The 55,602-nt window shown below is 60.4% G+C and carries 56 protein-coding genes, 1 tRNA gene and 1 pseudogene (2 of these 58 only partly in view); 27 read left to right on the top strand and 31 right to left on the bottom strand.

Annotation, left to right across the window (positions count from 1 at the left end):
* The 3 genes in view from JFT58_RS10805 to JFT58_RS10795 are tightly spaced (at most 37 nt apart) and all read left to right on the top strand, a layout consistent with a single transcriptional unit that may run on beyond the window.
* Window positions 1–129, top strand: the end of a protein-coding gene (locus tag JFT58_RS10805; protein WP_034128415.1) for a PLP-dependent cysteine synthase family protein. 786 nt of this gene lie to the left of the window's left edge; 129 of the gene's 915 nt are visible here — the last part of the coding sequence; its start codon lies off the left edge, out of view; the stop codon is at window positions 127–129.
* A 37-nt stretch (window positions 130–166) separates the two neighbouring features.
* Complete coding sequence (locus tag JFT58_RS10800) at window positions 167–1,159, top strand: serine O-acetyltransferase (RefSeq protein WP_034128354.1); 993 nt, start codon at window positions 167–169, stop codon at window positions 1,157–1,159.
* Between the two features lie 2 nt (window positions 1,160–1,161).
* Entirely contained in the window at window positions 1,162–1,896 is a 735-nt protein-coding gene (locus JFT58_RS10795; RefSeq protein WP_198834379.1) for an alanyl-tRNA editing protein, read from the top strand.
* 133 nt (window positions 1,897–2,029) lie between these two features.
* Here the strand turns inward: JFT58_RS10795 and prpD are convergent, their stop codons facing one another.
* The 6 genes from prpD to JFT58_RS10765 all read right to left on the bottom strand — a co-directional run bounded on the left by prpD (window position 2,030) and on the right by JFT58_RS10765 (window position 10,425).
* Entirely contained in the window at window positions 2,030–3,514 is a 1,485-nt protein-coding gene (prpD, locus tag JFT58_RS10790) for a 2-methylcitrate dehydratase (RefSeq protein WP_054897196.1), read from the bottom strand.
* A 157-nt stretch (window positions 3,515–3,671) separates the two neighbouring features.
* The gene (gene prpF / locus JFT58_RS10785) at window positions 3,672–4,862 is read right to left on the bottom strand and encodes a 2-methylaconitate cis-trans isomerase PrpF (protein ID WP_054897197.1); all 1,191 of its coding nucleotides are present in this window, start codon (window positions 4,860–4,862) and stop codon (window positions 3,672–3,674) included.
* Window positions 4,863–4,873: 11 nt separating this feature from the next.
* Window positions 4,874–7,468, bottom strand: a complete 2,595-nt coding sequence (gene acnD / locus JFT58_RS10780) for a Fe/S-dependent 2-methylisocitrate dehydratase AcnD (protein ID WP_198834378.1) — start codon at window positions 7,466–7,468, stop codon at window positions 4,874–4,876.
* Window positions 7,469–7,651: 183 nt separating this feature from the next.
* Complete coding sequence (prpC, locus tag JFT58_RS10775) at window positions 7,652–8,779, bottom strand: bifunctional 2-methylcitrate synthase/citrate synthase (protein WP_014719499.1); 1,128 nt, start codon at window positions 8,777–8,779, stop codon at window positions 7,652–7,654.
* Between the two features lie 42 nt (window positions 8,780–8,821).
* The gene (gene prpB, locus JFT58_RS10770; protein WP_003193320.1) at window positions 8,822–9,715 is read right to left on the bottom strand and encodes a methylisocitrate lyase; all 894 of its coding nucleotides are present in this window, start codon (window positions 9,713–9,715) and stop codon (window positions 8,822–8,824) included.
* Window positions 9,712–10,425 (bottom strand): GntR family transcriptional regulator, encoded by a 714-nt coding sequence (locus JFT58_RS10765; RefSeq protein WP_014719500.1) that lies wholly within the window; start codon window positions 10,423–10,425, stop codon window positions 9,712–9,714. The genes prpB and JFT58_RS10765 overlap by 4 nt, the downstream gene beginning before the upstream one ends.
* A gap of 270 nt (window positions 10,426–10,695) precedes the next feature.
* Between JFT58_RS10765 and rloA the strand changes: the two genes are divergently transcribed.
* The 6 genes from rloA (at window position 10,696) to JFT58_RS10735 (ending at window position 16,179) form a co-directional block, all read left to right on the top strand.
* Window positions 10,696–11,220 carry a retropepsin-like aspartic peptidase RloA gene (gene rloA, locus JFT58_RS10760; protein WP_014719501.1) on the top strand — a complete coding sequence of 175 codons (525 nt, stop codon included), beginning with the start codon at window positions 10,696–10,698 and terminating at the stop codon, window positions 11,218–11,220.
* 18 nt (window positions 11,221–11,238) lie between these two features.
* Window positions 11,239–12,771: an osmotic stress tolerance membrane protein RloB gene (gene rloB / locus JFT58_RS10755; RefSeq protein WP_198834377.1), complete on the top strand. Its 1,533-nt coding sequence runs from the start codon at window positions 11,239–11,241 to the stop codon at window positions 12,769–12,771.
* Entirely contained in the window at window positions 12,771–13,757 is a 987-nt protein-coding gene (locus JFT58_RS10750) for an alpha-L-glutamate ligase-like protein (RefSeq protein WP_003193326.1), read from the top strand. Before rloB ends, JFT58_RS10750 begins: the two co-directional genes overlap by 1 nt.
* Before the next feature lie 186 nt (window positions 13,758–13,943).
* Window positions 13,944–15,287 (top strand): aminodeoxychorismate synthase component I, encoded by a 1,344-nt coding sequence (pabB, locus tag JFT58_RS10745; RefSeq protein ID WP_054897198.1) that lies wholly within the window; start codon window positions 13,944–13,946, stop codon window positions 15,285–15,287.
* 227 nt (window positions 15,288–15,514) lie between these two features.
* Complete coding sequence (locus JFT58_RS10740; protein WP_034128346.1) at window positions 15,515–15,817, top strand: type II toxin-antitoxin system HigB family toxin; 303 nt, start codon at window positions 15,515–15,517, stop codon at window positions 15,815–15,817.
* Window positions 15,817–16,179, top strand: coding sequence for a helix-turn-helix domain-containing protein (locus tag JFT58_RS10735; protein WP_034128345.1), 363 nt, complete (start codon window positions 15,817–15,819; stop codon window positions 16,177–16,179). The genes JFT58_RS10740 and JFT58_RS10735 overlap by 1 nt, the downstream gene beginning before the upstream one ends.
* Before the next feature lie 120 nt (window positions 16,180–16,299).
* Here the strand turns inward: JFT58_RS10735 and thrH are convergent, their stop codons facing one another.
* Window positions 16,300–16,917: a bifunctional phosphoserine phosphatase/homoserine phosphotransferase ThrH gene (gene thrH / locus JFT58_RS10730; RefSeq protein ID WP_014719505.1), complete on the bottom strand. Its 618-nt coding sequence runs from the start codon at window positions 16,915–16,917 to the stop codon at window positions 16,300–16,302.
* 151 nt (window positions 16,918–17,068) lie between these two features.
* Here thrH and JFT58_RS10725 point away from each other — a divergent pair, with 151 nt between their 5' ends.
* From JFT58_RS10725 to JFT58_RS10715, 3 genes are all read left to right on the top strand, one after another.
* Complete coding sequence (locus tag JFT58_RS10725) at window positions 17,069–17,803, top strand: phosphoadenylyl-sulfate reductase (protein WP_014719506.1); 735 nt, start codon at window positions 17,069–17,071, stop codon at window positions 17,801–17,803.
* Between the two features lie 490 nt (window positions 17,804–18,293).
* A complete protein-coding gene (locus tag JFT58_RS10720) occupies window positions 18,294–19,823 on the top strand; it encodes an NCS1 family nucleobase:cation symporter-1 (protein ID WP_103299596.1) in 1,530 nt (509 codons plus the stop codon).
* Between the two features lie 13 nt (window positions 19,824–19,836).
* A complete protein-coding gene (locus JFT58_RS10715; RefSeq protein WP_054897200.1) occupies window positions 19,837–20,565 on the top strand; it encodes an aspartate/glutamate racemase family protein in 729 nt (242 codons plus the stop codon).
* A gap of 105 nt (window positions 20,566–20,670) precedes the next feature.
* Here JFT58_RS10715 and JFT58_RS10710 read toward each other — a convergent pair whose 3' ends face one another.
* The gene (locus tag JFT58_RS10710; protein WP_054897201.1) at window positions 20,671–21,594 is read right to left on the bottom strand and encodes a LysR family transcriptional regulator; all 924 of its coding nucleotides are present in this window, start codon (window positions 21,592–21,594) and stop codon (window positions 20,671–20,673) included.
* A 107-nt stretch (window positions 21,595–21,701) separates the two neighbouring features.
* Between JFT58_RS10710 and JFT58_RS10705 the strand changes: the two genes are divergently transcribed.
* Window positions 21,702–22,448 (top strand): 3-oxoacyl-ACP reductase family protein, encoded by a 747-nt coding sequence (locus JFT58_RS10705; protein WP_054897202.1) that lies wholly within the window; start codon window positions 21,702–21,704, stop codon window positions 22,446–22,448.
* A 129-nt stretch (window positions 22,449–22,577) separates the two neighbouring features.
* Here JFT58_RS10705 and JFT58_RS10700 read toward each other — a convergent pair whose 3' ends face one another.
* A complete protein-coding gene (locus tag JFT58_RS10700) occupies window positions 22,578–23,264 on the bottom strand; it encodes an HAD-IA family hydrolase (protein WP_054897203.1) in 687 nt (228 codons plus the stop codon).
* Between the two features lie 224 nt (window positions 23,265–23,488).
* Between JFT58_RS10700 and JFT58_RS10695 the strand changes: the two are divergent.
* From JFT58_RS10695 to JFT58_RS10685, 3 genes and pseudogenes are all read left to right on the top strand, one after another.
* Window positions 23,489–23,740, top strand: a pseudogene (locus JFT58_RS10695) (type II toxin-antitoxin system RelE family toxin); the annotation flags it as partial.
* Window positions 23,724–24,050 carry a helix-turn-helix domain-containing protein gene (locus tag JFT58_RS10690; protein ID WP_014719512.1) on the top strand — a complete coding sequence of 109 codons (327 nt, stop codon included), beginning with the start codon at window positions 23,724–23,726 and terminating at the stop codon, window positions 24,048–24,050. The pseudogene JFT58_RS10695 and the gene JFT58_RS10690, both read left to right, overlap by 17 nt.
* A 51-nt stretch (window positions 24,051–24,101) precedes the next feature.
* The gene (locus JFT58_RS10685) at window positions 24,102–24,458 is read left to right on the top strand and encodes a DUF2784 domain-containing protein (RefSeq protein ID WP_014719513.1); all 357 of its coding nucleotides are present in this window, start codon (window positions 24,102–24,104) and stop codon (window positions 24,456–24,458) included.
* Here the strand turns inward: JFT58_RS10685 and JFT58_RS10680 are convergent.
* Window positions 24,445–25,413 carry an NAD-dependent epimerase/dehydratase family protein gene (locus tag JFT58_RS10680; RefSeq protein ID WP_054897204.1) on the bottom strand — a complete coding sequence of 323 codons (969 nt, stop codon included), beginning with the start codon at window positions 25,411–25,413 and terminating at the stop codon, window positions 24,445–24,447. The two genes, JFT58_RS10685 and JFT58_RS10680, sit on opposite strands and share 14 nt — an antisense overlap.
* Before the next feature lie 94 nt (window positions 25,414–25,507).
* Here JFT58_RS10680 and JFT58_RS10675 point away from each other — a divergent pair, with 94 nt between their 5' ends.
* The 4 genes from JFT58_RS10675 (at window position 25,508) to JFT58_RS10660 (ending at window position 28,647) form a co-directional block, all read left to right on the top strand.
* Window positions 25,508–26,392, top strand: coding sequence for a LysR family transcriptional regulator (locus JFT58_RS10675; protein ID WP_014719515.1), 885 nt, complete (start codon window positions 25,508–25,510; stop codon window positions 26,390–26,392).
* 53 nt (window positions 26,393–26,445) lie between these two features.
* Window positions 26,446–27,024, top strand: coding sequence for a DUF4337 domain-containing protein (locus tag JFT58_RS10670; protein ID WP_003193347.1), 579 nt, complete (start codon window positions 26,446–26,448; stop codon window positions 27,022–27,024).
* A 178-nt stretch (window positions 27,025–27,202) separates the two neighbouring features.
* Window positions 27,203–27,538: a hypothetical protein gene (locus JFT58_RS10665; protein ID WP_054897205.1), complete on the top strand. Its 336-nt coding sequence runs from the start codon at window positions 27,203–27,205 to the stop codon at window positions 27,536–27,538.
* Window positions 27,539–27,606: 68 nt separating this feature from the next.
* Window positions 27,607–28,647, top strand: coding sequence for a DMT family transporter (locus JFT58_RS10660; protein WP_054897206.1), 1,041 nt, complete (start codon window positions 27,607–27,609; stop codon window positions 28,645–28,647).
* Between the two features lie 148 nt (window positions 28,648–28,795).
* Here the strand turns inward: JFT58_RS10660 and JFT58_RS10655 are convergent.
* Window positions 28,796–28,885, bottom strand: a tRNA-Ser gene (locus JFT58_RS10655).
* 103 nt (window positions 28,886–28,988) lie between these two features.
* On the opposite strand from JFT58_RS10655, the gene JFT58_RS10650 reads away from it, so the two are divergent.
* The 4 genes from JFT58_RS10650 (at window position 28,989) to JFT58_RS10635 (ending at window position 31,985) form a co-directional block, all read left to right on the top strand.
* Entirely contained in the window at window positions 28,989–29,156 is a 168-nt protein-coding gene (locus JFT58_RS10650; protein ID WP_155290843.1) for a hypothetical protein, read from the top strand.
* A 50-nt stretch (window positions 29,157–29,206) separates the two neighbouring features.
* Window positions 29,207–29,899 (top strand): crotonase/enoyl-CoA hydratase family protein, encoded by a 693-nt coding sequence (locus tag JFT58_RS10645; protein WP_054897207.1) that lies wholly within the window; start codon window positions 29,207–29,209, stop codon window positions 29,897–29,899.
* A 212-nt stretch (window positions 29,900–30,111) separates the two neighbouring features.
* Window positions 30,112–30,855, top strand: coding sequence for a 1-acylglycerol-3-phosphate O-acyltransferase (locus JFT58_RS10640; RefSeq protein WP_054897208.1), 744 nt, complete (start codon window positions 30,112–30,114; stop codon window positions 30,853–30,855).
* Between the two features lie 158 nt (window positions 30,856–31,013).
* A complete protein-coding gene (locus tag JFT58_RS10635) occupies window positions 31,014–31,985 on the top strand; it encodes a magnesium and cobalt transport protein CorA (RefSeq protein ID WP_003193449.1) in 972 nt (323 codons plus the stop codon).
* Here the strand turns inward: JFT58_RS10635 and JFT58_RS10630 are convergent.
* From JFT58_RS10630 to JFT58_RS10620, 3 genes are all read right to left on the bottom strand, one after another.
* The gene (locus JFT58_RS10630) at window positions 31,982–32,707 is read right to left on the bottom strand and encodes an amidotransferase (RefSeq protein WP_014719523.1); all 726 of its coding nucleotides are present in this window, start codon (window positions 32,705–32,707) and stop codon (window positions 31,982–31,984) included. The genes JFT58_RS10635 and JFT58_RS10630 overlap by 4 nt on opposite strands.
* A gap of 205 nt (window positions 32,708–32,912) precedes the next feature.
* Window positions 32,913–35,057 (bottom strand): 3-hydroxyacyl-CoA dehydrogenase NAD-binding domain-containing protein, encoded by a 2,145-nt coding sequence (locus tag JFT58_RS10625; protein WP_054897209.1) that lies wholly within the window; start codon window positions 35,055–35,057, stop codon window positions 32,913–32,915.
* A 16-nt stretch (window positions 35,058–35,073) separates the two neighbouring features.
* The gene (locus JFT58_RS10620; RefSeq protein ID WP_054897210.1) at window positions 35,074–36,279 is read right to left on the bottom strand and encodes an acetyl-CoA C-acetyltransferase; all 1,206 of its coding nucleotides are present in this window, start codon (window positions 36,277–36,279) and stop codon (window positions 35,074–35,076) included.
* Window positions 36,280–36,926: 647 nt separating this feature from the next.
* Between JFT58_RS10620 and JFT58_RS10615 the strand changes: the two genes are divergently transcribed.
* Window positions 36,927–37,727, top strand: a complete 801-nt coding sequence (locus JFT58_RS10615) for a c-type cytochrome (RefSeq protein WP_054897218.1) — start codon at window positions 36,927–36,929, stop codon at window positions 37,725–37,727.
* Window positions 37,728–37,892: 165 nt separating this feature from the next.
* On the opposite strand, the gene JFT58_RS10610 is transcribed toward JFT58_RS10615, so the two are convergent.
* The 14 genes from JFT58_RS10610 to JFT58_RS10545 form a co-directional block, all read right to left on the bottom strand.
* Entirely contained in the window at window positions 37,893–38,675 is a 783-nt protein-coding gene (locus JFT58_RS10610; protein ID WP_054897211.1) for a transglutaminase family protein, read from the bottom strand.
* Window positions 38,672–39,622, bottom strand: a complete 951-nt coding sequence (locus JFT58_RS10605) for an alpha-E domain-containing protein (protein ID WP_034126756.1) — start codon at window positions 39,620–39,622, stop codon at window positions 38,672–38,674. Before JFT58_RS10605 ends, JFT58_RS10610 begins: the two co-directional genes overlap by 4 nt.
* 4 nt (window positions 39,623–39,626) lie before the next feature.
* Window positions 39,627–41,036 (bottom strand): circularly permuted type 2 ATP-grasp protein, encoded by a 1,410-nt coding sequence (locus tag JFT58_RS10600; RefSeq protein ID WP_054897219.1) that lies wholly within the window; start codon window positions 41,034–41,036, stop codon window positions 39,627–39,629.
* Between the two features lie 445 nt (window positions 41,037–41,481).
* Window positions 41,482–41,823, bottom strand: a complete 342-nt coding sequence (locus JFT58_RS10595; RefSeq protein ID WP_003193463.1) for a ribonuclease E inhibitor RraB — start codon at window positions 41,821–41,823, stop codon at window positions 41,482–41,484.
* Between the two features lie 213 nt (window positions 41,824–42,036).
* Window positions 42,037–42,273 carry a hypothetical protein gene (locus JFT58_RS10590; RefSeq protein WP_054897212.1) on the bottom strand — a complete coding sequence of 79 codons (237 nt, stop codon included), beginning with the start codon at window positions 42,271–42,273 and terminating at the stop codon, window positions 42,037–42,039.
* A 103-nt stretch (window positions 42,274–42,376) separates the two neighbouring features.
* Window positions 42,377–42,982 (bottom strand): START domain-containing protein, encoded by a 606-nt coding sequence (locus JFT58_RS10585; protein ID WP_054897213.1) that lies wholly within the window; start codon window positions 42,980–42,982, stop codon window positions 42,377–42,379.
* A 41-nt stretch (window positions 42,983–43,023) separates the two neighbouring features.
* Entirely contained in the window at window positions 43,024–43,278 is a 255-nt protein-coding gene (locus JFT58_RS10580) for a YkgJ family cysteine cluster protein (protein ID WP_034126753.1), read from the bottom strand.
* Window positions 43,279–43,440: 162 nt separating this feature from the next.
* Window positions 43,441–43,932, bottom strand: a complete 492-nt coding sequence (locus JFT58_RS10575; protein WP_034126752.1) for a hypothetical protein — start codon at window positions 43,930–43,932, stop codon at window positions 43,441–43,443.
* A 93-nt stretch (window positions 43,933–44,025) separates the two neighbouring features.
* On the bottom strand, window positions 44,026–45,465 hold the full coding sequence (locus JFT58_RS10570; protein ID WP_003193472.1) for an aminotransferase-like domain-containing protein: 1,440 nt from the start codon (window positions 45,463–45,465) through the stop codon (window positions 44,026–44,028).
* Window positions 45,466–45,734: 269 nt separating this feature from the next.
* Entirely contained in the window at window positions 45,735–46,547 is an 813-nt protein-coding gene (locus tag JFT58_RS10565) for an OmpA family protein (RefSeq protein ID WP_034126751.1), read from the bottom strand.
* The gene (locus tag JFT58_RS10560; protein WP_003193475.1) at window positions 46,544–46,906 is read right to left on the bottom strand and encodes a DUF4398 domain-containing protein; all 363 of its coding nucleotides are present in this window, start codon (window positions 46,904–46,906) and stop codon (window positions 46,544–46,546) included. Before JFT58_RS10560 ends, JFT58_RS10565 begins: the two co-directional genes overlap by 4 nt.
* Window positions 46,907–46,915: 9 nt before the next feature.
* Window positions 46,916–47,731: a substrate-binding periplasmic protein gene (locus JFT58_RS10555; RefSeq protein ID WP_054897214.1), complete on the bottom strand. Its 816-nt coding sequence runs from the start codon at window positions 47,729–47,731 to the stop codon at window positions 46,916–46,918.
* A 72-nt stretch (window positions 47,732–47,803) separates the two neighbouring features.
* Complete coding sequence (locus JFT58_RS10550) at window positions 47,804–48,733, bottom strand: electron transfer flavoprotein subunit alpha/FixB family protein (RefSeq protein WP_054897215.1); 930 nt, start codon at window positions 48,731–48,733, stop codon at window positions 47,804–47,806.
* Window positions 48,734–48,735: 2 nt separating this feature from the next.
* Complete coding sequence (locus JFT58_RS10545) at window positions 48,736–49,485, bottom strand: electron transfer flavoprotein subunit beta/FixA family protein (RefSeq protein ID WP_014719538.1); 750 nt, start codon at window positions 49,483–49,485, stop codon at window positions 48,736–48,738.
* Between the two features lie 516 nt (window positions 49,486–50,001).
* Here JFT58_RS10545 and JFT58_RS10540 point away from each other — a divergent pair.
* Entirely contained in the window at window positions 50,002–51,666 is a 1,665-nt protein-coding gene (locus JFT58_RS10540) for an electron transfer flavoprotein-ubiquinone oxidoreductase (RefSeq protein ID WP_034126749.1), read from the top strand.
* Window positions 51,667–52,011: 345 nt separating this feature from the next.
* Here JFT58_RS10540 and JFT58_RS10535 read toward each other — a convergent pair whose 3' ends face one another.
* On the bottom strand, window positions 52,012–52,905 hold the full coding sequence (locus tag JFT58_RS10535) for an AraC family transcriptional regulator (RefSeq protein ID WP_054922615.1): 894 nt from the start codon (window positions 52,903–52,905) through the stop codon (window positions 52,012–52,014).
* 181 nt (window positions 52,906–53,086) lie between these two features.
* On the opposite strand from JFT58_RS10535, the gene JFT58_RS10530 reads away from it, so the two are divergent.
* The gene (locus JFT58_RS10530) at window positions 53,087–54,139 is read left to right on the top strand and encodes an NAD(P)-dependent alcohol dehydrogenase (RefSeq protein ID WP_054897943.1); all 1,053 of its coding nucleotides are present in this window, start codon (window positions 53,087–53,089) and stop codon (window positions 54,137–54,139) included.
* Here the strand turns inward: JFT58_RS10530 and JFT58_RS10525 are convergent, their stop codons facing one another.
* Complete coding sequence (locus JFT58_RS10525; protein ID WP_034126746.1) at window positions 54,140–54,943, bottom strand: IclR family transcriptional regulator; 804 nt, start codon at window positions 54,941–54,943, stop codon at window positions 54,140–54,142. It lies immediately after the preceding gene.
* 220 nt (window positions 54,944–55,163) lie between these two features.
* Window positions 55,164–55,602 carry the final stretch of an L-arabinose ABC transporter permease AraH gene (gene araH, locus JFT58_RS10520; RefSeq protein ID WP_054897942.1) on the bottom strand. The gene runs 527 nt beyond the window's last position, so the window shows 439 of its 966 coding nt (coding positions 528–966); the start codon falls outside the window, past its right edge; the stop codon is at window positions 55,164–55,166.

The raw sequence follows: 55,602 nt of genomic DNA, 5'->3' as shown, positions 1-55,602 counted from the left end.
AGCCTGGGGCTGTCTTCGGCCGCCAACATGGTTGCCATCGCCCAACTCGCCCCCGAACTGCCGCCTGAAACGGTGGTGTTGACCATGGTCTACGACAATGCCGACAGCTACCTGCCCAGTTTCGAATAACGGGGCTTCCAACCATTCAATGTACGGGGGTGTCTCCATGGGGGGCTTTATCGACATGCAACAGCTGCACGATGAGTTGCTCACCCACCTCATCACCACCCTGACGCCCAGACAGATGAAGCAGCTGGAGCCGCACCTGGCACCGTTGATCCAGACCGCCGCCCAGGCGGTGGCCGAGGACCTGATTGCCTATGCCTATCGCGACCCCGCGTCCCGTGGGCGCGGTGAGTTGATCCTGGAATCCTACGCCTCGTTCAAGGCCGTGCTGTTCTACCGCCTTGCGCACCTGGTGTGGCATTTCCAGGCCGCTGACCACGGCGATTTTTCGCGCATGGCCCTCAAACTGAGTAACCAGGGCAAGATTCTCTCCGGCGCCGAGATTCACCCGGCAGCGCGCATCGGCCGGCGCTTTGTGCTGGACCATGGCTACGGCACGGTCATCGGCGAGACCTGCGTGATCGGCAACGACTGCTACATCCTCTGCGGCGTGACCCTGGGTGCGCGCGGTATTGCCAACAACCCGGACGGCAAACGCCACCCGCGCCTGGGCAACAACGTCGAAGTCGGCGCCGGCGCCCGGGTGCTGGGCTATGTTTCGATCGGCGATAACGTGTTTATCAGCCCCTCCTGCGTGATTACCCAGGACGTGCCGGCAGGCACCAAGGTCAAGGTGGTCAACCAGATCCAACTGCAGAAAAACGATGAATCGGACCACAGCAACTACCTCGGCGCCTTTGCCCTGGATGAGCGCTTGCACGTGGTGGGCGAAGTGAGTGCCGGCCACAAGGTCACCGTGCTGGACGCCGACTTTCATCCGCTGCAAGGGCTGATGCTCGAACCCACGGTGAAAGAGCGGCACCACCTGCAGTTTCGCCTGCGTCGCCTCGACAACGACGAGCAACTGCCACGCCTGCCGCTGAACCTGAAGGTGTGCGGGCCGGAATTTGAAATCACCCTGCTCTCTCCCCCTGGCTTGAGCGCACTGGTGCGCCACCTCTTGCAAGCCACCCCATTGATCGTCGGAGGTTGAACATGTCCGTGCATACCATGGAAACCCTGGCGCTGTTTGACAGCGCGCCCTACCAGAACGCCTTCAGCGCCCGGGTGATTGCCGTCAGTGAACAAGGTATCGCCCTGGAGCACACCCTGTTCTACCCCACCGGCGGTGGGCAACCGGGCGATACCGGCCACTTCACCCTGGCCGATGGCACACGGGTCGAGGTGACAGGCACCGTGCGCGACCCGGTGTTGCGCTCGATCATCTGGCATCAGGTAGACCATTGCCCCGAACAGTTGGCCGCTGGCGTCCAGGTCGACGCCGGGCTGGATTGGGAGCGGCGCTACCAGCACATGAAGATGCACACTTGCCTGCACTTGCTGTGCTCCCTCATCGACGCGCCCGTGACCGGTTGCAGCATCAGTGCGGATAAAGGCCGACTGGATTTCGACCTGCCGGAGATGATCTTGGACAAAGACGGCCTCACCCGTGACCTCAACGCCCTGATCGAGCAGGCCCACGCGGTGAAAACGCTGTCGATGCCTGCCACCGAGTACGCGACCCTGCTGCAGATCACCCGCACTCAGGCGGTTGCGCCGCCGGTGGTCTCCGGTTCGGTACGGGTGATTGAAATCCCCGGCATCGATATCCAGCCCTGCGGCGGTACCCATGTGCTCAATACCGAGGAAATCGGTCGGGTGTTCTGCGAGAAGATCGAGAAAAAGAGCAAGCACAACCGCCGGGTGATACTGCGGTTTGGACACGCTTGAGCCTGCGTCATTGCCTCTGTAGGAGCGAGCTTGCTCGCGAAAAACCCATAGGCGCCGCGCTTACTCAGGAAGCACGCGGCATCGTTGACGTTTTTCGCGAGCAAGCTCGCTCCTACAGTGACTGTGCTGTTTTTCAGATAGTGAGCAGGTCCATGAAACGGTTGACTGGAGTAGCCTCAAGCCGTGCCTGATCCTTGCACAACGCAAAGATTTCGGCGCTGCGTTGCGCGGTGAACCGCGTGGCCAGGTTGGCCTTGAACTTGTCTTCCAGCAGTGGAATGCCGTCCACCCGACGGCGGCGATGGCCAATCGGGTACTCCACCACCACCTGCTCGGTGCAGGTGCCATCCGTGAAAAACACCTGCACCGCGTTGGCAATCGAGCGCTTGTCGGCCTCCAGGTATTCGCGGCTGTAGCGCGGATCTTCGATGACGACCATCTTGGCGCGCAGCTCATCGATGATCGGGTGGGCCGCGTGGAAATCATCTTCATACTGCTCGGCCACCAGATTGCCGAACGCCAACGGCACGGCGGTCATGTATTGCAGGCAGTGGTCGCGATCGGCGGCATTCGCCAATGGGCCGACCTTGGAAATAATGCGAATCGCCGACTCATGGGTAGTGATCACGATACGGTCGATTTCATGCAAACGATGCTTGACCTGCGGGTGCAGGGCGACTGCCGCTTCACAGGCGGTTTGCGCGTGAAACTCGGCCGGAAAGCTGATCTTGAACAGCACGTTTTCCATCACATAGGTGCCGTAGGCTTGGGGCAGGCTGAAAGCTCGCTTGTCCTCGGGCTTGAGCGCCAGGTCCTTGTTGGTGTGGCTGAACAGCACGTCATAGAAGCCCCACTGCGGCGCACTCAACACGCCGGGGATGCCCATTTCGCCACGCAGGGCGATGTCTGCCAGGCGCACGCCGCGGCTCGACGCATCGCCCGCCGCCCAGGATTTGCGCGAGCCGGCATTCGGTGCATGACGATAGGTGCGTAGCGCCTGACCATCGACAAAAGCGTGGGACAACGCCGATAGCAACTGCTCGCGGTTGGCGCCCATCAGCTTGGCGGTGACCGCCGTGGTAGCGACTTTCACCAGCAACACATGGTCGAGGCCTACCCTGTTGAAGGAATTTTCCAAGGCAATCACGCCTTGGATTTCGTGAGCCATGATCATCGCTTCCAGCACTGCACGCACGGTCAGCGGCGCGTCGCCATTGGCCAGGCGCTTTTGCGACAGGTGATCGGCCACGGCGAGGATGCCGCCAAGATTGTCTGAAGGGTGGCCCCATTCGGCGGCAAGCCAGGTGTCGTTGTAGTCGAGCCAGCGCACGATGCAACCGATATCCCAGGCGGCCTTGACCGGGTCCAGGCGAAACGAAGTGCCCGGCACCCGTGCACCGAACGGCACCACGGTACCCTCGACCATCGGCCCCAGGTGCTTGGTGCACTCGGGGAAGCGCAGGGCCAGCAGGCCACAGCCGAGGGTGTCCATCAGGCAGTTGCGGGCGGTATCCAGGGCGTCCTGGGAGTCAATGCGGTAGTTGAGGACGTAGTCGGCGATGCCCTGCAAAACCGGGTCGTAGTCGGGGCGGTTGTTCTGGTCGACGTTGGCGCTCATGGCAGTTCTCCTAAAAGGTGGGGTTGTTCCTCAAGGTCAAGGTTGATTTGATCGTTCCCACGCTCCGCGTGGGAATGCATCCCGTGACGCTCTGCGTCACAGCAGGACGCAGAGCGTCCCAGGCGGCGTTCCCACGCGGAGCGTGGGAACGATCAAGCTAAAAGGCGTCGCCGGGGATGCGCACGTAGCCTTCCATCAACACCCGCGCACTGCGGCTCATAATGGCTTTTTTCACCACCCATTCACCGTCCACCTGGCTGGCCTCGGCCCCCACACGCAAGGTGCCGGACGGGTGCCCGAAGCGCACGGCATTGCGCTCTACGCCGCCCGCCGCCAGGTTGACCAAGGTGCCGGAAATCGCCGCGGCGGTGCCAATCGCCACCGCCGCAGTGCCCATCATCGCGTGGTGCAGTTTGCCCATCGACAAAGCGCGCACCAGCAGGTCCACATCGCCGGCCTTGATCGCCTTGCCGCTGGAGGCCACGTAATCGGCTGGCTTGGCGACGAACGCCACCTTGGGCGTGTGCTGGCGCTGGGCGGCTTCGTCCAGGTGCTGGATCAGGCCCATGCGCAACGCGCCATACGCCCGCACGGTCTCGAACATCGCCAGGGCCTTGGGGTCGCTGTTGATCGCGCCTTGCAGCTCGGTACCGGTGTAGCCCAGGTCTTGGGCATTGATGAAAATCGTCGGAATACCGGCGTTGATCAACGTGGCCTTGAAGGTACCGACGCCGGGCACCTCCAGGTCGTCGACGAGGTTGCCGGTCGGGAACATCGAACCACCACCGCCCTCTTCTTCCGCCGCCGGGTCCATGAATTCCAACTGCACTTCGGCGGCCGGGAAGGTCACGCCGTCCAGTTCAAAGTCGCCGGTTTCCTGCACCGCGCCGTCAGTGATCGGCACGTGGGCGATGATGGTCTTGCCGATATTGGCCTGCCACACCCGCACCACGGCCACGCCGTTATGGGGCACGCGGGCCGCATCGACCAGGCCGGCACTGATGGCGAACGAACCCACCGCTGCCGACAGGTTGCCGCAGTTGCCGCTCCAATCGACAAATGGCTTGTCGATGGAGACCTGGCCAAACAGGTAATCCACGTCGTGATCGGCGCGGCTGCTTTTGGCCAGGATCACGGTCTTGCTGGTGCTCGAGGTAGCCCCACCCATGCCGTCGATCTGCTTGTCATAGGGGTCGGGGCTGCCGATCACCCGCAGCAACAAGGCGTCGCGTGCAGGGCCCGGCACCTGCGCCGCTGCGGGCAGGTCCTGGAGGCTGAAGAACACGCCCTTGCTGGTGCCGCCACGCATGTAGGTGGCGGGGATCTTGATTTGCGCTACGTGTGCCATGGTTATCCTCTTCAGGCGGTCGCCTTTGATTCCAGGAAGTCCTGGGCGAAACGTTGCAACACGCCACCGGCCTCGTAGATCGACACTTCTTCGGCGGTGTCCAGGCGGCAGGTCACTGGCACCTCGACACGTTCGCCATTCTTGCGGTTGATCACCAGGGTCAGTTGCGCACGCGGGGTGCGCTCGCCGACCACGTCATAGGTTTCACTGCCGTCGATTTGCAGGGTGTGGCGGTCGGTGCCCGGCAGGAACTCCAGAGGCAACACGCCCATGCCCACCAGGTTGGTGCGGTGGATACGCTCGAAGCCTTCGGCGGCAATCGCTTCCACACCGGCCAGGCGTACGCCCTTGGCCGCCCAGTCACGGGACGAGCCCTGGCCATAGTCGGCACCCGCGATGATGATCAACGGCTGTTTGCGTTCCATGTAGGTTTCAATCGCTTCCCACATCCGCGTGACCTTGCCTTCCGGCTCGATACGCGCAAGAGAGCCCTGCTTGACCTTGCCGTTTTCCTGCACCATTTCGTTGAACAGTTTCGGGTTGGCGAAGGTGGCGCGCTGCGCCGTCAAATGGTCGCCCCTGTGGGTCGCGTAGGAGTTGAAGTCGACTTCCGGCAAGCCCATTTTCGCCAGGTATTCACCGGCGGCACTGTCAAGCATGATCGCGTTGGACGGCGACAGGTGGTCCGTGGTGATGTTGTCTGGCAGCACCGCCAGCGGGCGCATGCCTTTGAGCGGCCGTGCACCGGCCAGCGCGCCTTCCCAGTACGGCGGGCGGCGGATATAGGTGCTTTGTGGGCGCCAGTCGTACAGCGGCGTGACCTTGGGCCCGGTGTCTTCGTGGATGGCGAACATCGGGATATACACCGCACGGAATTGCTCGGGTTTCACCGAAGCCTTGACCACCGCGTCGATCTCTTCATCGCTCGGCCAGATGTCTTGCAGGCGGATTTCGTTGCCGTCGGCATCCAGGCCGAGCACGTCCTTCTCGATGTCGAAACGGATGGTACCGGCAATCGCATAGGCCACCACCAGCGGCGGCGACGCCAGGAAGGCTTGCTTGGCGTAAGGGTGAATGCGCCCGTCAAAGTTGCGGTTACCCGACAACACCGCGGTGGCGTACAGGTCGCGGTCGATGATCTCTTGCTGGATCACCGGGTCGAGCGCGCCCGACATGCCGTTGCAGGTAGTGCAGGCAAAGGCCACCACGCCAAAACCGAATTTTTCCAGCTCATGGCCCAGGCCGGCTTCTTCCAGGTACATGGCCACGGTTTTCGAGCCCGGCGCCAAAGACGACTTGACCCACGGCTTGCGGGTCAGCCCCAGCTTGTTGGCGTTGCGTGCCAACAGGCCGGCGGCAATCACGTTCCGCGGGTTGCTGGTGTTGGTGCAACTGGTGATGGCAGCGATGATCACCGCGCCGTCGGGCATTTGCCCCGGCACGTCATCCCATTGGCCGGCAATGCCTTTTGACGCCAGGTCGCGGGTGGCCAGGCGGGCATGGGGGTTGCTCGGGCCGGCCATGTTGCGCACGACGCTGGAGAGGTCGAAGCTCAGGCTGCGCTCGTACTGCGCGCCTTTCAAGTCGTCCGCCCACAGGCCGGTGTGACGTGCGTATTGCTCGACCAAGGCGACTTGTTCGTCTTCGCGGCCGGTGAGTTTGAGGTAAGCGATGGTTTGCGCGTCGATGTAGAACATCGCGGCGGTGGCGCCGTACTCCGGGGCCATGTTGGAGATGGTGGCACGGTCACCCAAGGTCAGTGCCGAGGCCCCTTCGCCGAAGAACTCCAGCCAGGCGCCGACCACCTTTTGCTGGCGCAGGAATTCGGTGAGCGCCAGCACCATATCGGTGGCGGTGATGCCCGGTTGCAGCTTGCCGGTCAATTCCACGCCCACGCTTTCCGGCAGGCGCATCCACGACGCGCGGCCGAGCATCACGCTCTCGGCTTCCAGGCCACCGACGCCGATGGCGATCACACCCAGGGCGTCTACGTGAGGCGTATGGCTGTCGGTACCGACACAGGTATCCGGGAAGGCCACACCGTCACGCACTTGAATCACCGGGGACATTTTCTCCAGATTGATCTGGTGCATGATGCCGTTGCCCGGCGGGATCACATCAACGTTCTTGAAGGCCTTTTTGGTCCACTCGATGAAGTGGAAACGGTCTTCGTTGCGACGGTCTTCAATGGCGCGGTTTTTTTCGAAGGCTTGCGGGTCAAAACCACCGGCCTCGACGGCCAGGGAATGGTCGACGATCAGTTGGGTAGGCACCACCGGGTTGACCTGCGCCGGGTCGCCGCCTTGCTGGGCGATGGCATCGCGCAGGCCGGCAAGGTCGACCAGAGCGGTCTGGCCGAGGATGTCATGGCACACCACGCGGGCGGGGAACCACGGGAAGTCGAGGTCGCGCTTGCGCTCGATCAGTTGACTCAGGGACGCGTCGAGGGTGGCCGGGTCGCAACGGCGCACCAGGTTCTCGGCGAGCACACGCGAGGTGTAGGGCAACGTGGCGTAGGCGCCGGGGGTGATTGCCTCGACCGCCGCACGGGCGTCGAAGAAATCCAGGCGGCTGCCGGGGAGTGGTTTGCGAAATTCAGTGTTCATCGTCAGGACTCGGTCACGGTAAGTTCGAAAGGTGAACTGTCGACACTGGCTTTGTTTCCTGTGGGAGCTGGCTTGCCTGCGATGGCATCACTGTGGTGTGACAGGTACACCGAGGTGATGCAATCGCAGGCAAGCCAGCTCCCACAAACAAGCACATGAGCCAGCGGGCACAGCCCATCCCATTCAGCGACGTTCGATTGGCACGAACTTGCGCTGCTCAACGCCGGTGTACTCGGCGCTTGGACGGATGATGCGGTTGTTGGCGCGCTGCTCGAACACATGCGCAGCCCAGCCGGTCAGGCGCGAGCATACGAAGATCGGCGTGAACAACTTGGTCGGGATGCCCATGAAGTGGTACGCCGAGGCATGGTAGAAATCGGCGTTGGGAAACAGCTTCTTCTGTTCCCACATGGTCTTGTCGATGGCTTCGGAGACCGGGAACAACACGGTGTCGCCCACTTCGTCAGCGAGTTTTTTCGACCAGCCCTTGATCACCTCATTGCGCGGATCGCTGTCTTTATAGATCGCGTGGCCAAAGCCCATGATCTTGTCTTTGCGCGCCAACATGCCAAGGGTGCCTTCAACCGCTTCCTGGGCCGAGGAGAAACGCTCGATCATTTCCATCGCCGCTTCGTTGGCACCGCCATGCAGCGGGCCGCGCAGGGAGCCGATGGCAGCGGTGACGCAGGAATACAGGTCGGACAATGTCGATGCACACACCCGTGCGGTGAAGGTCGAAGCGTTGAATTCGTGTTCGGCGTAGAGGATCAGTGACACGTTCATCACTTTGACGTGCAGCTCGCTCGGTTTCTTGCCATGCAGCAGGTGCAGGAAGTGGCCACCGATGCTCGGCTCGTCGGTCACGCAGTCGATGCGCTGGCCGTCGTGGCTGAAGCGATACCAGTAGCACATGATCGCCGGGAACGCGGCGAGCAGGCGGTCGGTGACATCGCGCTGCACGCTGAAATCTTTCTCCGGCTCGATATTGCCCAGGAACGAGCACCCGGTGCGCATCACGTCCATCGGATGGGCGTCGGCGGGGATGCGTTCGAGCACTTCTTTCAGGGCCTGGGGCAGGTCACGCAGTTTGCTCAGCTTGTTGCTGTAGGCGGCCAGTTCGGCCTGGGTTGGCAATTCACCGTACAGCAGCAGGTAGGCGACTTCTTCAAACTGGGCGTCGGCGGCCAGTTCGCGTACGTCGTAGCCACGGTAGGTCAGGCCGGCGCCGGCCTGGCCCACGGTGGACAGTGCCGTCTGCCCGGCAACCTGGCCACGCAGGCCTGCACCACTCAATACTTTAGCTTCAGCCATGTTCGTTCTCCAATTTTGTAGTTGTTCAGGGAACCACAGGGTTTATTTTTTCGCGGCGAACAGCGCGTCGAGCTTCTGCTCGAAGGTGTGGTAGTCGATGCGATCGTAAAGCTCCATGCGCGTTTGCATGGTGTCGATCACATTCTGCTGCGTACCGTCGCGACGAATCGCGGTGTAGACATTCTCGGCCGCCTTGTTCATGGCACGGAAAGCCGAGAGCGGGTACAGCACAATGGAAACATCCGCAGATTTCAACTGTTCGGTGGTGTACAGCGGTGTGGCGCCGAACTCGGTGATGTTCGCCAGGATCGGCGCCTTCACGCGGGAGGCGAACAGCTTGTACATTTCCAGTTCAGTGATGGCTTCCGGGAACACCATGTCGGCACCGGCCTCGATGCATGCGGCGGCGCGCTCCAGCGCGGACTCCAGGCCCTCGACCGCCAGGGCGTCGGTGCGCGCCATGATCACGAAGCTGTCATCGGTGCGCGCATCCACGGCGGCCTTGATGCGGTCGACCATTTCCTGCTGGGACACGATTTCTTTGTTGGGGCGATGACCGCAGCGCTTGGCGCCCACCTGGTCTTCGATATGGATGGCGGCGGCACCGAACTTGATCATCGACTTGACGGTACGCGCCACGTTGAACGCCGAGGAGCCGAAACCGGTGTCCACGTCCACCAGCAGCGGCAGGTCGCACACGTCGGTAATGCGGCGCACGTCGGTGAGCACGTCATCCAGGCCGGTGATACCCAGGTCCGGCACGCCGAGGGAGCCGGCGGCTACACCGCCACCTGACAGATAAATCGCCTTGAAGCCGGCGCGCTTGGCCAACAGCGCATGGTTGGCGTTGATGGCGCCCACCACTTGCAAGGGCTGTTCACTGGCGACGGCGTCACGGAAACGCTGGCCGGGAGTGCTGTTGTTGTTGGAACTCATGACTCACCTCGTGATGAAGGCGCACCGTCCGGGAAGTGACGGGCAATGTTGCGTTTGGAGGCGCCGATATGCCGGCGCATCAACAGTTCGGCCAGTTCACCGTCGCGATCGGCAATCGCGTCCAGAATGCGGTGATGCTCGGCAAAGGCCTGGCGTGGACGATTGGGGGTGGCGGAGAACTGGATGCGGTACATGCGCACCAGTTGATACAGCTCGCCGCAGAGCATTTGGGTGAGGGTGCGGTTACCGGCACCTTGAATGATGCGGTAGTGAAAATCGAAGTCGCCTTCCTGCTGGTAATAGCCGACACCGGCCTGGAACGCCGCATCCCGTTCGTGGGTGTGCAACACCTGGCGCAGTTCCTCGATCTCTGCGTCAGTCATGCGCTCGGCGGCCAAGCGACAGGCCATGCCCTCCAGGGACTCGCGAATCTCATACAGTTCGACCAGCTCGGCGTGACTCAAAGACACCACGCGTGCGCCGACATGAGGCACCCGCACCAGCAGGCGCTGGCCTTCCAGGCGATGGATCGCTTCGCGCAGCGGGCCGCGACTGATGCCGTAGGTGCGCGCCAGCTCCGGCTCGGAAATCTTGCTGCCGGGGGCGATTTCGCCTTTGACGATGGCGGCCTGGATACGCCGGAAGACGTTCTCTGACATGGTCTGGGAATCGTCTGGTGCCACCGATGGTTTTTCCAGTTGCTCCAGCATATTGTCGACACCTTTAAAATCAATGCCGCAAAAACTAGCCAATAAGCCTCTCACAGTCAAAGAATAAATACACATTGTCGACAATCGTCTAATAACCCCCTCATTCGCTTGCCAAGGCATGGCCGCCTGCCAGCGCTGGCGCCAAAAAAGCATCATGTTAGAATGCCCGCCGCTTTTGCCTGACATCAAATGATGAAAGGGCGCACCCGAGATTGCGCAGCAATGCCAGTCCCCATGAAATGAACAGTGCACTGCCCTGCCTCAGGATTTATGAGACTCAAGCCTTACCTACTAGTGATGTGCCTGCTGTGCATACCGAGCCTTGGCGCTGGCGCCGAGAAGACCGTGTACGGCCTGAATGAATACGCCAAGCTTGCGGGTATCGACCTGGAAGTGGCGGCCAAACTCGACACCGGCGCCAAGACCGCCTCGTTGAGTGCCCGCGATATCAAGCGCTTCAAGCGCAATGGCGAATCCTGGGTACGCTTCTACCTGGCCATCGACACCGCCCATTCCCACCCCATCGAACTGCCCCTGGCGCGTGTCAGCAAGATCAAGCGCCGCGCCGGCGACTACGACCCCGATGAGGACAAGAACTACACCGCCCGCCCAGTGATTGCGCTGGATATCTGCATGGGCAGTGCTTTACGCAGCATCGAAGTGAACTTGACTGACCGCAGCGCATTCCAATACCCGCTGCTGATTGGCTCCGAAGCCTTGAAACGCTTTGATGCGCTGGTCGACCCCAGTCTTAAATATGCAGCAGGCAAACCCGCCTGCGCCGCCGACGCTTAATACCGCCGAGTAAACCGAATGCGCTCTTTGACCCTGCACCTGAAAATCCTGATCACCTTGCTGGTGGTGCTGGGCATTTCGGTCACCGCCTATCAGATCTTCGTGCTGGGAATTCCCGTCACCGAAGATGCCACCGACGACTTGTGGAACATCGACGCCAAGGTCGAGTTCGTCGCCAACCCGAAAGACCCGGTCAAGATCCAGATGTTCGTGCCGCCCTTGAGCCGCGACTTCGTCAGCCTCAATGAGAGCTTTATCTCGAACAACTACGGGGTGAGCGTCAACCGCATCGACGGCAACCGCAAGGTCACCTGGTCGGCGCGTCGGACCAAGGGCAACCAGACCCTCTATTACCGCCTGGTGCTGACCAAGCGCTACAGCGGCGAAAAGGTCAAGATCAAAGGCCCGACCTTCCGCGACAGCATCGCCGTGGAAGGCCCCGAGAAGATCGCCGCCGAAGCCTTGCTGGCCCCGATCCGCCAGCACTCGGCCGACGTCGAAACCTTTATCAGTGAAGCCATCAAGCGCACCAACAACCTCAACGACGACAATGTGAAGTTGCTGCTGGCCGGCGACCCCTCGACGCCGCACAAAGCCAAGATCGTCGAACTGCTGCTGTCCATCGCCCACGTGCCGGTAGAGAAAGTCCACACCATCCGCCTGGTGGCCGACCAGCCGCAAACCCCGGAACTGTGGCTGCGCAGTTTCAACGGCAACGACTGGCTGTACTTCAACCCGGAGACTGGCGAACAGGGCCTGCCCGCCGACCGCCTGCTGTGGTGGACCGGCGATGAAAACCTGATCACCGTCGATGGCGGCAAGAAAGCCATGGTGACCTTCAGCCTGAACAACAGCGAGATGAACGCCATCCGCCTGGCCAAGCTGACGGACGAAAACACCGACGCCAACTTCCTCGAATACTCGCTGTACGGCCTGCCGCTGCAAACCCAGCAGACCTTCATGATCATGGTGATGATCCCGATAGGCGTGCTGGTGATCTTGATCCTGCGCAACCTCATCGGCCTGCAGACCCTGGGCACCTTCACCCCCGTACTGATCGCCCTGGCATTCCGCGAGACCCAGTTGGGCTTCGGGATTGTGCTGTTCACGATCATCACGGCACTGGGCCTGTCGCTCCGGTCGTACCTTGAACACCTTAAACTGCAGATGCTGCCGAGGCTGTCGGTGGTGCTGACCTTCGTGGTGGTGCTGATTGCCGCCATCAGCCTGTTCAGCCACAAGCTGGGGCTGGAACGCGGCTTGTCGGTGGCGCTGTTCCCGATGGTGATCCTGACCATGACCATCGAACGCCTGTCGATCACCTGGGAGGAGCGTGGCGCCAACCATGCGCTGAAAGTGGCGATTGGCACGCTGTTCGCTGCGTCCCTGGCGCACCTGATCATGAGCGTGCCGGAGTTGGTCTACTTCGTGTTCACCTTCCCGGCGATCCTGTTGATTCTGGTGGGCTTCATGCTGGCCATGGGTCGCTATCGCGGCTATCGCCTCACCGAACTGGTACGTTTCAAGGCGTTCCTGAAGGCTGATTCTTGATGTTTGGCTTCTGGAAGACCTGGAAGGCCCTGGAAGCGCGGGGGATCATGGGCATTAACCGGCGTAATGCCGACTACGTGCTCAAGTACAACAAGCGCAGCCTGTACCCCATCGTGGATGACAAGATCATCACCAAGGAACGGGCCCTTGCCGCCGGCATCCATGTACCGGAAATGTACGGGGTGATCTCCACCGAGAAGGAAATCGACAAGCTCGACGAGATCATCGGCGGGCGCAGCGACTTCGTGATCAAGCCCGCCCAGGGTGCTGGCGGCGACGGCATCCTGGTGGTGGCCGACCGGTTTGAAGGGCGCTACCGCACGGTGTCCGGAAAAATCATCAGCCATGAGGAGATCGAGCACCAGATTTCCAGCATCCTCACCGGCCTGTATTCCCTCGGCGGCCACCGCGACCGCGCGTTGATCGAGTACCGCGTGGTGCCCGACCAAATCTTCAAGAGCATCAGCTATGAAGGCGTGCCGGACATCCGCATCATCGTGCTGATGGGCTACCCGGTGATGGCGATGCTGCGCTTGCCCACCCGCCAGTCCGGCGGCAAGGCCAACCTGCACCAGGGCGCGATCGGCGTGGGTGTAGACCTGGCCACCGGCCTGACCCTGCGCGGCACCTGGCTGAACAACATCATCACCAAGCACCCCGACACCACCAACGCGGTGGATGGCGTGCAACTGCCCAACTGGGACGGTTTCATGAAGCTCGCCGCCGGCTGCTATGAGCTGTGCGGGCTGGGTTATATCGGCGTGGACATGGTGCTGGACCAGGAAAAAGGCCCATTGATCCTTGAGCTGAACGCTCGGCCTGGGCTGAACATCCAGATTGCCAACGATTGCGGCCTGACTTTGCGCACCCATGCGGTGGAGGCACGGCTTGAAGAGCTCAAGGCAGCCGGGGTGACAGAAACCCCCGAGGAACGGGTGAAGTTCGTGCAGGAGATGTTCGGGCATATTCCGCCGGTTGAAGGCTAAGCAGCGCATCGCAGGCAAGCCCGGGCTCGATAGGTGGGAGCTGGTTTGCCTGCGATAGCTTTCTGACAAGCCACTTGCCCCTCAGGCTATACCCTCTATCGAGCTATCACCGACATCCCCTCTAGGAGCAAGTCCTACAGAGGACTACAATCCCCTCCCCCCCGCCACTGGCTGATTCACCCTCGCATGTCGACCTGCTCCGTTTACCCCTTACCCTACCGGGCCAACCCCGCCGAGTACTTTGCGGCTATTCGCCATGCGCCTGGCGCGGTGCTGCTCGACAGCGGCCGCCCGGCTGCCGAGCGGGGGCGTTATGACCTGCTCAGCGCCTGGCCCGAAGCGACCTTGACGGTTGGGCCGGATGAACGCGGCAGCGATTTCCTGCAACGCCTGCGCGAGAACCTGGCGCAGTTGGGTGAGGCGGCCCTGCCTGCTGGGGTTGAATTGCCCTTTGCCGGCGGTTTGATCGGTTACTTGAGCTATGACTTCGGCCGGCACCTGGAACAGGTTGCACGCCTGGCCGTGGACGACCTGCACCTGCCGGATGCGCGCCTGGGGCTGTATGCCTGGGCACTGGTCAGCGATCACCTGGCGCACACCAGCCAACTGGTGTTTCACCCGGTGCTGGCCGATAGCGAGCGGCAACGTCTGATCGCCCTGTTCAGTCATGCAACAGGTGACACCCCCACCACCTTCAAGCTCCAGGGCACCATGGCGCCGGACCTCAGCGTGGATGCGTACCAGCAGGCCATCCTGCGTATCCAGGATTACATCCAGGCCGGCGACTGCTACCAGGTCAACTTTGCCCAACGCTTTCGTGCGCCGTGCATCGGCGATCCATGGGCAGCCTACTGCGCGCTGCGCGAAGCCTGCCCGACGCCGTTTTCCGGGTTCCAGAGTTTGCCCGATGACGGCGCGGTGCTGAGCCTGTCGCCGGAGCGCTTCGTGCGCATCAGCGAAGGCCAGGTCGAAACCCGCCCGATCAAGGGCACCCGCCCTCGCGGTTTAACACCGGAAGAGGACGCTGCCAACGCCGCTGAGCTGCTCGCCAGCCCCAAGGACCGCGCAGAAAACCTGATGATCGTTGACCTGCTGCGCAACGACCTCGGCCGCAGTTGCCGAATCGGCTCAGTGAAAGTGCCGGAGCTGTTCAGCCTGGAAAGCTACCCCAACGTGCACCACCTGGTGAGCAGTGTCACTGGCATATTGGCCGACGACAAAGACGCCCTCGACCTGATAGCCGGCAGCTTCCCTGGCGGCTCCATTACCGGCGCGCCAAAGATTCGCGCCATGCAGATCATCGATGAGCTGGAGCCCGCCCGCCGCGGGTTGTATTGCGGCTCGCTGGTGTACCTGGACGTGCGCGGCGAAATGGACAGCTCCATCGCGATTCGCAGCTTGCTGGTCAAGGATGGGCAGGTGTGTTGCTGGGGTGGCGGCGGGATTGTGGCGGATTCGCAGTGGCAGGCGGAGTATCAGGAGTCGCTGACAAAGGTGCGTGTGTTGTTACAAACGTTGGAAAATCTGTAGGGCACAGCCCCTTCCTAGCGTTCGAGTAGAACGCCATGCGATAGAAAAAGCCTGAATCAGAACCGCTGTGGACGGGATAGACGCTTGCAGATAGCGTCCGGAGCGACCGTCCACCCGCCACCTGTGAAGGATCACATGAAGCGACTACCTCCTCGTCTGGAAATATTTCCGAGTTTGCCTATCCACGCAATCGCACCTATGATCTCCCAAAACGGGAGGTTGAAGCGATGCGGATAATCGCTCTATCTACCCTACGAATATTCTGGGAAAGCCATTCAGCTTATAGCGACGCCAGAACACCGCTGGTCGAGTTGTATCGGCACATGGAAAAGGCCAATTATCCAACACCGCAAGCACTCAAGGCCGAACTCAGAACAGCGAGCATTCTTAAGGGTGGCAGGGTCGTGTTCAACGTTGGCGGCAACAAGTATCGAGTGATCATGGCGATCGACTACCAGCGACAACTAGGGTTTATACGGTTCGTGGGGACCCACGCTCAGTACGACCAGATCAACGCGGAGACTGCGTGATGAACATCAAACCTATTCACTCCCAGGAAGACCTGACTGCGGCACTCGTACGAGTCGAGCAGGTATGGGGAGCACCACCCGGCTCGCCTGAAGGTGATGAGCTGGAAATCCTGGCAGTCCTCATCGAGAAGTACGAAGCCGAGCATTACCCCATGCCCCCTTCGGATCCGGTAGAGGCTATCAAGTTTCGCATGGAGCAATTGGGCATGACCGCCCGCGATCTGGAGCCGTTTATCGGCACCAGTGGGCGGGTGTCAGAGGTGCTGAACCACAAGCGCAAGCTGAGCCTGTCGATGATCAAGCGTCTGCATGAAGGCTTGCGTATTCCTTATGAGCGCTTGCTGGCCGAGGGTAAGGTGTGACGGCGCCGACGCCATCGCAGGCAAGCCCGACTCCCACAGTTGACCGCGTCGTTTGACGTTACATGGTCAAAGGTGGGAGCTGACTTGCCTGCGATGGGGCAATCAGCCGCGCCGCATAATTTACAGGCTCAACTGCCGATTCGACGCCTTGATAAACTCTTTCTTCAGGTCTTCAAACGTATGCACCGCCGGGAACTGCGGGAATTCGCGAATCACATTGTCCGGCGCATGGAACAGAATCCCACGGTCAGCTTCACCCAGCATGCTGGTGTCGTTGTAGGAATCACCGGCAGCGATCACGCGGTAGTAGAGCGTCTTGAATGCCAGCACCGATTGGCGCTTGGGGTCTTTCTGGCGCAGTTGGTAGCTCACCACCCGATCGTTTTCATCGGTGATCAAGCGGTGGCAAAGCAAGGTCGGGAAACCCAGCTGACGCATCAGCGGCTGGGAGAACTCATAGAAGGTGTCGGACAGGATCACCACCTGGAAGCGCTCGCGCAGCCAATTGACGAACTCAATGGCGCCGTCCAGCGGTTTGAGCGTGGCGATAACGGCCTGAATATCGGCCAGCTTGAGCCCATGCTCGTCGAGGATGCGCAGGCGCTGTTGCATCAGCACGTCGTAGTCGGGGATGTCACGGGTGGTGGCCCGCAGGGACTCAATGCCGGTTTTCTCGGCAAAGGCGATCCAGATTTCCGGAACCAGTACCCCTTCCAGGTCAAGGCAGGCAATTTCCACACGACACTCCTGTTAGATATTGTTAGTTGAGCGAGCAAAAGGACTGCCGAACTCTAGCGACTCAAGCCCGCCGCCGCAACGCGGGACAGTTTTTGATACCATCGCCCTCCTAGAGAGCGCTCAGCGCCACTGACCTGTAGGAACCGTCCTGATGAACCAAGCCTTCGACGTCGTTGAACTCGCCACGACTTATGCCAACAAGTCTGCCCAGGACATTCTCAAGCTGGCGTTCAGCCAGTTCGGCGATGACTTGTGGATTTCCTTCAGCGGTGCCGAGGATGTGGTCCTTGTGGACATGGCCTGGAAGCTGAACAAGAACGTCAAGGTGTTCAGCCTCGACACCGGCCGCCTGCATCCGGAGACCTACCGGTTTATCGAGCAGGTGCGTGAGTTCTACAAGATCGACATCGAGCTGATCTCGCCAGACCCGAGCAAGCTGGAGCCCTTCGTCAAAGAGAAAGGCCTGTTCAGCTTCTATAAGGACGGCCATGGCGAATGCTGCGGCATCCGCAAGATCGAACCGCTGCGCCGCAAGCTTGCAGGTGTCAGCGCCTGGGCCACCGGCCAGCGCCGCGACCAGAGCCCCGGCACTCGTAGCCAGGTGGCGGCGCTGGAAATCGACACGGCGTTCTCCACACCGGAACGCACCCTGTACAAGTTCAACCCGCTGGCGCAGATGACCAGCGAAGAGGTCTGGGGCTACATCCGCATGCTGGAGTTGCCGTACAACAGCCTGCATGAGCGCGGTTTCATCAGCATCGGCTGCGAGCCCTGCACCCGGCCGGTACTGCCCCGCCAGCATGAGCGCGAAGGCCGCTGGTGGTGGGAAGAAGCCACGCAGAAGGAATGCGGGCTGCATGCGGGGAATATCATCAGCAAGGCTTGAGCCTCCGATGCCACCGCCTCTGTAGGAGCGAGCTTGCTCGCGAAAAACTCACGGACGCCGCGTTTATTCAGGAAGCCCGCGTTATCGTTGACGTTTTTCGCGAGCAAGCTCGCTCCTACATAACGCGATATTTGCTTTGGGGGTCGGGTAAACCTGTACACAACCTTGTAACCATAGGTGCCATTTTTGTGTGCAACTTAATGTACAACGCACCAAAACGTAACATCTCCCTGCGCCAATGGCGCTGCATATAAATAACCCTGCAATTAATGAAAAAATAAATACCTGTTCAAACGGTCAACTTATAGTGACCGTAATTCAGTAAGTTATTCGCGACCTATATAAAAACGAAATTAGCCAAGATTTTCATATATCGAGAATTGGCACGCATATGGCTTAGGCAGAAGTACGCTTTGTATACAATCAATACAAAACCTACATACACTTTGCCATCCGCCGCTTTGCTGCAGATGCGCTGGAGCCTGCCGGAATGCGTACAAGTCTCTCGAACACCCTCGCACTGGATCTGCCCTCCTCCACCCTGAATCCTGCAGCCACAGGCCCCGGCCCGCTGGTACTCAGCCCGCGCCTGCACAACAAGGACCTGGCGCCCACCAAGGTCGAAGGCCGACGCTGGGGGCGCTATAGCATCTTTGCGCTGTGGACCAATGACGTGCACAACATCGCCAACTATTCATTCGCCATTGGGCTCTATGCACTGGGCCTGGGCGGCTGGCAAATATTGCTGTCCCTGGGGATCGGCGCAGCACTGGTGTACTTCTTCATGAACTTGTCGGGCTACATGGGGCAGAAGACCGGTGTGCCGTTTCCGGTTATCAGCCGCATCAGTTTTGGCATTCATGGGGCGCAGATTCCGGCGTTGATTCGGGCGGTAATTGCGATTGCCTGGTTTGGGATCCAGACCTACCTGGCCTCGGTAGTTTTCCGCGTGCTGCTGACCGCCATTCATCCAGGCTTTGCCGATTATGACCACGACTCGATTCTCGGCCTGTCGACCCTGGGCTGGGCGTGTTTTGTGGCGATCTGGCTGGTGCAGTTGGTGATCCTCGCCTATGGCATGGAAATGGTACGTCGCTATGAAGGCTTCGCCGGGCCGGTGATACTGCTGACCGTGGCCGCACTGGCCGGCTGGATGTACTTCCAGGCGAACGGGCAGATCGCCTGGTCGATCCGCGAGCCCCTGAGTGGCGGCGAGATGTGGCGCAATATCTTTGCCGGCGGCGCGCTGTGGCTGGCCATCTACGGCACCCTGATCCTCAATTTCTGCGACTTCGCGCGTTCATCGCCGTGCCGCAAGACCATCCAGGTCGGGAACTTCTGGGGCCTGCCGGTCAATATCCTGGTGTTCGCCGCAATTACCGTGCTGCTGTGCGGCGGACAGTTCCAGCTCAATGGCCGCGTGATCGAAAGCCCGACCGAAATCATCGCGGCGATCCCCAACACCTTTTTTCTGGTGCTCGGCTGCCTCGCTTTCCTGATCGTCACCGTGGCGGTGAACATCATGGCCAACTTCGTCGCCCCGGCCTTTGTACTGAGCAACCTGGCGCCCAAGTACCTGAACTTCCGGCGCGCCGGGTTGATCAGCGCCTTCGTTGCCGTGCTGATCCTGCCGTGGAACCTCTATAACAGCCCACTGGTGATCGTGTATTTCCTCTCTGGCCTCGGCGCGCTGCTGGGGCCGTTGTACGGGGTGATCATGGTCGATTACTGGCTGATTCGTAGAAGCCAGGTGGATGTACCGCAGTTGTACAGCGAAGACCCCCAAGGCATTTATTACTACAGCCGCGGGGTGAATATGCGTGCGGTGGCCGCGTTCATTCCGGCGGCAGTGATCGCCATCCTGCTGGCGCTGTTGCCGGGGTTTGCCAGCGTCTCGCCGTTTTCCTGGTTGTTTGGCGCCGGCATTGCCGGGTTGCTGTACCTGCTGATTGCCAAGCGTCAACCGCACTACGCCGATGTCAGCGGCGAAAGCATTGCCGTCGATAACGTCAGTCATTAAACAAGGACTTTCCATGCGTATCCTCGTGGTCAACGTCAACACCACTGAATCCATCACCGACACCATTGCCCAGCAAGCACGGGCCGTGGCTTCACCGGGCACCGAGATTGTCGGGCTCACCCCGTACTTCGGCGCAGAATCGGTGGAAGGCAACTTTGAAAGCTATCTGGCAGCCATCGCCGTGATGGATCGGGTAATGGCCTACGACCAGCCCTTTGATGCGGTGATCCAGGCCGGCTATGGCGAACATGGCCGTGAAGGCCTGCAGGAACTGCTCAATGTACCGGTGGTGGATATCACCGAAGCGGCGGCCAGCACCGCGATGTTCCTGGGGCACGCCTACTCGGTGGTGACCACCCTGGACCGCACGGTGCCGCTGATTGAAGACCGGCTGAAACTCGCCGGCCTCTACCAGCGTTGCGCTTCGGTGCGCGCCAGCGGCATGGCGGTGCTGGAGCTGGAAGAAGACCCGCTGGGCGCCATGGAGGCCATCGTGCGCCAGGCCGAACTGGCCATCCGCGACGACAAGGCCGAGGTGATCTGCCTGGGCTGCGGCGGCATGGCAGGGCTGGATGAGCAGATCCGTCAGCGCACCGGGGTTCCGGTGGTGGACGGGGTAACGGCGGCGGTGATGGTGGCCGAGTCGTTGGTGCGGTTGGGGTTGTCGACCTCGAAGGTCAGAACTTATGCGACACCGCGGCCGAAGAAGGTCATCGGCTGGCCGGGCAAATTCGGGCGGTAGACCGATGCGCCTGCATCGCGGGCAAGCCCGGCTCCCACATTGGATTGCGATCACTGTGGGAGCCGGGCTTGCCCGCGACGGCCACGACTCGATGCAAGGCCCTGCTCAGATAGCACTGAACCGTTGAGCCAGTTTCTGCTCGGCGAACTGCTCAATAATAAAATCCACAAACGCCCGCGTCTTGCCCGGCAGCAATTTATGCTCGGCGTAGTAGATGGAAATATTGCCGTCGTCCACATACCAATCGGGTAACACTCGCACCAACGCACCGCTGTCCAGGAACGGCACCGCCATCGGCATACTCACCAGCGCGATGCCAAGGCCCTGGGCACTGGCGCAGCAAGCGGCTTCGGAGTCGCTCATGGTCATCGCTGGTTTCAGCACTAGAGGGCTGTGCTCGCGCTCACGATGGGTCAGTTGCCATGAACGCACCCGGCCTGTCTGCGGCGAGCGGATCAAGATGCCAAGGCAGTGCGACAGGTCGTCGGGCGCCCGTACCGGCAAGCACCGCGCCAGGTAATCCGGCGACGCCACCAGCACCCGGTGCGCCGGGGTCAACTTGCGCGCAACCACGCCTTGGGGCAGCTCAAACCCGCCGCCAATGGCCGCATCGAAGCCTTGCCCGATCAGGTCGACCTGGCGGTTATCGAAATGCCAGTCCGGGCTGATATCCGGATAGCGCCGCATAAATTCGCCCAGCAACGGCACCACGTACCGGTTACCGAACACTGGCCCCATGCTGACCTTGAGCGTGCCCACCGGCCGCCCTTCGGCACTGGCCAGGTTGGCGACCGCATTCTGGATGGTGGTGAGGCTGCCGCTGACTTCCGCCAGAAACATCTTGCCGGCTTCGGTCAGCGCCAGACGCCGAGTGCTGCGCTGGAACAGCCGCACACCGAGGCGCGCCTCCAACTTGGCAACGCTTTTACCCACCGCAGCCGGGGTCAGGCTCAGGTGCCGAGCAGCCTCGGCAAAGCTGCCACCCTCGGCGCTGCGCACAAAGCATTCGATACTGCCAAAGCTTTCCATATCGCCACACTCTAAACTTTTGGTTTACACAGACTATAGCAACCACGGGCTACCGAGCAGCGCGGGTGAGGTCGATACTCGCTCCATCAACTACCTCGGAGATCGACATGACCACACACAACCTCACCGGCAAAGTCGCCTTGATTCAAGGCGGTTCCCGCGGCATCGGCGCCGCCATCGTCAAGCGCCTCGCCGCCCAGGGGGCAGCGGTTGCCTTTACCTACGTCAGCTCGGCCGCCAAGGCTGAAACACTGCAGAACGAGGTGATCAGCGCAGGGGGGCAGGCTCTGGCGATACACGCCGACAGCGCCGATGCCACGGCGATTCGCGCTGCGGTCAACGCCACGGTCGAGGCGTTTGGACGCCTGGATATCCTGGTGAATAATGCCGGCGTGCTGGCCATCGCGCCGCTGGAAGACTTCAAGCTGGAAGACTTCGACCAGACCCTGGCGATCAACGTACGCAGCGTGTTTATCGCCACCCAGGAAGCCGCCAAACACATGGGTGAAGGCGGCCGCGTGATCAATATCGGCAGCACCAACGCCGAGCGTATGCCATTCGGTGGCGGCGGCCCTTATGCGATGAGCAAGGCGGCACTGGTGGGGTTGACCAAGGGATTGGCGCGGGATCTGGGGCCACGTGGCATCACCATCAACAACGTGCAGCCTGGGCCGGTGGACACCGATATGAACCCGGCGAACAGTGATTTTGCCGAAAGTCTGATCGGGTTGATGGCGGTAGGTCGGTATGGGCATGTGGAGGAGATTGCCAGTTTTGTGGCCTATCTGGCCGGGCCGGAAGCCGGCTATATCACTGGCGCCAGCCTGACCATCGATGGTGGTTTCAGCGCCTGATTTTGCAAAACCGCAAACCAAATGTGGGAGCGGGCTTGCTCGCGAATACGGTGAGTCAGTTGATAAATCTACTGACTGACACCCTGCATTCGCGAGCAAGCCAGCTCCCACATTTTTGACCGCGCGGGGTCAGGCCATGGGGGGCAAGCCGTAGGCGGCCAAATCAAAGTCGGCGAGCTTGCGAATAATCTGGTCAGCATGCTGGTACTTGCTGTCAGCCATCGCCTCATCGGGCACCGCAATAGCGGTCATGTGCGCAGCCTTCGCGGCCGTCACGCCGAACGGCGAATCTTCGAACACCAGACAATCCTCAGGCGCTACACCCAACCGGCGCGCTGCGGTAAGGAAGATATCCGGCGCGGGCTTGGCAGCACCGACTTCCGGGTCGTCAGCGGTGACGATGGTGTCGAACAGGCCAAACCATTCACGGTGCAGGGTGGTCTTGTGGCCAAACGAATTACGCGATGAACTGGTGCCCACCGCAATCGGAATATTGTGCGCCTTCAAGTGCCGCACCAACGCCTCGGCACCGGGCATGCCCAAGGCCTTGGGAAAGCGCTCGCTCATCAGCGGTTCGCGTATTTCCAGAAACTCGGCGGGCGTGATCGGCAGGTCCAGCGCCTTGACCACGTAATCGGCCAAATCCTGGGCACCCCGCCCGATGATGTGCTGCTTGATGCCCCAGTCGTAGGTACGGCCATAGCGTTCGGCAATGATCTGCGTGACTTCGGTGTAGATGCCTTCGGTATCCAGCAACAACCCGTCCATATCGAAAATCACGGCCTTGATCGGGACAGCGTTACGCGGTGCATTCATCACAACACAACCTTGGGGCGAGGACTAAAAGGATTCAGCACAATAACGGCCCTCGTTGCCTGCAAGCAACCTTCGTGGGCTATCCGTTGATTCATACCACGCAACAGTTTTGCCCGTCGGCGCTGACGGCGGCCGTCTAGGGTTTGAGAGGAAAACGTCATGACCCGTTGACGCGGATCTGAAAATACCGATTGCAAACCTTATAAAAGACTTATTAGCCTCCCCTGAACTCAATCCAATGGACGCGAAAAGCCGTCAAACAATTGCTTCGGTTGCATTCGTATCATCAGCAACAGGTACGCGATGCCGTGTCCGCTCTTGAACACATGCCCGATGCAATCAACGTCAAGGCACTGGTTAACCATCCTCACAGCTATCGCTTGCGGGTTGGTCATTACCGGGTCCTTTTCGACTGGGACGGCAGCACCCAGGTCGTCAGTATCCAAGAGGGTAAAAAACGTGACGAGCGAACCTACTGCCGTACAGATCATCCACAATACGCAGGGCGAGCCAGCCTATGTGGTGATTCCCTATGAACACTATGTGGCGCAGCAAAACGATCCAAACCTGATACCCCATGCGGTAGTCAGCCGCCTGGTGGATGGCGCAACACCTATTCGCGCGTGGCGCGAGCATCTGAGCCTGACCCAGGAAGAAGTCGCCAAACGCCTGGGTATTTCACAATCGGCATTTGCCCAGCAGGAAGCGGTCAGCAAACCCCGCCGCACCACGCGAGAAAAGATAGCCAAAGCGTTCGGTATCAATGCCAGTCAACTGGAGCTATAACGGCGCGCTGCAAAAATTCACGTACCCCTTCACCTCACATCGAGCTCAAACATGCTCTACCGCCTAGCCGCCGACGGCCTCGTGCTGTTCCACCTGGCCTTTATCCTGTTCGTGCTGTTCGGCGGCCTGCTCACCCTGAAGTGGCCCCGGGTAATGTGGCTGCACCTGCCCGCCGTTGCCTGGGGCATCGCGGTAGAGGTGCTGCACCTGCCCTGCCCACTCACCCGTTGGGAAAACCTGTTTCGCCACTTGGCCGGGCAGGATGGTTATGGCGGTGGGTTTATCGAGCATTACATTCTGACGATGATCTACCCAGCCGGGCTGACTGCGAATACTCAATTAGTGCTGGGGGCCGTGGTGGTGGTGGTCAACCTCGCCGTGTATGCACGCCTGATCAAACGCAAGTAGGCAGGCAACCCAGGCCAACCAGGGTGGCCTCCACCGCCTGTTCCAGCGGTGTGTGGGGCTCATGGCCGAGCGTCGCGAGCAGGCGCTGGTTATCCAGGCGCAACGGTGTTTGCCACAGGTAGCGCATCTCCTGCATCTCACGCACGGTGACGACAAAAGGCGCCGCCCAGTTCAACAACCACCAGGGAAACGCGCCGACCCTGGGTTGCTGGCCCGTCCTGCGCAGCACCACACGCTGGATCGTCTTAGCCATCTGCGTACCGTCCGCATCCATGTACCCAGCCATATGAAAGCAGGCGAAGGCGCCAAGACTGGCACGACGCTCAATCAACTCAAGCATTGTACGCGCTACGTCCGGCAGATAAGCCCATTGATGGGCCACGCCGTAATCGCCTGGGTAGCGGATGGTGTGCACCGGTTTGCCGGGTTTGACCAAGCCTTGGGCAAACCAGTTATTGGCCACCCTGGCGCCGAAAAAATCCCCAGCGCGCAAAATCACCACCCGGGCGCCCTGAGTGGAAGCGGCTCGCAAGCGCTGCTCCATCTGCACACGGATCGCGCCCTTGCGAGTCAGCGGGTGCTGGGGTGAGTCTTCGTGCAGCACAGGGAATGCATCCGGCCCGAAGTTGTAGACCGTGCCGGGCAGCACGACTGTCGCGCCTTCGCAGATGGCCGCCGCAATGGAGTTGTCGATCATCGGCAACACCCACTCGGCCCATTTGCGATAACCCGGCGGATTGACGCCGTGCACGATTACCGCGCAGCCCCGGGCGGCCGCGATCACGTCGTCGCGATTCAGGGCATCGCCTTTTAGCCACGTAAAAACAGGATTTTGGCTGCGAGCCTTGATCAGATCCCGAGTCAACGCCCGCACCTCCCAGCCCGCCGCGCTCAACTGCCGCGCCACTTCGCCACCAATGCCACCGGTTGCACCCAAAACCAGAACCTTGCTCATCACCCTCTCCCACTGTTGGTTGATGAGGGTATGTTGGATGCGGAACAGCTATAGAGGAATTGCCCAAGGGTATCGAGCCGCTATACATTTATGTATGGCTACGAATATCGGTTGGGAGCTTTACCGGTCATTTCTCGGTGTACTCAAGGAAGGATCGCTGTCGGGGGCCGCACGGCAGCTCGGCATCACCCAACCCACGGTAGGGCGGCACATCGCCGCGCTGGAAACGGCGCTGGGCGTCGTGTTGTTCACCCGCTCGCCCTCAGGCTTATTACCCACTACGGTCGCCCACACACTGCGGGCGCATGCAGAAACCATGGCGCGTACCGCCGCCGCCCTTGAACGCGCCGCCTCGTCCCAAGGCGATGAGGTGCGCGGCGTGGTACGAGTATCGGCCAGTGAAGTGGTGGGTGTGGAGGTACTGCCGCCGATCATCACGCAATTGCGCCGGGAACACCCGCACCTGAAGGTGGAACTGGTGCTGACCAACCGCTTGAGCGACCTGCTGCAGCTGGAAGCCGACATTGCCGTGCGCATGGTGCGCCCCAGCCAGGAGCAGCTGCTGGCGCGGCGTATCGGCCTGATCGAAGTCGGCCTGCATGCCCGTGACGATTACCTGCAGCAACACGGCATCCCTCAACACATGCACGACCTGGCCGGCCACTCCGTCATCGGCTTTGATCAAGCCACTGCATTTATCCGCAGCCTGGCAATCAAGGGTTTTGAGCGCAACGCCTTCGCCATCAGTAGCGACAGCGACCTGGCGCAACTGGCAATGATCCGCGCCGGTGCCGGCATCGGTGGGTGCCAGGTACAACTGGCCCAGCGCGACCCACGTCTGCGCCGAGTGCTGCCTGACGGCTTCGCGTTTAAAATGGACACTTGGGTCAGCATGCACGAAGACCTGCGCAACAGCCCACGCTGCCGGGTGACATTCGATGCACTGGTGGCAGGTTTGCAGCGTTACGTACAGGCTTGAGACAGCTGCGCTGGTGAACAATCAGCGCACCTCAATCCGTTCGCGGTCGCCCCATGTCCGAAGCCTTCGAAGTTCCCAGCCCCCACGAAAAACACCTTGAACACACCACCGAGCATGCTCACGGCCGCGGCGATAGCTTTGCCAGTCGTATCGCCGTGATGACCGCGATCATGGCGACCGTCGGTGCCATGCTCAGCTATCAGGCCGGCTCCAGCGAAAGTGAAGCTGCGATGGACAAGAACAACGCCGCCATCATCAAGACCGAAGCCGCTAACCAGTGGAACTACTACCAGGCCAAATCCAGCCGCCAGAACCTGGCAGAACTGGCCAGCCATATTCCCGGCGTGGATGCGGCGCATTACCAGGCGGAGATCGAGCGCTACAAGCGCCAGAAGGAAGAAGTGCGTAAACAGGCCGAAACGCTTGAGGCCACTTCACGGGACTGGGACCACAAATCCGAGGAAGCGCTGCACCAGCACCATCGCTGGGCCCAGGCGATGACGGCGATTCAGATCGCGATTTCATTGGCGGCGATTACCCTGCTCACGCGCAAGGAATGGCTCAAACGCATGTCGTACACCGCCGGCGGGGTGGCGGTGATGTTGGGTGGCCTGGCGTGGCTGCATCTCTGACACGCCGAAGAATAAATGTGGGCGCTGTCGAGCCCCAACCAGGCTGCAATGGGATCACCGCGCAGTACCCGCCAGACTGCGACCCAGCCTCGCTGATTGATTTCAATCTGCCAACTGAGCGCTTAGAGTGTCGCCCCCCCGAGAATTGAATCTCGAGATTGAACCTATGGAGTTATGAGTGAAATACGTCAGTAAAGTCGTTGCAGCAGCCGTACTTAGTTTCACCCTGGCAGGTTGCACCGGCACCGCCATGAAAACCCAGCAATACGACGCCAGCCAATACACCGTGCTGGGCCACAGCGAAGCCAGCGCCACCGGCATCATGCTGCTGGGTGTTATCCCCATCGGCCAGAACAACCGCTTCGTGCGCGCCCAGGATGCGGCCATCAAGGCCAAGGGCGGCGACGCGTTGATCAACACACAAGTGCAGGAAAAGTGGTTCTGGGCTTGGGTATTGAACGGCTACACCACCAAAATCTCCGGTGATGTGATCAAGCTGAAAACCGCGCAGTAAGTATGAAACTGCCAGGGCGCTGACCCCGGCAAGCGACGTATCATGGGCCTGACTTTCGAGGATGGCCCATGAACCTCAGTATCGTTTACGCCCTCGCGGCGGCCGCCCTGTTCGGGGCCAGCACCCCGCTGGCCCAAAGCCTTGGCCTGGGCCTCTCTCCCATCCTGCTCGCCGGCCTGCTCTACCTCGGCAGCGGCATCGGCCTTGCCGGTGTGCGCTTGATCCGTGATCGCGGCTGGAAACCTACGGGGCTGACTCCGTCGGAATGGCCGTGGCTGCTCGGCGCAATCGCCTTCGGCGGCCTCCTCGGGCCCGTTGCATTGATGTTCGGCCTGACCCGCACCACCAGCGCCAGCGCCTCCCTGATGCTCAACCTTGAGTCGGTACTGACCGCCGTGATCGCCTGGGTCGTGTTCCGCGAAAACGCCGACCGACGCATCGTCCTCGGCATGCTCGCCATTGTGCTGGGCGGCGTGGTGTTGTCAGGGTCCGGTGCTGACGGCAGCCGCCAGGACTGGACCGGACCGCTTGCCGTTGCGCTGGCGTGCTTGTGCTGGGGGATCGATAACAACCTCACGCGCAAAGTGTCCGCGTCTGACGCATTGTTTATCGCAGGAGCCAAAGGCTTGATTGCGGGGCTGGTCAATTGCAGCCTGGCACTTTACCTCGGGGCGCAGATTCCCGGCATGGCGCAACTGGCGCCGATTCTACTGGTAGGTTTCCTCGGCTATGGCATCAGCCTGGTGATGTTCGTGCTGGCCCTCCGCGGACTGGGCAGCGCGCGCACCGGCGCTTACTTCTCCACGGCACCCTTTCTCGGTGCTGCAGTGGCGTTGCTGGTATTTGGCGAGTCGGTGACCGCGGCCTTCTGGATTGCCTCGGCACTGATGGCAGTAGGCGTGTGGCTGCACCTGACGGAGCGGCATGCCCATGAGCATGTGCATGAGGCAACGCAACATGGGCACTGGCATGTGCATGATGAGCATCATCAACATGAGCATGGGTTTGAGTGGGACTCGAAGGTGCCTCATAGCCATGAGCATGCACATGGAGTGATGAGGCATAGCCATGCGCACTTTCCGGATGTGCATCATCGGCATAGGCATTGAGGGCGGGCTTAGGCATAGGGCGTGACGTCATGGGGCCGCAGACTGAAAGGCCAGACAACTGAGCTGATAAAAGTTGTACTTTTCAAACCCCAGAAATCACAAAACCCCTGGTTTCTTTCGAAACCAGGGGTTTTGTTTACATCGAATTTGGCGGTGAAGGAGAGATTCGAACTCTCGATACAATTTCTTGTATACACACTTTCCAGGCGTGCTCCTTAAGCCACTCGGACACTTCACCGTATCTCGTCAAACCAGTTCAGTCTGTCGAGGCGCGCTAATGTAGTCGAAAGCCTTTCTGATGGCAAAGGTTTTTTTCAGAATTTTCATGCGGTTAGACCGTTATGCCATTCACCGTCCGGCAAGGGGTGGTGATTGTGCCATTCTCAGGCATCGGCGGCACGCGTCTGGAGCGCTTGCTGCGCCCTGCTCCGGGGCGTCTACCCTTGGGGATGCAGGAAAAGCCTGACTGGGTAGTCAGTCACGGCGCTTTACCCGCGCGGGCGTGGTGAGTAACGTCTGCGCATCTATCTCTATAACAAGCCCTACAAGGAACCGCGTCATGAGTGAGTTGATTGCCTACCACTTCGAAGACGGTATCGCGACCCTGACCCTGAGCAACGGCAAGGTGAATGCCATTTCTCCGGCGGTGATCAGTGAGTTTAATGCGGCGCTGGATCAGGCCGAGAAGGATCGGGCGGTGGTGATCATCACGGGCACGCCGGGGATTTTGTCGGGTGGTTATGATTTGAAGGTGATGACGGCCGGCCCTAAAGAGGCAATCAGCCTGGTGACCTCGGGTTCGACCCTGGCGCGGCGGATGTTGGCGCATCCGTTCCCGGTGATTGTGGCCTGCCCTGGGCATGCGGTGGCCAAGGGCGCGTTCCTGTTATTGTCGGCCGATTATCGGATTGGCGTCGAAGGCCCGTTCAGCATTGGCCTGAATGAAGTGGCGATTGGCATGACCATGCACCATGCCGGTATCGAGTTGGCGCGGGATCGCCTGCGTAAGTCGGCGTTTCAGCGTTCGGTGATCAATGCCGAGATGTTTGATCCGCAAGGCGCCTTGCACGCCGGTTTCCTCGACAAGGTGGTGGCACCCGAAGAACTGCACGCTGCAGCACTGGAAGCAGCACGGCAGCTGAAGAAGATCAATATGAACGCCCACAAGCACACCAAGTTGAAAGTACGCCGCGCGCTGCTCGAAGCCCTGGACGATGCAATCATCCAGGATCAGGGCCATAGCCCGAGCTAAGTCCTACACCTGCTGTGCCTGAGCCCGACCTTGAGTCGGGCTTTTTCTTACCTATAAATGTGAAACCTCCGTAGCCGCTCTAGCTAGCCGTTATCGGCCCATGTGGAAACATGCGCTTAAACATCGGCTATCTCCTACGTCTGTAGGGGCAATTGCCGAATACAGTGCACATCCGTACACTGCGCCACCTTTTGTCCCGATGGGCCGTGTCGATGCTTTTTCTGTTGCGTATGTTGTTGATGAGCCTGCATTTTATGATCGCTGGCGTGCTGGGTGTGTTGGTCGGTGTGTGCCGGCCGTTCAACCCGGACAACAGCCGTCTCTGCGCTCGCCTCTATGCGTTGCCGGCCATGCGGATCTTGGGCTTGAACGTGAAGGCCGACGTCGACTCGCTGCGCAACAAGCCCGGTACCTGCGTGGTGATCGCCAACCATCAGTCCAATTACGATTTGTTTGTGTTCGGCAATGTAGTGCCGCATCGCACGGTCTGCATCGCCAAGAAAAGCCTGAAATGGGTACCACTGTTCGGCCAGTTGTTCTGGCTGGCGGGCAATGTGCTGATCGACCGTGGCAATGCGCACAAGGCCCGGCGTGCGATGCTGACGACCACGCATACCTTGCAGCATGAGGACACGTCAATCTGGGTGTTCCCGGAAGGTACGCGCAACCTGGGCAAAGGGTTGTTGCCGTTCAAGAAAGGCGCGTTCCATATGGCGATTGCGGCCGGTGTGCCTATCGTGCAGGTGTGTGTCAGCAATTACGTGACGCAGATGAAGCTCAATCGTTGGGACAGCGGCAGTGTGCTGATACGCTCGTTGCCGCCGATTACTACCTGTGGGTTGACGGTGGATGACATCCCTCAGTTGCTGCTGACGTGTCAGACGCAGATGGATGAGTGCATCGCGCAGATGGACCGTGAGCTTATAGGAGCGAGCTTGCTCGCGAAAAACGTATAAGCGACGCGGGTCACCTGATGGCGCTGCGTTATCGTTGACGATTTTCGCGAGCAAGCTCGCTCCTACAGGGGAGTGGGCAATGTCGGTGAGCAACAACGGAACGCCATTCAGGCTAAGCTGCCCAACATCTGTCCTCTTGATAAGAAGTGATCAGCACCATGGGTAGAGTTGTTGCGGCTGCCGTCTACAGCGCCGGTAAGAAAGTCTCGGATATCACTCTCGATGAAGGCGCGGCCTGGGCCGCCAAACCTGGGCACTTTGTGTGGATCGGCCTGGAAGAACCCAGCGCCCAGGAACTGAACAACCTGCAACGCCAGTTCAACCTGCACGAGCTGGCGATCGAAGACGCCATGGAAAAACACAGCCGCCCGAAGCTGGAAACCTTCGGCGACGCGCTGTTTATCGTCACCTACTCACCGGTGCGCGAGAACGGCAAGCTGGAGTTTATCGAAACCCATATCTTTGCCGGCAACGGCTACATCATCACCGCACGCAACGGCCACTCGGCGTCCTACGGTTTTGTGCGCCAGCGTTGTGAGGCGCGACCGTTGTTACTGGAGCATGGGGAAGATTTCGTACTCTATGCGTTGCTGGATTTTGTCACTGAAAACTACCAGCCGGTGAGCGAGGCGATCCATGCCGAGATCGATGAGCTGGAGCGCAACGTGCTGTGCAGTTCGCTAAACGAGCGCGATATCCAGCACCTCCACGGCCTGCGCCGCGATGTGTTGCGGCTCAAGCGGCATGTGGCGCCGATGGTCGAAATCAGCCAAGAGTTGCAGAAGCTCAGCTTTCCGTTTATCGACAAGAACATGCGCCCGTATTTCCGTGACGTGCAAATCCACGTGACGCGGCAAATGGAAGACCTCACCACCCTGCGCGACATTGCCAGCCAGACCATCGAGATCGGTGTGTTGCTGGAGGCTTCGCGCCAGAGCGTGGTGCAGCGCAAGTTCGCCGCGTGGGCGGCGATCCTGGCGTTCCCCACGGCGGTGGCGGGGATTTACGGGATGAACTTTCAGAACATGCCCGAGCTGCAATGGCACTACGGCTATTTTGCGGTGCTCGGTTTTATTACCTTGGGCTGTACCGGTTTATGGGCCAGCTTCAAGCGTTCGGGCTGGCTTTAAGCCTTGGCTTCAGGCTGGTGCGCCACAAAGCGCATCATCCACTCCGCCACGGTCACGCCGTGGTGGTCGCGCTCCAGGCTGGCCACGCCGTTGCTGTAGACCTTTTCACCCAAGGTTGTCTGAAGTATTTCCAGCAACTCACGGGAATAGTCGTGAACAAACTCCGGATGGCCCTGGAAGCACAGCACTTGGTCGCCAATGTGATACGCGGCAAACGGGCAGAATTCGCTGGAGGCGATCACGGTGGCGTTTTCCGGCAAGGTGGTGACTTGGTCCTGGTGGCTGATCAATAGCGTCAGCTCCGGCACCTCGGGGCTCATCCATGGCGTCTTGGCATCCAGTTTGTAGGCGTGGGTGCCCATGCCCCAGCCCTGGCTGGCACGTTCGGCCTTGCCGCCCAGCAGCAGCGCGAGCAACTGATGGCCGAAGCACACGCCCAGCAGCTTGTCGCCGCGCTCATAACGCGTGAGCAGGTAGGTCTTGAGCGTCTGGATCCAGGGGTCGGTACCGAAGGAATCGGCCTTGCTGCCGGTGATCAGGTACGCGTCAAACACTTCGTCATCCGGCGGGTACTCGCCTTGCACCACGTTGTAGACCACAAACTCGGCGGCTATCGGTTGCTTGGCGAACAGGCGCTTGAACATCTGCCCATAGCCTTGGTACTCATCGATCAAAGCGGGACGCAGAATATCGGTTTCCAGGATGCAGACGCGTAGCGACATAAAAAATACCTGACACGGCGATGGGAATATTGCACACCCAGAGCCTGCCTTGAAATACACCCCCAAAGCAAGCCCTCAATGGGCACCCACACTCACTGTAGGAGCGAGCTTGCTCGCGAAGAACGTCAACGATAACGCAGGTATCCTGGATAAAAGCGATGCCTGTGCGTTTTTCGCGAGCAAGCTCGCTCCTACAGTGAAACGTCTAAAACAGCGCACCTTTTGCGGCTTTTTCCAACAACAACGTCGGCGGCGAGAAGCGCTCCCCGTACTCCTCGGCGAGGTAGCGGGCGCGGGCGATGAAGTCGTTCAGCCCGTACTGGTTGATAAACTGCAACGCGCCGCCACTCCAAGCGGCAAAACCGATGCCGAAGATTGAACCGACGTTGGCATCCGCCGTGGACATCAACACGCCCTCCTCCACACAGCGCACGGTTTCGATGGCTTGGATAAACAGCAAGCGGTCACGCACATCCTGGGGGGAGATTTGCTTGCCGGGCTGTTCGAACCGGTTTTTCAGCTCAGGCCACAGGTGCTTCTGGCCGCCAGCGGGATAGTCGTAAAAACCACCGCCGGCCGCCTTGCCCGTGCGCTTGTATTCGTTCACCAACAGATCAATCACCGCCGTCGCCGGATGGTTCGGCATAGCCTTGCCTTCGGCCTGCAGGTCCTTGGCCGTTTGCTGTCGGATATGGCTCATCAGGCTGAGGGACACTTCATCGGACACCGCCAGCGGCCCCACTGGCATGCCGGCCTTGCGCGCTTCGGTCTCGATCATCGGCGCCGCCACGCCTTCGCCGAGCATGGCGATGCCTTCGTTGGTAAAGGTGCCGAATACCCGCGAGGTAAAGAAACCGCGACTGTCGTTGACCACAATCGGGGTTTTCTTGATTTGGAGTACGAAGTCAAAACCTCGGGCCAGGGTTTCGTCGCTGGTGCGCGCCCCCTTGATGATTTCCACCAAGGGCATCTTGTCCACGGGGCTGAAGAAGTGCAGGCCGATGAACCTGGCTTGATCAGGCACCGCCGTGGCCAGGCCGCTGATGGGCAAGGTGGAGGTGTTGGAGGCGATCACCGCGTCGGCCCCCACCACGCTTTGCGCTGCGGCCGAGACCTTGGCCTTGAGTGCGCGGTCTTCGAATACGGCCTCGATGATCAGGTCGCAGCCGGCCAGGTCGGCGTCATCCTGAGTAGGATGAATGCGCGCCAGGGTGGTTTCGCGCTGTTCGGCGGTCAATTGCCCACGGCTGACTTTCTTGTCCAGCAATGCGGCCGAATGGGCTTTGCCTTTTTCAGCGGCGGCCAGGGTGATGTCTTTGAGCACCACCTCGATCCCCGCACAGGCACTGACATAGGCGATGCCCGCGCCCATCATCCCGGCGCCGAGCACGCCGACTTTGCGCGTTACATAAGGCGCAAAACCCTGCGGTCGCGAGCTGCCGGCGTTGATTTGGTTGAGCTGGAACCAGAAGGTGCCGATCATGTTCTTCGCCACTTGCCCGGTCACCAGTTCGGTGAAGTAACGGGTTTCGATCAGGTGCGCGGTGTCGAAGTCCACTTGGGCGCCCTCGACCGCTGCACACAGGATTTTCTCCGGCGCGGGGAAGCAGCCCTGGGTCTTGCTACGCAAAATCGACGGCGCAATGGCGAGCATCTGTGCGACTTTAGGGTGGGATGGCGTGCCGCCGGGAATCGCGTAGCCCTTGGTGTCCCAGGGTTGCCTGGCCTGCGGATTAGCCAGAATCCAGGCACGGGCCTGGGCCAGCAATGCCTCGCGATCCGCCGCCAACTCATCAATCAAACCCGCTTGCAGGGCCTGTGCGGGCCGCACCTTTTTGCCTTCGAGCAAATACGGCAAGGCTTTTTCCAGGCCAAGCATGCGCACCATGCGCACCACGCCACCGCCCCCGGGCAACAGGCCAAGGGTGACTTCCGGCAAACCCAGTTGCACGGACTTGTCGTCCAGCGCGACCCGGTGATGGCAGGCCAGGCAAATCTCCCAACCACCTCCCAGGGCCGCGCCATTGATCGCGGCGACCACCGGTTTGCCGAGGGTTTCCAGGCGGCGCAATTGCGCTTTCAATACCAAGACACTGTCGTAGAACGACTTGGCGTGGGCTTTATCGACCTTGATCAGCTCATTGAGGTCACCCCCGGCAAAAAAGGTTTTCTTGGCCGAGGTGATCACCACCCCGGCGATCTCGTCCTTTTCCGCTTCCAGGCGCGCGAGGGTGGCCGCCATGGCTTCACGGTAGGCGGCGTTCATGGTGTTGGCGCTCTGGCCGGGCATGTCCAGGGTCAGTACCACGATCTGGTCCTGGCCTTTTTCGTAACGAATGGCATCGGTCATGACAAATTCCTTAGGCTCAGAGGCGTTCGATAATGGTGGCGATCCCCATGCCACCGCCGACACACAAGGTGGCCAGGCCGTAGCGTTGCTGGCGCACCTCGAGCTCGTCGAGCAAGGTGCCGAGAATCGCGCAGCCGGTGGCGCCCAAGGGATGGCCCATGGCGATGGAGCCGCCGTTGACATTGACCCGTGCGGTGTCGATGCCCATGTCCTTGATGAACTTGAGCACGACCGAAGCAAAGGCTTCGTTGACTTCGAACAGGTCGATGTCTTCAACCCGCAGGCCGGCTTTGGCCAGTGCTTTGCGAGTGGCCGGCGCGGGGCCGGTGAGCATGATGGTCGGGTCGGTGCTGGTCACCGCCGTGGCGACAATACGCGCCCGCGGTTGCAGGCCCAGTTCACGGCCTTTGGCCTCGGAACCGATCAGCATCAGCGCGGCGCCATCCACAATGCCGGAACTGTTGCCCGGCGTGTGCACATGGTGGATGCGCTCCACGTGGCTATAGACCCGCAACGCGGTGGCGTCGAAGCCCATCTGGCCCATCATTTCGAAGCTCGGCTTGAGCTTGCCCAAGCCCTCGAGGGTTGAGTCGCCGCGGATAAATTCGTCATGGTCCAGCAGCACAATGCCGTTCTGGTCGTGCACCGCGATCAGCGACTTATTGAAGGAACGGTCTGCCCGCGCCCTGGCGGCTTTCTGCTGGGACTGTAGGGCAAAGGTGTCGACATCCTGGCGTGTGAAGCCTTCCAGGGTGGCGATCAGGTCGGCGCCAATGCCTTGGGGCGTGAAGTGGCTGTGCATATTGGTTTGCGGGTCGAGCACCCAGGCGCCGCCATCGCTGCCCATGGGCACGCGGGACATGGACTCGACGCCGCCAACAACCACCAGGTCTTCGAAGCCGGAACGCACCTTCATCGCCCCCAGGTTCACCGCCTCCAGGCCCGACGCGCAGAAGCGATTGACCTGTACACCGGCAACACTGACATCCCAGTCGGCCACCAGCGCGGCGGTCTTGGCGATATCGGCGCCCTGGTCGCCCACGGGGGTGACGCAGCCAAGGACGATGTCATCCACTTGGCGGGTGTCGAGGTCGCTGCGCTGCGCCAGCGCCGTGAGCAAGCCGGCCACCAGGTTTACAGGCTTGACGCTGTGCAGGGCACCGTCGGCCTTGCCTTTACCCCGGGGCGTGCGTATCGCATCAAAGATCAAAGCTTGGGTCATGACATCCTCGAACCGCTATGGGTGTGTGCCCCTACCTTAGGCCCGATTGACACGGTTTCAATGACGGATGCGCTCATTGCTTTTGACCCCCTCGCTCGGACGAACGGTAGGTACCTACGGGAAATGCCTGATTAATCGTTTTAGCCGTCTAGCCCTAGGGCTGGCGCCAAGATGGCAATAAGCCTCATGCCGTTTTTAGCGCAAATACTTCTTAGCTGATATGAAATGAGTCTAAGCCAGAAAGAACGGGCGCTCTAAGGTTGAATCTGTAAGACGCTGCTGCCGGGTTTTGCTGGAGCAGCTGTAAGAAAAGTGCAACGTCACCTCGCGATACTGACTTCAACGGCACGCATTTGACGCTCAGGAATAACAACAAAAGAAAAGGCAGTCAGCCATGTTCAAACAATCGAAAGTACGTCAGGCGGGACTTATCCTGTTCGCCACCACCTTGATTCTGATCTTGCCCAATTTAACCAAGGTTATTGGGTGACACTTCCAGCTTCCGTGCACACATCGCACCAGGCCTGCAGCTTTTGGCAGCACCTGCCAGGACATTGCGCTTAGCGCTCCTGTTGCAGGGGCTGTCTTTTTACCTGCCGTTTTCCGTTATCGTGTGCGCCCTCACTCTCTCGCAACGGGCCTGTGCCTTGAAACCGATCCTCGCCCTTTTTGCCCTGCTGCTGAGCCTGCCTGCGGCGGCGGCACAGTTGACCATCGAGTTGGACCACACCCACAAAACCTGGGAGACCGCCGAGCTGCTCAAGCATCCCGACGCTCAGACGGTGCAGATCGTTGATGATGTGTCCTACAAGCGCAACATGACCTATCGTGCGGTGCCCCTCGCGGTGCTCTTGCCGGGCCTTAAATCTGCGAACCACCTGCAAGCCGTTGCCCTTGATGGTTTTGCCGCCGAACTTGCCGCCGCGCCGTTGCTGGAAAAAAACGGCGCCCGCGCCTGGCTGGCCGTGGAAGACCCGGCCCATCCATGGCCACCACTGGCACAGGGCAAGCCCAGCGCCGGACCGTTCTATCTGGTCTGGACCAACCCTCAAGCCGGACGTATCAGCCCGGAACAGTGGCCGTTCCAGGTCTCCAGGTTCAAACAGTTGCAGACGGTTGGCGAGCGTTTCCCGGCGTTATTGCCCGACCCTAAGCTGGCGGCGAACGACCCGATCAACCAGGGCTTTGCGTTGTTCCAGAAGAACTGCCTGGCGTGCCATCGCCTCAATGGCGGCGGTGATGCCCAGATGGGGCCGGACCTGAATGTGCCCTACAACCCCACCGAGTATTTCAGCGGCGATTTTCTCAGGCGTTACATCCGCGACCCGCAAAGCCTGAGGCATTGGCCACAGGCGAAGATGCCGGCGTTTACAGCCAGTGTATTGCCAGACAATGAGTTGGACTTGCTGGTGGGGTATTTGCGGCATATGGCGGGCCGCAAGTTGTAGGAGCGAGCTTGCTCGCGAAAACCCTGAGAGCATCGATCGTTCCCACGCTCCGCGTGGGAACGCCTCTTGTGATGCTCTGCGTCACGCTTTGGGACGCGGAGCGTCCTCGGCTGCATTCCCACGCAGAGCGTGGGAACGATCAAAGCTCGCCCCTACCGTTATCGGTCATTGCTGCGGCGCCACGAATACCTTGGCGTGCATCTGCTCATGCCCACCGCCACGGCGCATGCCCCGGACCGGGCAGGCGTCGAGGTAGTCCAGGCCGACGGCCAGCTTCAAGTGCCGCTCCGGCCGCGCCAGTTGGTTGGTCACGTCAAAGCTGTACCAGGCGTCATCCAGCCAGGCTTCGGCCCAGGCATGGCTGGCCAGGTGCGTGCTGTCTTCGGTATACAGATACCCGGACACATACCGCGCAGGGATCCCCAGGCTGCGTGCGCAGGCCAGGAACGCATGGGTGTGGTCCTGGCACACCCCTGCTGCACCTGCAAAGGCCTGGGCGGCGCAGGTATCGACGTCGGTCGCACCGGGGGCGTAGACCATGGTGTGGTTGAGCGCGTGCATCAAGTCGATAAGCGCCGTGCGGTCGCGACGCTGATGGCAGTGTTGCCCGGCAAACCCGCGCAGGGCGTCGTCGGGCTCGGTGAGGCGCGTGGAGCGCAGGAACGGAAAGGCAGACTGACTTTCGTGTTCGGCCTCGCGCAATTCATCGATCTCCACCACGCCCCGGGCGCCAATGATGATGGCGTCATGGGGCTCGTCCAGCGTAAGCACATGCAGGATGTTGCCGAACGGGTCCACCTGCGCCCGCACGGGGCGTGGAAGGTCGAGTTGCCAGCTCAGCACGTGCTGGCGCTCGCTGTCATGAGGGGTCAGGCGCAGGTACTGGATGCTGGCGCGCACCTGGTCTTCGTAGTGGTAGGTAGTGTCGTGGCTGATGGAGAGTCTCATGCCGCCTCCAGGTAGGAACTGTAGATGGCGTCGCCCAACTGGCGGACCAAGGGGATAAAGTCGGTCAGCCAGGCATGCAGGCCTTCCTCGAGGATTTCGTCGATGGCCGTAAAGCGCAGGCGCGCATCCATCTCGGCGGCCAGGCGCTGGGCCGGGCGACCATTGAGGCCTGGCAGGCTCGCGAGGATCTGGTCGATCTCTTCGCTGCAAGCACGCAGCGAACGCGGCACATCCGCGCGTAAGAGCAGCAGTTCGGCCACTTGCCGAGCGCCAGGCGCATCGCGATAAATCTCGGTGTACGCCTCGAACGACGACAGAGCGCGCAGCAACGCACTCCATTGGTAATACGCGTGAGCCGTACCATCGCTGACCGCCGCCGCCTGTTCGCCGGCCATTTCGTAGCGGGCATCCAGCAGGCGCAGGGTGTTATCGGCACGCTCAATAAAAGTGCCCAGGCGGATAAAGCGGAAGGCATCGTTGCGCATGATGGTGCCGTACGTGGCGCCCCGAAACAGATGGGAACGCTCCTTGACCCACTCACAAAACCGGCTCATGCCGTAATGGCTGAGCCCCTGCTGGGCGATATCGCGAATGTCCAGCCAGGTGGCGTTGATGTTTTCCCACATGTCGGCGGTGATCCGCCCACGTACCGCATGGGCGCTGGCCCGCGCCGCACCCAGACAGCTGTAGATGCTCGCCGGGTTGGCCGCGTCCAAGGCAAAAAAGTGCAGCAAGCGTTCAGCGTGCAATGGGCCATGGCGCTCGTGGTAATCGTCCAGAGTGCCGGTGATCAACAGCGGCATGGCCAATTCGTGCAGGCCATCGCCGCGCCCGTCCTGGGGCATCAGCGACAGCGAATAGCTGACATCGAGCATGCGTGCGAGGTTTTCGGCACGCTCCAGGTAACGTGACATCCAGTACAAATCCGAGGCAGTTCTACTCAACATGGCATCAGTCCTCGACCACCCAGGTGTCTTTGGTTCCGCCGCCCTGGGACGAGTTGACCACCAGCGAGCCTTCGCGCAGCGCCACACGGGTCAGGCCACCCGGCACCACGCGGGTGTCCTTGCCGGACAACACGAAGGGGCGCAGGTCGATATGGCGCGGGGCGATGCCGTTTTCGACAAATGTCGGGCAGGTGGACAAGCACAGGGTCGGCTGCGCGATATAGGCGTGTGGCTTGGCCTTGATACGCGCCCGGAACGCTTCGATTTCTGCGGTTGTAGACGCCGGGCCAACCAGCATGCCGTAACCACCGGAGCCCTGGGTTTCCTTGACCACCAGGTCGGGCAGGTTGGCCAGTACGTGGGACAACTCGTCAGGCTTACGGCATTGAAAAGTCGGAACGTTCTGCAGGATCGGCTCTTCATCGAGGTAGAAGCGGATCATCTCGGTGACGAACGGGTAAACCGATTTGTCGTCCGCGACTCCGGTGCCAATGGCGTTGGCAAGCACCACATTGCCGCACCGGTAGGCGGCGAGCAGGCCGGGTACACCGAGCATCGAGTCGGGGTTGAATGCCAAGGGATCTAGAAATGCATCATCGAGGCGACGGTAGATCACATCGACAGCCTTGGGCCCATCGGTGGTGCGCATGAACACACGGTCATCGCGCACGAACAAATCCGCGCCTTCCACCAACTCCACACCCATTTCCCGAGCCAGGAAGGCATGTTCGAAGAACGCGCTATTGAAACGCCCGGGCGTCAGTACCACCACACTGGGGTTATCCAGGGGGCTGGCGCTTTTGAGGGTGTCGAGCAGCAGGTTGGGGTAATGGTCGATGGGCGCGATGCGTTGGGCCGCGAACAACTCGGGGAACAGACGCATCATCATCTTGCGGTCTTCGAGCATGTAGCTGACACCGCTGGGCGTGCGCAGGTTGTCTTCGAGCACGTAGTACGTGCCGTCGCCATCGCGTACGAGGTCCACCCCGGAGATGTGCGAATAGATATCGCGGTGCAAGTCCAGGCCCCGCATTGCCAGTTGGTATTGCTCGTTGGCCAATACCTGCTCGGCGGGGATGATGCCGGCCTTGATGATGCGTTGGTCGTGGTACAGGTCGGTGAGGAACAGGTTCAGCGCCTTGACCCGCTGGATGCAACCGCGTTCGACAACCCGCCATTCACTCGCCGGAATGCTGCGGGGGATGGTATCGAAGGGGATCAGGCGCTCGGTGCCTTGTTCGTCCCCGTAGAGGGTGAAGGTGATGCCGGCGCGGTGGAACAGCAAATCGGCTTCACGCCGGCGCTGGGCCAGCAGTTCGGCAGGGGTGTCGGCCAACCAGCGGGCGAACTCGCGATAATGGGGGCGAACCTGCCCTGCCCCATCGTACATTTCATCGTAATAAGTGCGGATCATGCCGTACTCCTTGTCACCCGGACTCAAGAACCTTCGCAAGGCCCGTGCCAGCGGCATAAACACTTTATAATCAAACAGTTGCATAATCCGAGGGGATTTGCCGCACCGTCCTGGTGCGCGCAATTGCCTGGGCCACGCCGTACGCTCCGTTGCAATGCGGTGTTTGGCTATCAACAGCATAGTCAGAGTTGATTTCACTGCCCGCCTGCACATGCGGATAATCGCCCACATCGGTTGAACAGGACGTGTCCTACAGCCAAACCCTTTGCACATTCAGTAACGTATTGACTCGTGTACTGATGACTCCTCGGTCTTCCCTTTCCGCCACCCCATCCGGGTGGCTTTTTTTTGCGCCTGAAACGGCAGTTTCCGTTGCGACGGTAGCCCAAACAAAATCGGCCGACCCAAAGGTCAGCCGATACGCTGTGCTGCTCATAAATACCAACTACATGGGTAACCCACGCACCTCCTGCTTGACGCCCCATCCTTCGATGATCCCTCCCAGGGGCTCGACCACCGCTTCAAAGTCTTGCTCGAAGTCTCCTATGCCGTCGTAGGTTGCGAACATGATTTTGCTCAGTTCGAGGTACCAGGCGCCATCGTCGCGCGCGCTGACCTGGGCGTTGAGGGACTCCCCACGAAATCGACCCGCAGCCCTGCGCGCCCGTTCCTCATCCGGGAAAATGGCGTAGAACTCGATGGGGTGAAAGCGCGAGAAATCAAAGCCGCCTTCTTTCATGCGGCGCAGTACGTTGGTGCTGATGTCTTCTTGATAGGCTGTGCTCATGAAACGTCCTCCTCACACCGATGGATAGACTTTCCGTGCTTCCTGAAGCCCCGCGCCCTGCTGGCGCGGGCACCACGGCATAACATCACCGCAGGAAAACAAGCATGTAGCTGACAAGACCAGACCTTAGCGATTCATTCGCTGATCTCGATTGCAGAGTAGCGTGAAGCTATCACCGCCACCAGAGGTGCTCGTGTGGCGCGTGAAAAATGTTTAGACGGAGGGAGAAATATCGAGAATCTGGATACTGTTCTGGTCTTTGAGAATCTTGACCGTCGGCTCGGGTTTACGGCCTTCCAGGTCATTGAGATCGAGCTTGGCAGCAATCGGCACCAGCTTCGCACGAATCATATGCGCAGCGTCTTCGAGGCTGGGCTTTTGTTCGCAGGTGAACTGCTGCACGGACGTTTCACCGTGATCATCAACGAAGGTAATTTGCCACGTTTGCATCGGTGCCTCCTCGATAAAACCCATAGGTGGGCTTACAAGTATCTGGACCTTGGCGGCGCGCAAAACGTTCCGCTCAAGCCCGGAGGCACCGGATCAACTGCACTTATTTTTCAGCGTGATCTTTCAAGGCTTTCAAGGTGTTGAACGGCGCGTCCACCACGAACTTGTTGGCCAGCCACGAAGGTACGCTGCCACCTGGTTCGGTGTGTACCTGGTAGGTGACTTCGGTCTGGTTATCGCCCTTTGGCACCAGCTTCCAGAAACCCTCCACCTGGGCGACCCGCACGTAGCCTTTTGCTTCAGGCTTGTAGGTCGGCACGCCTTCCAGTTTGCGCGTGACGGTGCCGTCAGCGGCTTTGGTGGTGGTGACGTGGATGTACGAGTCGCGGTCCGTCACGGGGAACGGGGCCTTGAACTGGGTGTAGGTCCAGGCCTCGTCGCCTTTCTTGTCGACGAGTTTCTGGGATTTGCATTCATGGATCCATGCGCAAGCACCGACCACATCTTCCTGCAGCGCCTGGACCTTGGCCAAAGGCGCCTTGATCACGGTCACGCCGCGATAGGCCTTGTACTTGGAACCGGCAATCTCGCTCAGGGACACCTTGATACCGTCTTCGTCCTTGGCGACTTGCCAATCCTCAGCCTGGGCAGTGGCCGCAAACAACAGCGTAAAACCGCACAGCACAGCCACTCGTTTCAGCGAACCCATCGTTGTATTCCTTATTGTTGAAGTTCCGATAGTAAAGCCCATCAAGCCGCCGTCATCTGCTCCCACCAGCCGATCAGCCGGATGGCATCGGCCTGGTCGTTGCCGCACACCTCAATATCGGCCTTGAAATCACTGCACACGGCGGGCCGCTGCGGTTGACCGAACAACTGGCACAATTGTTCCACCGACAGGTGCACGCAACGGACGCCAGCGGGTTTGCCCTGGGGCATTCCGGGTAGTGGCGAACTAATGGAGGGGGCAATGCAGCAGGCGCCACAGCCTTCACGGCATTTCATGACCAGCAGGTCCTCGACGACTCAATAGGGATGGCCGGGCTAGAGTACGCCCTTAAACAGCCGTTTTAAAATGGGCCAACAGGAGTTTTTCGCACAAAACAAAAATGACCGACCAGTCTGCGACAGATGGTCGGCAACCTGGGTCACCTGTGGACCGAAAGTTTATTGCTTGAATTCGAAATCCAGCGCAGCGCCTTCTACATCACGGCGCTCTTCGTTACGCAGTTGCAGCTTCATCTCATTGCTGAGCAAGCGGCCGTTGATCTGGAACGCACTGTTGTCGGTGGGCTTTTCACCAAACATCGGCGGCAACAGAGGCACGCTCTTGGGCTTGGGCATGGTGCCAATGGGTTGCAAGTGCCTGACCATGTCCGAAGGCAGGGACAGGTCCAACTGTGCCGGTGGCAGTTTGGTCTGGGCGACCTCATGGGCCGACTTGGACTTGCTCGCCACGGGTGCACGCTTTTTGGTCGAAGCGGCTTTTTTTTGCGCGGCAGGGGATTTTTTCGCAGGCGTTGGCTGCTTGGCTGAGGTCTTTTGCTCGGCACCGACAACAGGCTTGCCTTCAGCCACCGGTGCTGCAGCCAGCACGCTACCGGCATTGCACAGGCTCAGCAGACCAAGCATCAACGTAACGCGAAAAATAGAAGTCATATCGCCAACAGCATTAACGGCAGAAGGCCATATGCTCGCTTGTTGTGCGCGGCATGACAAGGGCACAGATCAGTCTTGTCCCCTTTGCTCGCCTCAAAAACCCGCTGCGGCCTCTTGGCACAGCTGGCTGGCAAGCATTCCCAGGGTCATCAACGCCCTCTCCGCCTCGCGGTTCCACGGCGTGCCGCAATTGAGGCGAATACAGTGGTTGAACTGTTCGGTATTACTGAAAATCAGCCCTGGCGCAATGCTGATGCCTTGTTGCAGGGCACGCACATGCAGTTCCTGAGTATTGACCCGCCCCGGCAAACTGACCCACAGGATAAAGCCGCCGGTCGGGCGGGTCATCTGGGTGCCCTCGGGGAAATACTGCTGCACCGCCAATTGGAAGGCGCTGAGGTTCTTGCGGTATTCCTGGCGGATGTAGCGCAAATGACGGTCGTAGCCACCGTTTTCCAGATAGGCCGCGACGCCCATCTGGGTGACGCTGCATGCCGAATGCGTGCTGAACATCTGCAGGCGCTGGATTTCCTGCTGGTATTTACCGGCAATCATCCAGCCAATGCGTACGCCCGGCGACAAGGTCTTGGAAAAGCTTGAGCAATAGATCACCCGGTCGAGGCGGTCGTAGGCCTTGAGAGCTTTGGTGCGGCCGAGTTCGAACATCAACTCGCCGTAAATATCATCTTCGACGATCTGGATATCAAAGTCCGACGCCAGGCGCAGCAACTGTTTCTGCCGCTCCTCTGGCATGGTGCCGCCCAGCGGGTTACTCAAGCGCGTGGTCAGCACCAGCGCCTTGATCGACCATTGGTTGGCGGCCAGTTGCAGGGCTTCCAGGCTCATGCCCGTGGCAGGGTCACTGGGGATCTCGATCACCTTGAGGCCCAGCAAATCAGCCAATTGCAGCAAGCCGTAATAGGTCGGTGATTCAGCCGCGATCAGGTCGCCAGGGCGCGTCAGCACGCGCAACGACATTTGCAAGGCATCGACACAGCCGTGGGTAATCACCACTTCGGAAGGGTCCACTACCACCCCGGCATCGCGCATGCGGATCGCCACCTGGCGCCGCAGGGGTTCAAAGCCAGGGCTGAACATGTAGCTGAACGCCCGTGGGCTCTGGAAACGCGTGACCTTGGCCAATTGCTGATGCAATGCCCGCACCGGCAGGTAGTCGACACTCGGCACCGCCGCCCCCAGGGGAAAAACCCCTTCACGGCGCGACTCGACCAGCACCTGCTGGATGATACTGCTACGGGTGACCAACCCTGGGCGCTCGACCCGTGCGATATCAGGCGTAGGCGCCGTGAGTGCTGGCGTCTGGTGCACGTAGTAGCCCGACTGCGGCCGCGCCCGGATCAGCCCCTGGTCTTCCAGGTTGGCGTAGGCCTGCAGCACCGTGGCATGGCTCACATTGAGCTGGGAACTCATCTTGCGCACCGACGGCACGCGCTCCCCCGGTTGGTAAACACCGCGGCGGATGTCCTCAGCCAGTTGCTGGGCAATACGTTGGTAAAGCAACAGATTGGTCATGACGCAGCACTCGATTTCACGGGCATTTTATTTTTGTGTGAAACATACATACCGGCACAGTTTAGAAGTGTACGGGGACAGTTGCCACAATAGTCGAGCGTGGGCAGGAGTGACAGTAAAAACTGCCGGGGGAGCTGGGGTGGGCATCGCCGAAACGAAATGTGGGAGCGGGCTTGCTTGCGAAGGCGGTGTGTCAGTCAGCACATCCTGTACTGAGCCACCGCATTCGCGAGCAAGCCCGCTCCCACAATTTGGAGCTGCGTCAGCTGTTAGCGCGCAGCGCCCAATTGGCCCTTCTCGTCAGAGAAAACAATTTCCACCCGACGGTTTTGTGCACGACCACGCTCGGAGGCATTGGCTTCCACCGGGTATTGGTCGCCGTAGCCCTCGACTTCGATGCGCTTGTCATCGATGCCCAGGTCCATCAACAGGTCGGCCACCGATTGAGCCCGGTCGCGGGACAGTTTCAGGTTTTCCTGCTCGCCACCGGTGTTGTCGGTGTAGCCCTCGATGCGCACCCGACGCTTGGGGTTCAGTTGCAGGAATTGCACGATCTTGAGCACCGTGCGGTTGGCCGAGTTCTGCAGCTCCGCTTCGCCGGTGTCAAACAGTACGTCGCCCAGGGTCATCACCAGGCCACGGTCGGTCTGGGTAGTGAGGCTGGCGATTTGCGCTTCAACCCACTTGCCCTGCTGTTGCACGCTGGCCAGCTTGTTCTCGCGCAAGGCCAGTTGCAGGCGCTGACGTTCCAACTCCAGTTGGGTGCCGCGCTCGGCATTCAGGCCCTGCTGGGTGTGCTCTCGGGCGATGGCGCTGTAGCGCTGGCTCAGGTAGGCGTAATGCACCACATCGGAGCCGCTGCCCCAGTAGCTGGACAGGCGATCGGCGCGGGCCAAGGACTCTCCGGCGCGGATCACGTCCTTGGGCGCGAAGCGCAGCACGTTGGCGTCTTCCTTGACCTTTTGAAAGTCATCGCCGGCCTGCTGCAACGCCTGCTCACTCGTGGGTTGGCTCGCACAGCCGCCCAAGGCCACGCTGCCCAGCAGCAGTACACAGCTCAGGCCACGGATCATCGGGCTCATTGTGCTTCTCCCAACTGCAGCTGCTTACGCAGGCGAGTGATACGGGTATTGAGCACGTTCAATTGTTCCTGGCTCTTGCCGGTCAGCACTTTGGCTTCGGCCAGGCGTGCGTCCAGCTCAGCCTGCTCGGCGCGCATCCGCGCTCGCTTGTAGGATTGGTCGGCCATGTTGCCCTTGGCCCGGGCGAATTTTTCTTCGGCCAGCTTCAGTTCGGGGGATTCATCGGTGTTGGCCCCGACCGCGGTGGCTTGTTCCAAGGCTTGCTGGGTCAGGCGCATTTGTTCGATCGGCGCAGGATCGGTTGCGCATCCCGCCAGCGCGACAACGGCAAGGGCCGCGAAAAGAGCTCGAAAAATCACTGTAAATCCCTACTTTGTTGGGGTGCCGACAGGTTGTTGCAGTTGCGCTTTCCAACGCTCCAGATTGCGCTGCAGCGCGGCTTGAGCGGCACCGGAGGCGGGCAATTCTGTCATCTTTTTCGTCAGCTGTCCGCGAAGCCAAGGATCATTGCAGGCCGAGTTGTGGGAAATCGCCAGGTACAGGCCAGGCTGATCGACAGGCACTTCATGGGCCACCAGGTCATTACTCATGCCCAGGGTCTGGGCCATGGCCATGCCGGAATAGCGCCCAGCCAGCACGTAGTCCACCTCACCGAGCAACAGTTTCTGGAAAGCCGGCGTCAAATTGGGCAGGCGTTGCAGGTTGAGTTGCTGGCTGGCGAAGGTTTCGAACTCCGCGCTCAAGCGCGCACGCTCCGAGACTGCACCTTTGTGGCCGTGCAAATCGGCGGCGGTGGAATAGACCACGGCCGAATCCTTGCGCGTCCATACCAGGTAGTCGGTCTGCATCAGCGCCGGATGGATGTAGTCGAAGTGGTCCAGTTCACCCAGGTTCAGCGGTGCGTCGGCGAGAATGTCCATGCGCCCGCTGCGTGCTTCATCAAGGGCCAGGGAGCGTTTGCCGCCGTAGAGCAGGTCGATTTTCAGCCCGAGCTCCTTGCCCACTTGTTGCAGCACGTCAGCGGTCGCGCCGATCAGGTGCGTAGGGTCCTGAGGGTCGCGCCAGAGTAAAGGCGGTGCGTCCGGGCTGCCGGTGATCACCAGGCGCTCGCACTTGCCGGCGGCGAGCGTCAGGCTCGGCAGCAGCGTAAGGGCCAGCAGTAAGGCCCAGGGGCGCAGTTCCATGGCAAGACTCTCCCGATCAGTAAAAAAAAACCCGGTCATAAGACCGGGCTCTTTATAAGTGAAGCGGCTGGATTAGACCAGCTTCTCCAATTCAGGTACGGCTTCGAACAAGTCCGCCACCAGGCCATAATCGGCAACCTGGAAGATCGGAGCTTCTTCGTCCTTGTTGATCGCAACGATCACTTTGGAGTCTTTCATACCGGCCAAGTGCTGGATCGCGCCGGAGATACCGACGGCGATGTACAGCTGTGGCGCAACGATCTTGCCGGTCTGGCCGACCTGCATGTCGTTGGGTACGAAACCTGCGTCAACGGCTGCGCGGGAAGCGCCGACCGCAGCGCCCAGCTTGTCGGCCAGGGCGTACAGGTGTTTGAAGTTGTCACCGTTCTGCATGCCACGCCCGCCCGAAACGACGATCTTGGCAGCGGTCAGTTCAGGACGGTCCGACTTGGCCAGCTCTTCGCCGACGAAGCTGGAAGTGCCAGCGTCGTGGGCAGCGGAGACAGCTTCAACGGCAGCCGAGCCACCTTCGGCGGCAACCGGGTCGAAACCGGTGGCACGCACGGTGATGACCTTGACCGAAGCATTGGACTGCACGGTGGCGATGGCGTTACCGGCGTAGATCGGGCGCTTGAAGGTATCGGCGCTTTCTACCGAGATGATCTCGGAGATCTGGTCAACGTCCAGCTGGGCGGCAACGCGTGGCAGGATGTTTTTGCCGTTGGAGGTAGCGGCGGCCAGGATGTGGCTGTAGCCAGCGCCAAGCTCGGCGACCAGCGGTGCAACGTTTTCCGGCAGCTGATGCGCATAAGCGGCATTGTCAGCGTTCAGGATTTTGCTCACGCCTGCGATTTTTGCAGCCGCTTCAGCCACGGCGCCAGCGCCCTGACCAGCAACCAGCACGTGGATGTCCCCACCGATTTTAGCGGCAGCGGCCACGGTGTTCAGGGTGGCCGGGGCCAGTACCTTGTTGTCGTGTTCAGCGATTACCAAGATAGTCATGATTAGATTACCTTCGCTTCGTTTTTCAGTTTCTCGACCAGTTCAGCCACCGACTTGACCTTGATGCCCGCGCTGCGTGCAGCCGGCGCTTCGACTTTGACGGTCTTGTTGGTAGAGGCGGTGGAAACGCCCAAAGCGTCCGGAGTCAGCGTTTCCAGAGGCTTCTTCTTGGCTTTCATGATGTTTGGCAGGGACGCATAACGCGGCTCGTTCAAACGCAGGTCGGTGGTGACGATGGCCGGCAGTTTCAGGGAAACCGTCTGCGCGCCGCCGTCGATTTCACGGGTGACCGCAACGCTGTCGCCGCTCACTTCGACTTTCGAAGCGAAGGTGCCCTGGCCGTAACCGGTCAGTGCAGCCAACATCTGGCCAGTCTGGTTGTTGTCGCTGTCGATGGCTTGTTTGCCCAGGATCACCAGTTGTGGCTGCTCCTTGTCGACAACGGCCTTGAGCAGCTTGGCAACGGCCAGTGAGGTCAGCTCTTCAGCGGACTCCACCAGAATGGCGCGGTCGGCGCCCAGGGCCAAAGCGGTACGCAACTGCTCTTGGGCAGTGGTCGGCCCGATGGACACCACGACGATTTCCGTCGCCACGCCTTTCTCTTTCAGGCGTACGGCTTCTTCCACAGCGATTTCGCAGAAAGGGTTCATCGACATCTTGACGTTAGCAAGGTCGACGCCGGAATTGTCCGCCTTGACGCGAACTTTCACGTTGTAATCGACAACGCGTTTGACAGCTACAAGAACCTTCATGGATTCCTCGTTACTCTCCGGTGAAAAGAAAGTCGCCTAGGCGAACCTGGCGGTTGATGCTCATCGGCACACAAGGGCACCTCCAAAGACCTCGGCAGTGGCCTTGCACACGGGAAATGACGACCGTTCGTCAGTGGTGACTGAGAGGTCATTCTTTATCGCGGCGTGTAAACTGCGCTCCAACGTTTGGGTGCGCATCACCTTTATTGCCTTCAGCCTGTCTTTGGACGTGCTCTTGAAACCTGCAGTCTGCCTACGGGAAGCGCAAAACCGACCGTATCTTGACCGGAACGCCTATTCTGGTCAATACGGCAAAATGGTCAGTCATAAGCCCCGTTGCTTTGATTTATCTAGGCTGCAGGCAATTCAAACAAACGTTTGTATTGGACGCTGTCAGTGGTCTATATATAATGCGCCACCTAGAGAGACAGGTGGGTGCTGCCTTCGCGCAGAACCACACCGAACCTCCACCCATTAGAAAAAAAAGCCTGTTGAGCCTTGAGTAGGAGATAGCCTGTGGAACGCGAATACATGGAATTCGACGTGGTCATCGTCGGCGCTGGCCCGGCTGGCCTGTCTGCCGCCTGCCGACTGAAGCAGAAGGCCGCCGAAGCCGGTAAGGAAATCAGCGTCTGCGTGGTCGAGAAAGGCTCCGAAGTCGGCGCCCATATCCTCTCCGGTGCCGTGTTTGAACCACGTGCCCTGAACGAGCTGTTCCCGGACTGGAAAGCACTCGGCGCCCCGCTCAACACGCCCGTGGTGCGCGATGACATCTATGTACTGCGCAGCCCGGAAGCCTCCACCAAGGTGCCCGACTTCTTTGTGCCCAAGACCATGCACAACGAAGGCAACTACATCATTTCCCTGGGCAACCTGTGCCGCTGGCTGGCCCAGCAGGCCGAGAACCTCGGCGTGGAAATCTACCCAGGCTTCGCCGCCCAGGAAGCGCTGTTCGACGAGAACGGCGTGGTACGCGGCATCATCACCGGCGACCTCGGCGTCGACCGTGAAGGCAAGCCAAAAGACGGCCTGTACACCCCGGGCATGGAGCTGCGTGGCAAGTACACGCTGTTCGCCGAAGGTTGCCGTGGCCACATCGGCAAGCAACTGATCCAGCGCTTCAACCTGGACAGCGACGCCGACGCCCAGCACTACGGCATTGGCCTGAAGGAAATCTGGGAAATCGACCCAGCCAAGCACCAGCCGGGCCTGGTGGTGCACACCGCCGGTTGGCCGCTGGACATCATGGGTAAAGAGAACACCGGTGGCTCGTTCCTTTATCACCTGGAAAACAATCAAGTCGTGGTCGGCCTGATCGTCGACCTGTCCTACAGCAATACCTTCCTGTCGCCGTTCGATGAATTCCAGCGCCTCAAGCACCACCCGGTGCTGGCCCAGTACCTGGAAGGCGGCAAGCGGGTCAGCTACGGCGCCCGCGCGATCTGCAAAGGTGGCCTGAATTCGCTGCCGAAGATGGTCTTCAAGGGCGGCGCGCTGATCGGTTGCGATCTGGGCACCCTGAACTTCGCCAAGATCAAAGGCAGTCACACCGCGATGAAGTCCGGCATGCTCGCCGCCGACGCCGTGGCTGACCGCCTGTTTGCCGAATCCGAGGGCGGTGATGAGCTGACCACATATGTCGACAGCTTCAAAGCCAGCTGGCTGTATGAAGAACTGTTCGCCAGCCGTAATTTCGGCCCGGCCGTGCACAAGTTCGGCGCAATCATCGGCGGCGGTTTCAACTGGCTCGACCAGAACATTTTCGGCGGCAAGATCCCTTTCACCCTGCACGACACCAAGCCGGACTACGCCTGCCTGAAGCTGGCCAAAGACAGCCAGAAGATCGACTACCCCAAACCCGACGGCAAGCTGAGCTTCGACAAACTGAGCTCGGTGTTCATCTCCGGCACCAACCATGAAGAAGAGCAGCCGTGCCACTTGAAGCTCAAAGACCCAAGCATCCCGATCGGCACCAACCTGCCGCTCTACGATGAACCGGCGCAGCGCTACTGCCCGGCAGGCGTGTATGAAGTGGTGACCAAGGAAGACGGCGAGAAACGCTTCCAGATCAACGCCCAGAACTGCGTGCACTGCAAGACCTGTGACATCAAGGACCCCTCGCAGAACATCACCTGGGTGACGCCGGAAGGCGCGGGCGGGCCGACTTACCCGAATATGTAAGTCGTTCGCTTAACCAGAAAAGGCTCCCGAAATGGGTAATGCCAGTCAGTTAAGACAGAATCGGTAACTGTGGCGAGGGAGCTTGCTCCCGCTGGGGCGCGAAGCGGCCCCAAAAATGGGACTGCTACGCAGTCCAGCGGGAGCAAGCTCCCTCGCCACAAGTCACTGGTTGTCTGCTCTAGCTCTTAACTGACTGGCATTACCCGAAATGGGAGCCTTTTTTGTGGGCGACATCGATCAATATGTGGGAGCTGGCTTGCCTGCGATGGCGGTCTTCAGGTGCCAAATGTATAGCTGACCCACCGTTATCGCAGGCAAGCCAGCTCCCACAATAACCTCGTGGTGTCAGGCGGCCCGCTCTTCCCCCGGGTTGCGCAGGAAATAGCGCTTGTACTCCCGACTGAACTGCGACGTGCTCTGGTACCCCACCTTGTGCGCCGCCTGCGCCACGCTCATGCCTTCCACCAGCAGCAACTGCTGGGCCTTCAATAGCCGCAGGCGCTTGAGGTACTGCACCGGCGATAACAAGGTGCAGCGTTTGAAATGCTCATGAAAGGTCGACGCACTCATGTGCGCATACCCGGCCAACGTCTCGATATTCAGCGGCTCGGCGTAATGGGCATGCAGGTGATTCAATGAGGTGGCGATGCGCGAAAACTGCCCCTGTTGTTCCACCAGCGCACGCAGCACATCGGCCTGAGGCCCACGCAAGGCGGTGAACAACAATTCGCGCACCCGCGCAGGCCCCATGATCCGGCTTTCCAGCGGATCGTGCAGGCACTGCAACAACCGCTCGACGCAGCCGCGCATCGTATCGTCCAGCACCACCGAACTCATCGACTCCAAGGTCTGCGCGGTCGGCGGCGGCCCGGCTTGCATGCCCATGGCAATCACCAACTCGCCCAACACCACGCGGTCGATGCCTACCGTCACGCCATACAACGGCGCCTCGGGGGCCATGGCAAAGGTCTCGCATTCGAACGGCACCGGCATCGCCTGGATCAGGTAATGCCCGGCGCCATACTCCAACGTGCGCGGGCCGAGGTAGGCGACCTTGCTGCCCTGGGCCACGAACATCAGGCTTGGCTCATAGATCTGCGGCCCACGCGCCACATCGCAACTGGCGCGCAGCACCTGCACGCCGGGCAGGTGAGTCGGGGAAAAACCGTCGCGGGGCGTGAGCCCTTCGATCAAGGCAACCAGCGTGGCATTGGCGTCCAAATGGCGGGTCAACAGCATGGCAAAAAACTTCGCGAATGAGGGATGACAGCATCATCGCAGGTCTGGCGGCCAATATATCCAAACCTCAGGCACTGCCGGACGAATAGGCATGAGACTCGGAGCAATTGCCATGTTCGCGCCCCCAGGCCGGCGCGCAGAATTTGCCGCCTCTGCAGTCCAAGCTTTTGTGAGGTTTACTATGTACACCGCCATCGGTTACGCCGCCCAGTCGGCCACCACGCCCCTCGCCCCGATGTCATTTGAACGCCGCAGCCCGCGCGTCGATGACGTGGCCATCGAGATCCTCTACTGCGGCGTGTGCCACTCCGATATCCACCAGGCGCGCAACGAATGGGGCATTGCCGTGTACCCGCTGATGCCGGGCCACGAGATTGTCGGCAAGGTCACCGCCGTCGGCGCCAACGTCACTGCGCATAAAGTCGGTGACCTGGTGGGCGTAGGCTGCATGGTCGACTCGTGCCGTCACTGCGAAGCCTGCCAATCAGACCTCGAGCAATACTGCCTCGAAGGCCCGACCATGACCTATGCCACGCCGGACCGCGTGGATGGCAGCAACACCATGGGTGGCTACTCCGACAGCATCGTGGTCAGTGAACACTTTGTGGTGAAGATCCCGGCCAAGCTCGACCTGGCCAGCGCTGCGCCGATCCTGTGCGCAGGCATCACCACCTACTCGCCCCTCAAGCACTACGGCGTGAAAGCCGGCGATAAAGTCGGGATCCTCGGCATGGGTGGCCTGGGCCACATGGGCATCAAGTTCGCCAAAGCCATGGGCGCCGAAGTCACGTTGTTCACGCGCTCGGCCAGCAAGGCCGAGGAAGGCCGTCGCCAGGGCGCCGACCATGTGATCGTGTCCACGGATGCCGAGCAGATGAAAGCCGCTGCGGGGCACTTCGATTTCCTGCTGGACACCATCCCGGTGCAGCACGACCTGAACCCCTACCTCGATGTGCTGCGCTTTGACGGCGTGCATATCCTGGTCGGCCTGATCGAGCCGGTGGACCCACCCGTCAACGCTGCCAAGCTGGTGCTGGGTCGTAAAGTCTTGGCCGGCTCGCTGATCGGCGGCATTGCCGAAACCCAGGAAGTCCTGGATTTCTGCGCCGAGCATGGCATTACCTGCGACATCGAGATGCTCGACATTCGCCAGATCAACGAAGCTTATGCGCGCATGATTGCCGGTGATGTGAAGTACCGCTTTGTCATCGACATGGCGAGCCTGAAAGCCTGATCAGGCCTTGGCGCCCAACTCCGCTGACAGCCGGGCTGCGACCTGTTTGATCACAGGGATCAGTTCGGCCATTTTCTCCAGCGGCATGTAGGGCACCGTACTGGCAATGCTGATGCCGGCGACAATGCGCCCGCTGGCATCGCGCACCGGTGCGGCCACGCAGCGGATCGAAGGCTCGTTGTCTTCGAGGTCAAACGCGTAGCCACCCTCGACATACTCATGCATGCGCTGTTCGAACTGCGCCCAGGATTGCTCCGGGTGCTGCGGCCATTGCAGGCTCTTGCCCACCGCCGGCAAGCTCGCCTCATACAAGCGCTGCCACTCCTGCGGCGAATCATCCAGCATCAACGCCTTGCCGATACCGGTGCGCGCCAGCGGCATGCGATGGCCGACCCGCGAGCGCATTTCCGGCCCATTGCGGCCGGGGTTCTTGTGCAGGTAAAGCACCTCGTCGTACTCACGAATCGCCAGGTGAATGGTATCGCCGGTCAGCGCCGACAACTCATCCAGGTAGGGCACCGCCAGGTTCACCAAGGGCAACTCTTCACGGGCCTGGAACCCCAACTCGATCAGCTTGGGCCCCAGCAGATAACCGACCTGGGGCACCACGCGCAGGTAACGCTCGTCCACCAGGCAACTGGCCAGGCGGTGCGTTGTGCTGCGGGTGGTGCCGATGCGCCGGGCGATCTCCTTGAGATCCCGCGCACCAGCCGCCACCGCTTGCACCACGCCCAGGCCGCGCAACAGGGTCTGGGTGCCGGTGGGGGCGGCGTCTTTGACGGGGGTGTGGGCGTTTTCCTGCATATCGGGCCTATAAGTATGAAAGCGGGGGCATTATGGCAAATACCGCCCTCTTGAACACAGGAGATCCAAGCTGGGAGCTGGCTTGCTGTGGCGAGGGAGCTTGCTCCCGTTCGACAGCGCAGCTGGAGCCGGCTTTTGGGGGCGCTTCGCACCCCAGCGCAAGCAAGCTTGCTCGCCACAGCAAGCCAGCTCCCACAGTTTGATCTTCACAGGGCGAACATTAACGTTGTTTCATGCGGTCGATTATCACCGCCAGCAACAGGATCGAGCCACGAATCACATATTGGTAAAAGGTATCGATGTTCTTCAGGTTCATCGCATTCTCGATGATCGCCAGAATCAACACCCCGGCAATCACATGGCGGATCATGCCGATACCGCCGCTCAACGACACCCCGCCCAGCACGCACGCCGAAATCACCGTCAGCTCGAAACCCTGGCCAATCATCGGCTGGCCCGAGGTCATGCGTGACGCGAGGATCACCCCGGCCAAGGCGCCGATCAAACCGTGCACGGCAAAGATGATGATCTTGGTGCGATCGACATTGACCCCGGCGAGCAACGCCGCTTCCTGGTTGCCGCCAATGGCCATGGTGTTGCGCCCATAGGTGGTGTAATTGAGCAGCCAGCCAAAGAACACAAAGCACAGGACGGTGATG

The organism is Pseudomonas sp. MF6767 (assembly GCF_016405475.1).
In the GTDB taxonomy this organism is placed as follows: domain Bacteria; phylum Pseudomonadota; class Gammaproteobacteria; order Pseudomonadales; family Pseudomonadaceae; genus Aquipseudomonas; species Aquipseudomonas paracarnis.
The sequence above is the reverse complement of the archived record's forward strand: the minus strand, read 5'-3'. Positions and strand labels throughout refer to the sequence as shown.

What these genes read in the sequence shown, in the direction of transcription:
- JFT58_RS10800 (WP_034128354.1), top strand. Translation starts at nt 167, where the DNA reads ATGGGGGGCTTTATCGACATGCAACAGCTGCACGATGAGTTGCTCACC.
- JFT58_RS10795 (WP_198834379.1), top strand. Translation starts at nt 1,162, where the DNA reads ATGTCCGTGCATACCATGGAAACCCTGGCGCTGTTTGACAGCGCGCCC.
- prpD (WP_054897196.1), bottom strand. Translation starts at nt 3,514, where the DNA reads ATGAGCGCCAACGTCGACCAGAACAACCGCCCCGACTACGACCCGGTT.
- prpF (WP_054897197.1), bottom strand. Translation starts at nt 4,862, where the DNA reads ATGGCACACGTAGCGCAAATCAAGATCCCCGCCACCTACATGCGTGGC.
- acnD (WP_198834378.1), bottom strand. Translation starts at nt 7,468, where the DNA reads ATGAACACTGAATTTCGCAAACCACTCCCCGGCAGCCGCCTGGATTTC.
- prpC (WP_014719499.1), bottom strand. Translation starts at nt 8,779, where the DNA reads ATGGCTGAAGCTAAAGTATTGAGTGGTGCAGGCCTGCGTGGCCAGGTT.
- prpB (WP_003193320.1), bottom strand. Translation starts at nt 9,715, where the DNA reads ATGAGTTCCAACAACAACAGCACTCCCGGCCAGCGTTTCCGTGACGCC.
- JFT58_RS10765 (WP_014719500.1), bottom strand. Translation starts at nt 10,425, where the DNA reads ATGCTGGAGCAACTGGAAAAACCATCGGTGGCACCAGACGATTCCCAG.
- rloA (WP_014719501.1), top strand. Translation starts at nt 10,696, where the DNA reads ATGAGACTCAAGCCTTACCTACTAGTGATGTGCCTGCTGTGCATACCG.
- rloB (WP_198834377.1), top strand. Translation starts at nt 11,239, where the DNA reads ATGCGCTCTTTGACCCTGCACCTGAAAATCCTGATCACCTTGCTGGTG.
- JFT58_RS10750 (WP_003193326.1), top strand. Translation starts at nt 12,771, where the DNA reads ATGTTTGGCTTCTGGAAGACCTGGAAGGCCCTGGAAGCGCGGGGGATC.
- pabB (WP_054897198.1), top strand. Translation starts at nt 13,944, where the DNA reads ATGTCGACCTGCTCCGTTTACCCCTTACCCTACCGGGCCAACCCCGCC.
- JFT58_RS10740 (WP_034128346.1), top strand. Translation starts at nt 15,515, where the DNA reads ATGCGGATAATCGCTCTATCTACCCTACGAATATTCTGGGAAAGCCAT.
- JFT58_RS10735 (WP_034128345.1), top strand. Translation starts at nt 15,817, where the DNA reads ATGAACATCAAACCTATTCACTCCCAGGAAGACCTGACTGCGGCACTC.
- JFT58_RS10725 (WP_014719506.1), top strand. Translation starts at nt 17,069, where the DNA reads ATGAACCAAGCCTTCGACGTCGTTGAACTCGCCACGACTTATGCCAAC.
- JFT58_RS10720 (WP_103299596.1), top strand. Translation starts at nt 18,294, where the DNA reads ATGCGTACAAGTCTCTCGAACACCCTCGCACTGGATCTGCCCTCCTCC.
- JFT58_RS10715 (WP_054897200.1), top strand. Translation starts at nt 19,837, where the DNA reads ATGCGTATCCTCGTGGTCAACGTCAACACCACTGAATCCATCACCGAC.
- JFT58_RS10710 (WP_054897201.1), bottom strand. Translation starts at nt 21,594, where the DNA reads ATGGAAAGCTTTGGCAGTATCGAATGCTTTGTGCGCAGCGCCGAGGGT.
- JFT58_RS10705 (WP_054897202.1), top strand. Translation starts at nt 21,702, where the DNA reads ATGACCACACACAACCTCACCGGCAAAGTCGCCTTGATTCAAGGCGGT.
- JFT58_RS10700 (WP_054897203.1), bottom strand. Translation starts at nt 23,264, where the DNA reads ATGAATGCACCGCGTAACGCTGTCCCGATCAAGGCCGTGATTTTCGAT.
- JFT58_RS10685 (WP_014719513.1), top strand. Translation starts at nt 24,102, where the DNA reads ATGCTCTACCGCCTAGCCGCCGACGGCCTCGTGCTGTTCCACCTGGCC.
- JFT58_RS10680 (WP_054897204.1), bottom strand. Translation starts at nt 25,413, where the DNA reads ATGAGCAAGGTTCTGGTTTTGGGTGCAACCGGTGGCATTGGTGGCGAA.
- JFT58_RS10675 (WP_014719515.1), top strand. Translation starts at nt 25,508, where the DNA reads ATGGCTACGAATATCGGTTGGGAGCTTTACCGGTCATTTCTCGGTGTA.
- JFT58_RS10670 (WP_003193347.1), top strand. Translation starts at nt 26,446, where the DNA reads ATGTCCGAAGCCTTCGAAGTTCCCAGCCCCCACGAAAAACACCTTGAA.
- JFT58_RS10660 (WP_054897206.1), top strand. Translation starts at nt 27,607, where the DNA reads ATGAACCTCAGTATCGTTTACGCCCTCGCGGCGGCCGCCCTGTTCGGG.
- JFT58_RS10650 (WP_155290843.1), top strand. Translation starts at nt 28,989, where the DNA reads ATGCCATTCACCGTCCGGCAAGGGGTGGTGATTGTGCCATTCTCAGGC.
- JFT58_RS10645 (WP_054897207.1), top strand. Translation starts at nt 29,207, where the DNA reads ATGAGTGAGTTGATTGCCTACCACTTCGAAGACGGTATCGCGACCCTG.
- JFT58_RS10640 (WP_054897208.1), top strand. Translation starts at nt 30,112, where the DNA reads ATGCTTTTTCTGTTGCGTATGTTGTTGATGAGCCTGCATTTTATGATC.
- JFT58_RS10635 (WP_003193449.1), top strand. Translation starts at nt 31,014, where the DNA reads ATGGGTAGAGTTGTTGCGGCTGCCGTCTACAGCGCCGGTAAGAAAGTC.
- JFT58_RS10630 (WP_014719523.1), bottom strand. Translation starts at nt 32,707, where the DNA reads ATGTCGCTACGCGTCTGCATCCTGGAAACCGATATTCTGCGTCCCGCT.
- JFT58_RS10625 (WP_054897209.1), bottom strand. Translation starts at nt 35,057, where the DNA reads ATGACCGATGCCATTCGTTACGAAAAAGGCCAGGACCAGATCGTGGTA.
- JFT58_RS10620 (WP_054897210.1), bottom strand. Translation starts at nt 36,279, where the DNA reads ATGACCCAAGCTTTGATCTTTGATGCGATACGCACGCCCCGGGGTAAA.
- JFT58_RS10610 (WP_054897211.1), bottom strand. Translation starts at nt 38,675, where the DNA reads ATGAGACTCTCCATCAGCCACGACACTACCTACCACTACGAAGACCAG.
- JFT58_RS10605 (WP_034126756.1), bottom strand. Translation starts at nt 39,622, where the DNA reads ATGTTGAGTAGAACTGCCTCGGATTTGTACTGGATGTCACGTTACCTG.
- JFT58_RS10600 (WP_054897219.1), bottom strand. Translation starts at nt 41,036, where the DNA reads ATGATCCGCACTTATTACGATGAAATGTACGATGGGGCAGGGCAGGTT.
- JFT58_RS10595 (WP_003193463.1), bottom strand. Translation starts at nt 41,823, where the DNA reads ATGAGCACAGCCTATCAAGAAGACATCAGCACCAACGTACTGCGCCGC.
- JFT58_RS10590 (WP_054897212.1), bottom strand. Translation starts at nt 42,273, where the DNA reads ATGCAAACGTGGCAAATTACCTTCGTTGATGATCACGGTGAAACGTCC.
- JFT58_RS10585 (WP_054897213.1), bottom strand. Translation starts at nt 42,982, where the DNA reads ATGGGTTCGCTGAAACGAGTGGCTGTGCTGTGCGGTTTTACGCTGTTG.
- JFT58_RS10580 (WP_034126753.1), bottom strand. Translation starts at nt 43,278, where the DNA reads ATGAAATGCCGTGAAGGCTGTGGCGCCTGCTGCATTGCCCCCTCCATT.
- JFT58_RS10575 (WP_034126752.1), bottom strand. Translation starts at nt 43,932, where the DNA reads ATGACTTCTATTTTTCGCGTTACGTTGATGCTTGGTCTGCTGAGCCTG.
- JFT58_RS10570 (WP_003193472.1), bottom strand. Translation starts at nt 45,465, where the DNA reads ATGACCAATCTGTTGCTTTACCAACGTATTGCCCAGCAACTGGCTGAG.
- JFT58_RS10565 (WP_034126751.1), bottom strand. Translation starts at nt 46,547, where the DNA reads ATGAGCCCGATGATCCGTGGCCTGAGCTGTGTACTGCTGCTGGGCAGC.
- JFT58_RS10555 (WP_054897214.1), bottom strand. Translation starts at nt 47,731, where the DNA reads ATGGAACTGCGCCCCTGGGCCTTACTGCTGGCCCTTACGCTGCTGCCG.
- JFT58_RS10550 (WP_054897215.1), bottom strand. Translation starts at nt 48,733, where the DNA reads ATGACTATCTTGGTAATCGCTGAACACGACAACAAGGTACTGGCCCCG.
- JFT58_RS10545 (WP_014719538.1), bottom strand. Translation starts at nt 49,485, where the DNA reads ATGAAGGTTCTTGTAGCTGTCAAACGCGTTGTCGATTACAACGTGAAA.
- JFT58_RS10535 (WP_054922615.1), bottom strand. Translation starts at nt 52,905, where the DNA reads ATGCTGTTGACCCGCCATTTGGACGCCAATGCCACGCTGGTTGCCTTG.
- JFT58_RS10530 (WP_054897943.1), top strand. Translation starts at nt 53,087, where the DNA reads ATGTACACCGCCATCGGTTACGCCGCCCAGTCGGCCACCACGCCCCTC.
- JFT58_RS10525 (WP_034126746.1), bottom strand. Translation starts at nt 54,943, where the DNA reads ATGCAGGAAAACGCCCACACCCCCGTCAAAGACGCCGCCCCCACCGGC.